Annotated in this window: 49 protein-coding genes (1 of these 49 running past the window's edge); 29 read left to right on the top strand and 20 right to left on the bottom strand. The window is 39.0% G+C overall.

Annotation, left to right across the window (positions count from 1 at the left end):
* Positions 1–2,895, top strand: the 3' portion of a protein-coding gene (locus IQ264_RS11230; protein WP_193980863.1) for a DEAD/DEAH box helicase. Its footprint begins 315 nt before the window's first position; only the last 2,895 of its 3,210 coding nucleotides appear in the window; its start codon lies off the left edge, out of view; its stop codon occupies positions 2,893–2,895.
* Between the two features lie 29 nt (positions 2,896–2,924).
* The gene (locus tag IQ264_RS11225; RefSeq protein WP_413470346.1) at positions 2,925–3,797 is read left to right on the top strand and encodes an SWIM zinc finger family protein; all 873 of its coding nucleotides are present in this window, start codon (positions 2,925–2,927) and stop codon (positions 3,795–3,797) included.
* A 105-nt stretch (positions 3,798–3,902) separates the two neighbouring features.
* Here the strand turns inward: IQ264_RS11225 and IQ264_RS11220 are convergent, their stop codons facing one another.
* The 3 genes from IQ264_RS11220 to IQ264_RS32910 all read right to left on the bottom strand — a co-directional run bounded on the left by IQ264_RS11220 (position 3,903) and on the right by IQ264_RS32910 (position 9,506).
* On the bottom strand, positions 3,903–5,744 hold the full coding sequence (locus tag IQ264_RS11220; protein ID WP_193980862.1) for a pentapeptide repeat-containing protein: 1,842 nt from the start codon (positions 5,742–5,744) through the stop codon (positions 3,903–3,905).
* Between the two features lie 253 nt (positions 5,745–5,997).
* Positions 5,998–6,183: a PCP reductase family protein gene (locus IQ264_RS11215; RefSeq protein ID WP_193980861.1), complete on the bottom strand. Its 186-nt coding sequence runs from the start codon at positions 6,181–6,183 to the stop codon at positions 5,998–6,000.
* 104 nt (positions 6,184–6,287) lie between these two features.
* The gene (locus tag IQ264_RS32910) at positions 6,288–9,506 is read right to left on the bottom strand and encodes a PAS domain-containing protein (protein ID WP_228061451.1); all 3,219 of its coding nucleotides are present in this window, start codon (positions 9,504–9,506) and stop codon (positions 6,288–6,290) included.
* 201 nt (positions 9,507–9,707) lie between these two features.
* On the opposite strand from IQ264_RS32910, the gene IQ264_RS11200 reads away from it, so the two are divergent.
* The 6 genes from IQ264_RS11200 to IQ264_RS11175 all read left to right on the top strand — a co-directional run bounded on the left by IQ264_RS11200 (position 9,708) and on the right by IQ264_RS11175 (position 16,088).
* Positions 9,708–10,361 (top strand): DUF1361 domain-containing protein, encoded by a 654-nt coding sequence (locus tag IQ264_RS11200; RefSeq protein ID WP_322744662.1) that lies wholly within the window; start codon positions 9,708–9,710, stop codon positions 10,359–10,361.
* 119 nt (positions 10,362–10,480) lie between these two features.
* On the top strand, positions 10,481–11,392 hold the full coding sequence (puuE, locus tag IQ264_RS11195) for an allantoinase PuuE (RefSeq protein ID WP_193980860.1): 912 nt from the start codon (positions 10,481–10,483) through the stop codon (positions 11,390–11,392).
* A gap of 416 nt (positions 11,393–11,808) precedes the next feature.
* The gene (locus tag IQ264_RS11190) at positions 11,809–13,140 is read left to right on the top strand and encodes an ABC transporter substrate-binding protein (protein ID WP_193980859.1); all 1,332 of its coding nucleotides are present in this window, start codon (positions 11,809–11,811) and stop codon (positions 13,138–13,140) included.
* Positions 13,141–13,172: 32 nt separating this feature from the next.
* A complete protein-coding gene (locus IQ264_RS11185) occupies positions 13,173–14,084 on the top strand; it encodes a carbohydrate ABC transporter permease (protein WP_193980858.1) in 912 nt (303 codons plus the stop codon).
* Between the two features lie 3 nt (positions 14,085–14,087).
* Positions 14,088–14,957, top strand: a complete 870-nt coding sequence (locus IQ264_RS11180) for a carbohydrate ABC transporter permease (protein WP_193980857.1) — start codon at positions 14,088–14,090, stop codon at positions 14,955–14,957.
* Positions 14,958–14,987: 30 nt separating this feature from the next.
* A complete protein-coding gene (locus IQ264_RS11175) occupies positions 14,988–16,088 on the top strand; it encodes an ABC transporter ATP-binding protein (protein ID WP_193980856.1) in 1,101 nt (366 codons plus the stop codon).
* A 226-nt stretch (positions 16,089–16,314) separates the two neighbouring features.
* On the opposite strand, the gene IQ264_RS11170 is transcribed toward IQ264_RS11175, so the two are convergent.
* Entirely contained in the window at positions 16,315–17,073 is a 759-nt protein-coding gene (locus IQ264_RS11170) for a phospholipase D-like domain-containing protein (RefSeq protein WP_193980855.1), read from the bottom strand.
* A gap of 178 nt (positions 17,074–17,251) precedes the next feature.
* Here IQ264_RS11170 and IQ264_RS11165 point away from each other — a divergent pair, with 178 nt between their 5' ends.
* The 10 genes from IQ264_RS11165 to IQ264_RS11120 all read left to right on the top strand — a co-directional run bounded on the left by IQ264_RS11165 (position 17,252) and on the right by IQ264_RS11120 (position 28,344).
* Positions 17,252–19,561 (top strand): tetratricopeptide repeat protein, encoded by a 2,310-nt coding sequence (locus tag IQ264_RS11165; RefSeq protein ID WP_193980854.1) that lies wholly within the window; start codon positions 17,252–17,254, stop codon positions 19,559–19,561.
* 86 nt (positions 19,562–19,647) lie between these two features.
* Positions 19,648–20,364, top strand: a complete 717-nt coding sequence (locus IQ264_RS11160; RefSeq protein WP_193980853.1) for an SDR family oxidoreductase — start codon at positions 19,648–19,650, stop codon at positions 20,362–20,364.
* A gap of 86 nt (positions 20,365–20,450) precedes the next feature.
* Positions 20,451–21,500 carry a threonine aldolase family protein gene (locus IQ264_RS11155; protein WP_193980852.1) on the top strand — a complete coding sequence of 350 codons (1,050 nt, stop codon included), beginning with the start codon at positions 20,451–20,453 and terminating at the stop codon, positions 21,498–21,500.
* On the top strand, positions 21,497–22,420 hold the full coding sequence (gene glsA, locus IQ264_RS11150; protein ID WP_193980851.1) for a glutaminase A: 924 nt from the start codon (positions 21,497–21,499) through the stop codon (positions 22,418–22,420). The genes IQ264_RS11155 and glsA overlap by 4 nt, the downstream gene beginning before the upstream one ends.
* Before the next feature lie 23 nt (positions 22,421–22,443).
* Positions 22,444–22,914 (top strand): tetratricopeptide repeat protein, encoded by a 471-nt coding sequence (locus IQ264_RS11145; RefSeq protein ID WP_193980850.1) that lies wholly within the window; start codon positions 22,444–22,446, stop codon positions 22,912–22,914.
* Between the two features lie 87 nt (positions 22,915–23,001).
* Positions 23,002–23,763: a GDSL-type esterase/lipase family protein gene (locus IQ264_RS11140; protein WP_193980849.1), complete on the top strand. Its 762-nt coding sequence runs from the start codon at positions 23,002–23,004 to the stop codon at positions 23,761–23,763.
* A gap of 107 nt (positions 23,764–23,870) precedes the next feature.
* A complete protein-coding gene (locus tag IQ264_RS11135) occupies positions 23,871–25,328 on the top strand; it encodes an MBOAT family O-acyltransferase (RefSeq protein ID WP_193980848.1) in 1,458 nt (485 codons plus the stop codon).
* A gap of 2 nt (positions 25,329–25,330) precedes the next feature.
* On the top strand, positions 25,331–26,902 hold the full coding sequence (locus tag IQ264_RS11130) for a hypothetical protein (RefSeq protein WP_193980847.1): 1,572 nt from the start codon (positions 25,331–25,333) through the stop codon (positions 26,900–26,902).
* A 21-nt stretch (positions 26,903–26,923) separates the two neighbouring features.
* Positions 26,924–27,286 (top strand): Lin0512 family protein, encoded by a 363-nt coding sequence (locus tag IQ264_RS11125; RefSeq protein ID WP_193980846.1) that lies wholly within the window; start codon positions 26,924–26,926, stop codon positions 27,284–27,286.
* A complete protein-coding gene (locus tag IQ264_RS11120) occupies positions 27,283–28,344 on the top strand; it encodes a S66 peptidase family protein (protein WP_193980867.1) in 1,062 nt (353 codons plus the stop codon). Before IQ264_RS11125 ends, IQ264_RS11120 begins: the two co-directional genes overlap by 4 nt.
* A 143-nt stretch (positions 28,345–28,487) precedes the next feature.
* Here IQ264_RS11120 and hpxZ read toward each other — a convergent pair whose 3' ends face one another.
* Both hpxZ and IQ264_RS11110 read right to left on the bottom strand, forming a co-directional pair.
* Positions 28,488–28,880: an oxalurate catabolism protein HpxZ gene (gene hpxZ / locus IQ264_RS11115; RefSeq protein WP_193980845.1), complete on the bottom strand. Its 393-nt coding sequence runs from the start codon at positions 28,878–28,880 to the stop codon at positions 28,488–28,490.
* A 51-nt stretch (positions 28,881–28,931) separates the two neighbouring features.
* Entirely contained in the window at positions 28,932–30,356 is a 1,425-nt protein-coding gene (locus IQ264_RS11110) for an amidohydrolase (protein WP_193980844.1), read from the bottom strand.
* A 138-nt stretch (positions 30,357–30,494) separates the two neighbouring features.
* On the opposite strand from IQ264_RS11110, the gene IQ264_RS11105 reads away from it, so the two are divergent.
* Both IQ264_RS11105 and IQ264_RS11100 read left to right on the top strand, forming a co-directional pair.
* Positions 30,495–31,265 (top strand): cysteine hydrolase family protein, encoded by a 771-nt coding sequence (locus IQ264_RS11105; RefSeq protein ID WP_193980843.1) that lies wholly within the window; start codon positions 30,495–30,497, stop codon positions 31,263–31,265.
* Positions 31,266–31,389: 124 nt separating this feature from the next.
* Complete coding sequence (locus tag IQ264_RS11100; RefSeq protein ID WP_193980842.1) at positions 31,390–31,842, top strand: cupin domain-containing protein; 453 nt, start codon at positions 31,390–31,392, stop codon at positions 31,840–31,842.
* A gap of 119 nt (positions 31,843–31,961) precedes the next feature.
* On the opposite strand, the gene IQ264_RS11095 is transcribed toward IQ264_RS11100, so the two are convergent.
* Positions 31,962–32,843 carry an ion channel gene (locus IQ264_RS11095; protein WP_193980841.1) on the bottom strand — a complete coding sequence of 294 codons (882 nt, stop codon included), beginning with the start codon at positions 32,841–32,843 and terminating at the stop codon, positions 31,962–31,964.
* A gap of 60 nt (positions 32,844–32,903) precedes the next feature.
* Between IQ264_RS11095 and IQ264_RS11090 the strand changes: the two genes are divergently transcribed.
* The 3 genes from IQ264_RS11090 (at position 32,904) to IQ264_RS11080 (ending at position 34,154) form a co-directional block, all read left to right on the top strand.
* The gene (locus IQ264_RS11090; RefSeq protein ID WP_193980840.1) at positions 32,904–33,272 is read left to right on the top strand and encodes a sulfite exporter TauE/SafE family protein; all 369 of its coding nucleotides are present in this window, start codon (positions 32,904–32,906) and stop codon (positions 33,270–33,272) included.
* A 103-nt stretch (positions 33,273–33,375) separates the two neighbouring features.
* Entirely contained in the window at positions 33,376–33,684 is a 309-nt protein-coding gene (locus IQ264_RS11085) for a hypothetical protein (RefSeq protein WP_193980839.1), read from the top strand.
* An 11-nt stretch (positions 33,685–33,695) separates the two neighbouring features.
* Positions 33,696–34,154 (top strand): hypothetical protein, encoded by a 459-nt coding sequence (locus IQ264_RS11080; RefSeq protein WP_193980838.1) that lies wholly within the window; start codon positions 33,696–33,698, stop codon positions 34,152–34,154.
* A 325-nt stretch (positions 34,155–34,479) separates the two neighbouring features.
* Here IQ264_RS11080 and IQ264_RS11075 read toward each other — a convergent pair whose 3' ends face one another.
* The 9 genes from IQ264_RS11075 to IQ264_RS11035 form a co-directional block, all read right to left on the bottom strand.
* Positions 34,480–34,728: a hypothetical protein gene (locus tag IQ264_RS11075; RefSeq protein ID WP_193980837.1), complete on the bottom strand. Its 249-nt coding sequence runs from the start codon at positions 34,726–34,728 to the stop codon at positions 34,480–34,482.
* 69 nt (positions 34,729–34,797) lie between these two features.
* On the bottom strand, positions 34,798–36,267 hold the full coding sequence (locus tag IQ264_RS11070; protein ID WP_193980836.1) for a calcium-binding protein: 1,470 nt from the start codon (positions 36,265–36,267) through the stop codon (positions 34,798–34,800).
* A 447-nt stretch (positions 36,268–36,714) separates the two neighbouring features.
* A complete protein-coding gene (locus IQ264_RS11065) occupies positions 36,715–37,980 on the bottom strand; it encodes a glycosyltransferase family 4 protein (protein WP_193980835.1) in 1,266 nt (421 codons plus the stop codon).
* 206 nt (positions 37,981–38,186) lie between these two features.
* Positions 38,187–38,963 (bottom strand): sulfotransferase family protein, encoded by a 777-nt coding sequence (locus tag IQ264_RS11060; RefSeq protein ID WP_193980834.1) that lies wholly within the window; start codon positions 38,961–38,963, stop codon positions 38,187–38,189.
* A gap of 2 nt (positions 38,964–38,965) precedes the next feature.
* Positions 38,966–42,538, bottom strand: coding sequence for a glycosyltransferase (locus IQ264_RS11055; protein ID WP_193980833.1), 3,573 nt, complete (start codon positions 42,536–42,538; stop codon positions 38,966–38,968).
* A 32-nt stretch (positions 42,539–42,570) separates the two neighbouring features.
* Complete coding sequence (locus IQ264_RS11050; RefSeq protein WP_193980832.1) at positions 42,571–45,810, bottom strand: glycosyltransferase; 3,240 nt, start codon at positions 45,808–45,810, stop codon at positions 42,571–42,573.
* Positions 45,811–45,812: 2 nt separating this feature from the next.
* A complete protein-coding gene (locus tag IQ264_RS11045) occupies positions 45,813–46,697 on the bottom strand; it encodes a class I SAM-dependent methyltransferase (RefSeq protein ID WP_193980831.1) in 885 nt (294 codons plus the stop codon).
* 24 nt (positions 46,698–46,721) lie between these two features.
* On the bottom strand, positions 46,722–48,152 hold the full coding sequence (locus IQ264_RS11040; protein ID WP_193980830.1) for an ABC transporter ATP-binding protein: 1,431 nt from the start codon (positions 48,150–48,152) through the stop codon (positions 46,722–46,724).
* A gap of 74 nt (positions 48,153–48,226) precedes the next feature.
* Positions 48,227–49,072, bottom strand: a complete 846-nt coding sequence (locus IQ264_RS11035) for an ABC transporter permease (protein ID WP_193980866.1) — start codon at positions 49,070–49,072, stop codon at positions 48,227–48,229.
* A 517-nt stretch (positions 49,073–49,589) separates the two neighbouring features.
* Between IQ264_RS11035 and IQ264_RS11030 the strand changes: the two genes are divergently transcribed.
* From IQ264_RS11030 to IQ264_RS11005, 6 genes are all read left to right on the top strand, one after another.
* Positions 49,590–49,781, top strand: coding sequence for a DUF2862 domain-containing protein (locus IQ264_RS11030; RefSeq protein ID WP_193980829.1), 192 nt, complete (start codon positions 49,590–49,592; stop codon positions 49,779–49,781).
* Between the two features lie 17 nt (positions 49,782–49,798).
* Positions 49,799–50,965: an ArsA family ATPase gene (locus IQ264_RS11025; protein ID WP_193980828.1), complete on the top strand. Its 1,167-nt coding sequence runs from the start codon at positions 49,799–49,801 to the stop codon at positions 50,963–50,965.
* Between the two features lie 21 nt (positions 50,966–50,986).
* Positions 50,987–52,030 carry a chlorophyll synthase ChlG gene (chlG, locus tag IQ264_RS11020; protein ID WP_193980827.1) on the top strand — a complete coding sequence of 348 codons (1,044 nt, stop codon included), beginning with the start codon at positions 50,987–50,989 and terminating at the stop codon, positions 52,028–52,030.
* A 130-nt stretch (positions 52,031–52,160) separates the two neighbouring features.
* Positions 52,161–52,433: a hypothetical protein gene (locus IQ264_RS11015; RefSeq protein WP_193980826.1), complete on the top strand. Its 273-nt coding sequence runs from the start codon at positions 52,161–52,163 to the stop codon at positions 52,431–52,433.
* A gap of 4 nt (positions 52,434–52,437) precedes the next feature.
* Complete coding sequence (locus tag IQ264_RS11010; protein WP_193980825.1) at positions 52,438–52,800, top strand: cupin domain-containing protein; 363 nt, start codon at positions 52,438–52,440, stop codon at positions 52,798–52,800.
* A 120-nt stretch (positions 52,801–52,920) separates the two neighbouring features.
* A complete protein-coding gene (locus IQ264_RS11005) occupies positions 52,921–53,793 on the top strand; it encodes a ChaN family lipoprotein (RefSeq protein WP_193980824.1) in 873 nt (290 codons plus the stop codon).
* 303 nt (positions 53,794–54,096) lie between these two features.
* On the opposite strand, the gene IQ264_RS11000 is transcribed toward IQ264_RS11005, so the two are convergent.
* From IQ264_RS11000 to IQ264_RS10985, 4 genes are all read right to left on the bottom strand, one after another.
* On the bottom strand, positions 54,097–54,684 hold the full coding sequence (locus tag IQ264_RS11000) for a Uma2 family endonuclease (protein WP_193980823.1): 588 nt from the start codon (positions 54,682–54,684) through the stop codon (positions 54,097–54,099).
* Positions 54,685–54,697: 13 nt separating this feature from the next.
* Positions 54,698–55,048, bottom strand: a complete 351-nt coding sequence (locus IQ264_RS10995; RefSeq protein ID WP_193980822.1) for a hypothetical protein — start codon at positions 55,046–55,048, stop codon at positions 54,698–54,700.
* A 48-nt stretch (positions 55,049–55,096) separates the two neighbouring features.
* Positions 55,097–55,909: an inositol monophosphatase family protein gene (locus tag IQ264_RS10990; RefSeq protein WP_193980821.1), complete on the bottom strand. Its 813-nt coding sequence runs from the start codon at positions 55,907–55,909 to the stop codon at positions 55,097–55,099.
* Between the two features lie 145 nt (positions 55,910–56,054).
* Complete coding sequence (locus IQ264_RS10985) at positions 56,055–57,494, bottom strand: BCD family MFS transporter (protein WP_193980820.1); 1,440 nt, start codon at positions 57,492–57,494, stop codon at positions 56,055–56,057.
* Between the last annotated feature and the right edge of the window lie 177 nt (positions 57,495–57,671).

Here is a 57,671-nt window from a genome sequence, read left to right as displayed (position 1 = left end):
GATAATAATGATTTGTTGCCGTTGCATTCGGGAACTATATTAAATGAAAACGAAGTAGAGATATCTTCTTATTATTTGTATCCTTGGCAAGTAGAAGGAATTTGTTTAAACAGGCAAGAAGCAAGAGAATTTTTAACCGCTTTGCCACTGACAACGATTAATGAATCAGATTCTTTTTTAGGTAAAGATTTACAATTTTGGTGTCATATAGCAAGGTGGAGTGTAGATTTACTAGCAAGGTGCAAGTTTTTGCCGAGATTGAAACAGCTAGAAAATGAATTCATTGCTGTTTGGCAACCTTTACTTGATGGCGGCGTAGATCAAGTTCGGTTAGATAATTTTGCTCGACAAATGCCTGCTGCTTGTCGCAGTTATCAAGGTTGGGAAATTGATGATTCCTCGCCATTTATTAGTTTAGAATTACCGCCAGAACCTAAAGAATTGCTGCTAAGTTTTTTAAGCAGCACGATCGATCTACAAGCGAGAAGTGTGGCGCGGGGAAACTCTGTACCAACTACGGAAAATTTGGTGCAAAAATGGTTGGAAGGATTGGGAAATGAGTCAGCGCAAGTAATAGGAGAAACACCAGAACGTTTAGCAGCAATTTTAAATTCTTGGATTGCACCAGTACAACCATTTTTAACAGGACAAAGTTTATTTCGCACTTGTTTTAAAGTCCATCCTCCGGCAGAAAATGCGAAAGATTGGAGTTTAGAATATTGTTTGCAAGCTGTTGACGATCCTGAATTTATTGTTGATGCTGCAACAATTTGGCAGAATGCAGTTGAACGTTTTATTTATCAAGGAAGAACCATAGAACGTCCCCAAGAAACTTTTCTGCAAGGGTTAGGTTTAGCTTCTCGATTAATGCCAGTAATTGAAGCAAGTTTAGAAACTGCTACCCCGTTATTTTGTCGCTTGAATCCGTTAGAAGCTTATGAGTTTATTAAAGGAGGTGCTTGGCGTTTTCAAGATAGCGGTTTAGGAGTAATTTTACCACCAAGTTTGGCAAATCGGGATGGTTGGGCGAGTCGTTTGGGTTTAAGTATTCGCGCCCAAACTCCTGAGTTAAAACCGAATCAACGCTTAGGTTTGCAAAGTTTATTAAATTTTAAATGGCAGTTGTCTATTGGTGGGCAAACTATTTCTAAAAAAGAGTTTGACAAATTAGCAGCACAGAATAGTCCTCTGGTAGAAATTAATGGGGAATGGGTGGAATTACGCCCGCAAGATGTAAAGTCAGCGAAGAATTTCTTTGTTTCTCGAAAAGAGGAAATGTCTTTGTCTTTAGAAGATGCTTTGCGTCTTAGTACAGGCGATACGCAAATGGTGGAAAAATTGCCTGTGGTGAGTTTTGAAGCTTCGGGAGTTTTGCAAGATTTGTTGAATGCTTTAACAAGTAATCGGGCGGTGGAGGCGATCGATCCTCCCCAATCTTTCAAAGGAGAATTGCGCCCTTATCAAGCGCGAGGTGTAGGTTGGTTAGCATTTTTAGAACGCTGGGGATTAGGTGCTTGTTTAGCGGACGACATGGGATTAGGAAAAACGATCCAGTTCATTGCTTTTCTCTTACATTTAAAAGAAGAGAACGCACTGGAAAAACCGACTCTTTTAGTTTGTCCAACTTCAGTTTTAGGTAACTGGGAAAGGGAAGTTAAAAAATTTGGCCCTAGCTTAAAAGTTGTAGTGCATCACGGTGATAAACGTCCCAAAGGAAAAGCGTTTGCTAAAGCAGTTCAGGATAAAGATTTGGTAATTACTAGTTATCAATTAGTTTTCCGAGATGTGAAGGATTTACAAACTGTTTCTTGGCAAGGCGTGGTGTTAGATGAAGCGCAAAATATTAAAAATCCAGAGGCGAAACAGTCGCAAGCAGTAAGGGATTTAGAGGCGAATTTTCGGATTGCGTTAACAGGAACTCCGGTAGAAAATAGGTTAGCGGAACTTTGGTCAATTTTGGATTTTATCAATCCTGGTTATTTAGGGTCAAAAAATTTCTTTCAACGGCGTTTTGCCATTCCTGTGGAAAAGTATGGGGATACTTCTTCGTTAAAAACTTTACGATCGCTTGTCCAACCTTTCATCCTTCGCCGCTTAAAAACTGACCGCAATATTATTCAAGATTTGCCCGAAAAGCAGGAGATGAATGTATTTTGCGGTTTAACTGCGGAACAAGCAGAATTGTATCAAAAATTAGTCGAAGAATCTTTGGCAGAAATTGAAAGTTCTGAAGGGATTCAACGGCGCGGTCAAATTTTAGCTTTGTTAGTTAAATTGAAGCAAATTTGCAATCATCCAGCGCAATTTTTGAAGGAAGTAAGTTTAGGAAATCAGAAGCGATCGGCAAAACTTTTGCGTTTAGAAGAGATGTTGGAAGAAGTGATTTCGGAGGGTGATCGCGCTTTAATTTTCACTCAATTTGCTGAATGGGGAAAACTGTTAAAACCCTATTTAGAAAAGCAATTTAATCGAGAAATGCTGTTTTTATATGGTAGTACTTCCAAGAATCAACGGGAGGAAATGATCGATCGCTTCCAAAACGATCCACAAGCACCAAGAGTGATGATTTTGTCTTTAAAAGCTGGCGGTACTGGGTTGAATTTAACTCGCGCTAATCATGTTTTTCACTTCGATCGATGGTGGAATCCTGCTGTGGAAAATCAAGCAACTGATAGAGTATTTCGGATTGGTCAAACGCGCAATGTTCAGGTACATAAGTTTGTCTGTCAAGGTACTTTAGAAGAGAAAATTCACGATCTAATTGAAAGTAAAAAAGCACTGGCGGAACAAGTTGTAGGTGGTGGTGAAAATTGGTTAACTGAGTTGGATACTGACCAATTAAGGAATTTATTATTGCTCGATCGCAATGCAGTAATTGATAGTTCGGATTTTTAATTTTTTAAACCGCAAAGGACGCAAAGAAGATGAGAGATTACGATCCTGGGATGCAAAGAATTACGAAAGAAGATAATACTGCTATTTCTGGTCGGGAATGGTGGGTGGAACGGTGGTTAGAATTGTTGGATAAGTATCGGTTTAAAAAGCGTTTGGAACGGGCGCGAATTTATGCTAGAGAAGGCAATGTTTTGAGTATTGATTTTCAAGATCAAAAGGTTTTTGCTAAAGTTCAAGGAACAGAACCAGAACCTTATCAACTTTCAATATTTTTGGAACCTTTTACCGATGAACAGTGGAATTATGTGATTGAAAGTATGTCGGAAAGGGCAATTTTTTCGGCTAAGTTATTAGCTGGAGAAATGCCGAAAAATATTGAGGAAGTATTTACGGCAAATGGTTTAAGTTTGTTTCCTTTTACTTTGGAAGATGTGCGGAGTCGTTGCAGTTGTCCTGATAAAGCTAATCCTTGTAAACATATTGGGGCGGTTTATTATTTATTGGGCGATCGCTTTGGCGAAGATCCTTTTGTGTTGTTTCAATTAAGAGGACGTAGCAAAGCACAAATTATTGAAGCTTTACGCAAGTTTCGTAGCAAGGGAAAAGAGGAACAGGGAGACAAAGAAACTGATATTCCGGTAAATCAAAAGGTACAATATCCTTTGAAAATTGAGGAGTTTTGGCAGTACGATCGACCTTTAGAATCAGGTTTAGTTGTAATCGCACCATCACCAGTTAGCGAAACAATTTTAGATGTTTTGGGAAAAATTCCTTTAGGTAATGATGAAACGGAAAAACCTCAAACAGCAGCTACATCTGATGCAGTAATGCAGTATTTAGATTCAGTTTATAAGGCGGTTAGTCAACAAGCGATTATCTCAGCAATGATGGCGGGAGAATAAGTTGTTAGAGTTAAAATAATGGGGGATCGATCGCACTTTTTACCCTAACCTACTAAGTGCGATCGATCTTTCCTCAATTTCCCTGTTTCAAAACATTGATAATCTTTACTCGTGAGTCGTTCCATCAGGCATAATTGCACCAGTGAGTTTTGCTTTATCATTATTGTTTTCCTCTAAAATCGCTCCATTTATGTTGGCTCCTTTCAAGTTAGCTTTTTCTAGGTTTGCCCTTGTCAAGCGTGCTCCACGTAAGTCTGCTGAAGTAAGGTTTGCTCCGCTTAAATTTGCCCCACTCAACTGGGTTCCACAAAGATTTGCTCCGCTTAAGTTTGCCCCACTTAGGTTAATATTAGTTAAGCTTATTCCCAAAAGATTGGTTCCTGTCAGATTAGCACCACTTAAGTTTGCCCAGTGAATATTTATTGCGTTTTTCAGGTCTGTTTGACTTATATCTGCACCAGCTAAGTTGGTTGACGATAAATTTGATTGAATCAGCTTTGCTGCTCTAAGATCGACAGCAGTTAGGTTAGCACTACCCAAATCTGCATTACTTAAGTTGGCGTGGCAAAGATTTGCTTGAAGGAGTTTTGCACTATTCAAATTTGCCTTGTTTAAGTTCGCTCGACACAAATTTATTTGACTTAAGTTTGCGTGAAGAAGGTTGGCTGAATTTAAGTTTGCACCTTCCAAATATGCTCCACTTAGGTTTACTTGACTTAAATCAATGCCAGCTAAGTTAGCATTTCGCAGTGACGAGTTAGGAGCAATTAAGTAAGCACCTGCTTTAACAGGATCGAAATCTTTGGGAAAGATAGTCGCCTCGTTATAAACTGCTTCTTGAAGCTTTACTCCCCGCAGGTTTGCTCCTTCCAAATTTGCTTCTAAGAGATTAGCATTACTAAGATTGGCATTACTTAGGTCTGCATTTATCAATTGTGCTTTCCTCAATTTTGCACCACTCAAGTTTGCATGACTTAAGTTTGCATCATTAAGGTTTGCTTGCAAGGTCAAATCCGCACCGCTAAGATTTGCTTGAATCAAATTAGCTTCACATAAATTTGCTTTTTGTAAATTCGCTAAGCTTAGGTTTGCATTTCTAAGGTTTGCCTTACCTAACTTAGCTTCATACATTTGCGTTTTACGAAGATCTGCATTAGTTAAATTTGCATTGTTCAAATTTATGTAATTTAACTCTGTTTCACAAAGTACAGCACGTTGGAGATTTGCTTGATATAGGTTTACAGAAGATAGCTTTCCTTTACTTAGTTTAGCTCTGCTTAAATTAGCTTGGCTAAGATTCAGATTGCCATAACTTGAAAAAGATTTTTCATTTAAATCAACTCCGGCTAAGTTGATGCCAGTAAAATCTCTTTCTCCCTCATTACACTTTGTCAAAAACTCTTCAGCACTGATATCTGCTTCCTGATAATCTTCTTCTTCTGTCTCATCTCTCATCAACAACAGCAACATTCTTTCAATTTTGAATTCTTCATCAGTAAAGACAGAAAATTTTGTTTCCTGTTCAACAGCATCAATTTCTTCATGGTGAAAACTTACAATCTGCTCATCATTACTCGCCAATTCTTGAGATTCTTCAACTGTTGGGGTGAGGGAATCTTGCTGTAATTGTCGATCGACCCTTGCAAAAAACTCCTTAACTATTTCCGCATCTTCTTTTGTATCATTGTTATGAGGCGAATTCAGAGTTTGGGAGTTGAAAGTGCGATCGCTTAAACTCAACATTAAATTGTGCTGCTTTTTTAGTTCAGCAAACTCCCTTTTTAAAAGTTCCCATTCTTGTAACTCAGGTCGATTATTAAACTGTTCCGTCACACAATCTAATTGACGTTTTAGCCCTGTAGAATATTTTCTAACAATAAGAAGGTGTTGTTCGAGTTGTTCAATTCTCGAAAACAGTGATACTAGATTAAGTTGTTGGTCATTCATATTAATTATCCTAGCTAGTTAACACTATTTTCTCTAATCTGGCTACCACTAGGAAACAGAGGAATTACCCAAGAATGGGTACTTTCAATTACGTACAACTTCGCTAAAGATGGTTGATCCCCCCTAACCCCCCTTAACAAGGGGGGAACCAGAGGAGTTTTTAAGTCCCCCTTGGTAAGGGGGATAATGGGGGATCTCCGATTAGTTGTATTCTGTTTTCTATTTGATAAAAGTCAGATCGATCGCACTTTTCCTACTGTCCAAACTCTAACCTTGCCTGTTCAACAATCTCCGGCGTAACCTCCTCTAACTCAGCTTCTCGCGCCAATTGTTCAATTCGCCTTCTCGCCTGACTTCGCACAAAAAAGGGAATATTTTTCAGCTTTGTCTTAGCTTCAGCACTCCACTGCAAACCACCAGTTAAATCAGAATTCGTCATAGATCGCTAATATTTTGATTTGTTATTTATGAGTTGTTATTTAACAGCCTAATCTTTATATTTTACCTGTTATAGTCACCAAAGTTGTTTAATTTTCGTAAATCTCAGCATTTTGTTGACATATTTCCTATTTTGGATTGCCGAATCGGAATTTGAATTAAAAATTCTGCCCCTTGACCGAGTGCTGAGTTGCAATGTAAAGAACCAAGGTGTTTTTCAGTGACAATTTGATAGCTAATCGACATTCCTAATCCCGTACCTTTACCAATAGGTTTGGTGGTGAAAAATGGATCAAACAATCTATTTTTGACTGTTTCGGACATACCTGGGCCATTGTCGGCAATCTGAATTAAGATGCGATCGTTTCCTGCTCTCTTAGTGCCAATCCGAATTGTTAAAGGTTCGGCTAATTGTTTCTGACAATTCATACTTTCCAGTGCATCAATTGCATTGCTAATAATGTTTATAAATACTTGGTTAAGTTGTCCCGCATAACATTCAATTAAGGGCAAATCACCATATTCTTTAATTACAGTAATTCCGGGATGTCCTGCCTTTTCCTTAAAGCGATTTTGCATAATCATTAAGGTGCTGTCGATACCTTCATGAATGTCTACTTCTTTGACTTCTGCTTCATCCATGCGTGAGAAGTTCCGCAGTGCTAAGACAATTTTTTGAATTCGGTCTGCCCCTACTTTCATGGAAGAGAGAAGTTTCGGCAAATCTTCTTTTAAAAACTCAAAATCGATCTCTTCTTTTATGTCTTGTATTTCTGAAGCTGGGGTGGGATAGTGTTTTTGGTAAGTTTCCAGCAAATCTAGCAGGTCTTGAATGTAGTCGCTGGCGTGGATGATGTTGCCATAGATAAAGTTGACTGGATTATTGATTTCATGGGCGACTCCAGCTACGAGTTGTCCTAAACTTGACATTTTCTCAGTTTGCACAAGTTGGGCTTGGGTTTGTTGGAGTTCTTGTAGAGTTTGTTGAAGTTGCTGCGCTTGTTGTCTCAAGCGTGCTTCTGATTCTCGCAAGGCTTCTTCGGCAAGTTTTCGATCGCTAATATCTCGCGTAATTCCGATTAACCCAATCACGTTTCTTTGGGCATCCTGTAAAGGGGTTTTTGTCGTCAAGAAGGTTCGCATTTCCCCCTGTATTGGGACGCATTCTTCAAAGGTTGTTGGAATCCCACTGCTCATGATGCTGCGGTCAAGTTCCATAATTTCACGGGCTACGTCAGGTGGAAAAATTGCTAAATCTGTCTGACCATTAACTTCTTCAGCTGACTTGCCCACTACTTTAATATAAGCCGAATTAATCAAGAGATATTGCCCCTGCAAATTCTTGACAAAAATCACATCACTTGTGCCGTCGATCACTCCATATAAAAGGTTGTAACTGTCTCTAATTTTGATTTCTGCAAGTTTTCGATCGCTAATATCTCGCAAAATCACAACATATTCTTGGCAGTCTTGATGAGAACGATCGGAAATAGAAACCTCAACTGTAATTTGTTCGGTATTATTAGTACGAGTTAACTTGTATTCACTGCGATCGATCCAGTCTTGCGGATAAGTTCCTAAGTCGGGAAGCAGTTGATTCAAGTGACATTTCATCAATTGATTTTGTTTAAGTTGAAAAAGCGATTCAGCAGCCGGATTAACTTTTTGAATTGTTCCCATTTCATCAACGACAACGATCGCATCCTGAGCAATATTAAACAGATGTTCTGCTGCGTCCCGTGCTTCCCCCAGTGCCACAACTTGCGGTAAAGTTGTCCAACAGGCGATCGCTACCCCCACAAAAACAACCACCTGTAATAACACGACGACCAGAACATTAGCCTGCATGAGAGACTCGTGATTTAAGAAGAGCTGGAAACTCCAACCCGTAAAAACTGCGGCACACAATAGGACAATCAAGACAATAACTTGTAACAAAATCGAGTCTTGAACTATTGCCGAAGGACGTTTTCGATAAAGTTGAATCCACCAATTTTTATGGAAAGGTGCAAAGGGAATGCGGCGAATAACTCGATCGATAAGCAAAATTCCAATGGGAAACAGAAATCCAATCAGAAACTCTCGCCAACCCCAAGAAATCCCTCCCACAAAAAGAATCACTACTTCGCATAACAAAATGCCCAGTGAAAGTCGCGGGAACAAAACCTGTGGTTTGTCACGTTGCAGCCACATTCCTAAGCGCAGTGCCATGAAGGAGGTAAACCAGCCCACAGAGCTCACAGCCACGATTTGAGCGATATCTCCCCAAACTAAACAGAGGAGACTAAGTAAGAGGATTAGTAACAAACCTGGCCCAAAAACGCCTCGTTGGGAAACTACGGAAAAAACGGGAGAAAGATGTCCATCCAAAGCCATTTGATACAAGACACGAGGGCAGTTAGAAACAACGGTGGCACAACACAGCAGACTGACTGAGGCAATTAAAAAAGTGACTATTAGTGGGGTGAATGAACCCCAAAATGGGTTAGCAGCTGCAACGAAACTTAGAAAGAGATCGCTATTGCCCTCAGTTGCTAGACGGGTTAACACCCAAGCACCGCCCAAAAATATTGGTGGCATTAACCCAGCAGAAACAGGCAAAAATCTCAATGTCTTTTGTGGACTACGACTATCAGCAACATAAGCGGAGACTGTTTCGCAGGCGTAAACGGCATAGCTGACAAAGAAATACCATTTTGCCCAATCTGTAAAGCTCAAGTGTGACCAACTGCTGGGGAAAAAGCCTGGAGTGATGGGAGAAAAGGTTAACCAACTGATTCCTTGCAGGCAAAAGGCTAGGAGAACGGCGATCGCAGGTAGGATAAAAAACAAATGTAGAATGCTCAAAGCCCTGGTGCCGCTGAATGCCAAGACAAAGGCGATCAGAGTGAATCCTACTTTGAGGGGCAGTTCAGGGCAGGGTAGGTGCATTGCTTCCAAATTAACTCGGATCAGGTCAGTGAGGACGATCGCACTGATTGGCAAAGTGGAAACCCAACTGAAGAAATATCCCAAGGCGGCGTAGCGAGCAATGCCGGGATAATGTTTGAGAAGTTTAGTAGTATAGCTTGGCGTTCCCCCGGCGACATCGATCCAATGACTGCCCAGTTGCTTAACTTGACGAATCGTGAGCATTGCTACTAGTATTGCCGGAAACCAGACAAAAATTGCTGCTGAACCCAATGCGGCATGAATAGCGGTCGCGACACTAGGCCATGCAAGATGCCCACTTAACCCAAAACCCCAGGTTTCAGCGGCACTCAGGCTGCGGGTGAGGCGGGTAGAGGAAGACTGAGTGGTGCGATCGCCAGAGGAACTAACCATGAGCAAAATAAGTGCTAATTAATACTATTAACGCCTAATGTACAACAGCGGCAAATATTTTCGCAGTTAGCCGCAAACCTTTTCTTAGGAAGATAATAGGAGTAAAGAAAGGATTTGTAGGATATTAATCAGGAAATTGCTATTTACCAATTGAGGAATTCAGAAGTTAACGTAGGTAAAGGTAAGCATAACAAAACAAAGATGCCTATGAATTCCCAAATTTACCAGACAAAAGAAGCACTTTCCGGGGGTATATATAGCGGTTGGATTGCTTGGAATCTGTTTCTGGCTTTTATTCCCTTAGTTCTTAGCTTTTGGTTATTTCGGCGGAGAACTAATGCGCGATCGTGGTTGTGGTGGGTAGTTTTCCTGGTTTATGCTGCTTTCTTGCCCAATGCACCTTATCTGTTAACAGATATTATCCACCTAATTCGCGGCATTCGTGAAGGATATTCGGCTTGGATTATTACCTTAGTTTTTATTCCGTTGCATTTATTTGCCATTGTTGCCGGAATGGAAGCGTATGTGGTGTCTTTAATTAATCAAGGGAATTATTTAAAACGACAAGCCGCAGAAAAGTTTGTGGTATGGTCTGAGTTAATTACTCATGCCTTCTGTGCTGTGGGAATTTATCTGGGAAGATTTCTCCGGTTTAATAGTTGGGATTTAATTACCGATCCAGATAACATACTCATTACGACAATTAACGAATTGACTGGTAAGGGTCCGTTGTTAGTAATCTTTATCACTTTTCTTGTGTTAACAGTGGTTTATTGGATTATGAAGCAAATTACTTTGGGGTTAGTGATGCGAATTCGGTATATGAAATTAAAGCGTAAGCTAAAAGAACAGTAAATTTAAGTTTTTTTACCACAGTTATCCACAGATGCACACAGATGTAGATGTGGATTTTTTGTCCTATTGTGATATTTTCAATAACTGATAGAAAGTTGGCAGTCAAAAGAGGTCATAAAATGACTAAGGAATATCCACGAGATATGGTTGGCTATGGACGGAATACTCCAGATCCTAAATGGCCGAATCAAGCGCGGGTGGCGGTGCAATTTGTGATTAATTATGAGGAAGGTGGGGAAAATTCTATTCTTCACGGTGATGTAGCTTCGGAAGCATTCCTGTCAGAAATTGTGGGGGCTGTTCCTTTGTCAGGGGTGCGAAATATCAATATGGAATCAATTTATGAATATGGAAGTCGGGCAGGTTTTTGGCGATTACATCGAATTTTTAGCCAAAGAAATATTCCGGTAACAGTGTACGGTGTGGCGATGGCTTTGCAAAGAAACCCGGAAGCAGTAGCGGCGATGTTAGAAGCTGATTGGGAAATTGCGAGTCACGGTTATCGGTGGATTGATTATCAATATTTTGGCGAGGAGGCGGAGAGGGAACATTTGAAATTAGCGATCGCCATTCACACCCAAGTTACTGGTAGTCGTCCTTTAGGTTGTTACATCGGAAGAGTTAGTCCAAACTCCCGTAAATTAATAGTTGAAGAAGGCGGTTTTCTCTACGATGCTGATAGTTACGCCGATGATTTACCCTACTGGAATTATGATTATGGCAAACCACATTTAATAATTCCCTACACTTTAGATAATAATGATATGCGCTTTGCCACTAACCAAGGTTTTAATTCTGGCGAGCAATTTTTTGCTTATCTTAGAGATGCTTTTGATGTGCTTTATGCTGAGGGTGAAACTGCACCAAAAATGATGAGTATTGGCTTACATTGTCGCTTAGTTGGAAGACCTGGACGTGCAGCAGCTTTGGCACGTTTTCTTGATTATGTGCAGCAACATGAACGGGTGTGGTTGTGTCGCCGCATTGATATTGCCCGTCATTGGCATGAACATCATCAGCCGAAAAAATAAGTAAATAAATTTAACCGCAGATGCACACAGATGTAATTTATTTCTATCTGCGGTCTTTATAAAACTTTATGATTTTTTTTAAAATAAACTGCTTATTAACTGATTGTTTCGTGAGATCGATCGGAACTAGTATTAAGTTAGTTTATCTAATTAATATAACTTTATAATTGCCAGATTCATAGCACTTTCATGAGAAATTTTTCTACTTCTAAAAGGAGTATTTTTTTAAACAAAAAACTATATCTTTAGAAGTTGCTTAAACTTTAAAAGTGAATTAAATTATATATACTTGTATTTTCTCTATCATCAGTTTTAGGTATAATCTGAGCTTAACTCAAAAATAGCGTTAACTCAGAAATATAGCTATATTTTTGCCATTCAAAAAATTAACGTATTTTACGATTCAACCAAGTACAATGTTTTACATTCAGCCACTAAATCGACTGAGAAAGTTTTTTCATAACCTGGGATTTTGGCGCAGTACTGGAATTTTTACTGCTCTTTTTTTGAGCATAATTTTATTAATTAAGATAGCGATCGCGCAACAGCCAGTCACTCTTAATTTACTCATGACTGCGCCTGATGCTGACCCTTGGCGACAAGGTTTAGTAAAAGATTTTGAGTCGAAGAATCCCGGAATTCGGATTAATATTATCGAAGGGCCAAATGCGACAAATTTAATCGAAGACCTTTATACTTCGGCTTTTATTTTAGGCGATTCACCCTACGATTTAGTGAATATGGATGTAATTTGGACATCAAAATTTGCTGCTGCTGGGTGGTTGTTGGATTTAACAAATCGGATGACTCCCCAGGAGTTAGCCGCATTTTCACCTAAAGATGTGGAAGGGGGAACTTACGAAGGTAAATTGTATCGTATTCCACTACGTTCTGATGCCGGAATGCTTTATTACCGAGAAGATTTACTCAAACAAGTGGGGTTAAAACCACCAGAAACCTTTGAACAATTAATGAATATTTCCAAATATTTGCAAAGGAACGACAAGGTTAGATGGGGTTACATTTGGCAGGGTCGCCAATATGAAGGATTGGTGGCAATGTTTATGGAAGTTCTAGAAGGTTTTGGTGGGTTTTGGGTGAATCCTGATACTTTAGAAGTGGGATTAGATAGACCGGAAACTTTAAAAGCGATCGCCTTTTTACAAAACACAGTTAAACAAGGAGTTTCGCCACCTGGAGTAACAACATATCAAGAAGAAGAAACCAGACGAATTTTCCAAAGTGGACAAGCTGTATTTTTAAGAAGTTGGCCTTATGTTTGGCCTTTAGCTAATCAAAAAAGTTCCAAAATTAACGGGAAAATAGGCATTAAACCAATGGTTCATGCGCCTGGTCAAAGTTCGGCTGCTTGCTTAGGAGGTTGGGGTTTAGGTATTTCTAAATCTACCAAACATCCTCAAGAAGCTTGGAAAGCAATTAAGTATTTCAGCAGTCGAGAAGCACAACGGCAATTTATTTTAAAAGCTGGCTATGTACCCAGTCGCAGAGAGTTATTTACCGACCCAGAAATTGTGGCAAAATACCCACATTTTCCGCAACTGCTTAAGGTAGTAGATAGTGCAGTTTTACGTCCGCCGATCGCCCAATATGCACAAACATCGGATATTTTACAACGTTATCTTAGTGCGGCATTAACAGGTCGAATGACTCCCGAAAATGCTATGAAATCTGCTGCTGATGAAACCCGCCGATTACTCAAAGCAGGTCAAGCGAAAAAGCCAGCATAAAGTTGTTTGTTCACTTCTAAAAAACATAAAAAATGACCAAATTGGATACAATTAAAAGTCGAGAACAACGCACGGGTTGGATATTAATTCTACCAGCTTTAATACTGCTGTTGTTTGTTTATGGATATCCGATCGCCCGCGCTTTATGGTTGAGTTTATTTACGCAGAATTTAGGTACAGAATTAAAGCCTGTTTTCTCCGGTTTAGATAACTATATCCGCATGGCTGGAGATGGTCGCTTTTGGCAAAGTTTTTGGATAACTTCAGTTTTTACAGTTGTAGCTGTATTACTGGAATTATTATTAGGTTTGGGAATTGCCTTAGTTTTAAATGAACGATTTCGCGGACGTTCTTTAGTGAGAACTGCGGCAATTATACCTTGGGCTTTACCAACAGCTTTAATCGCTTTAGCTTGGGCTTGGATTTTTAACGATCAGTTTGGTATTGTCAACGATATTTTGTTGCGTTTGGGTTTAATTAAAACCGGAATTAACTGGTTAGGAGATCCGAATTTGGCAATGGTATCAGTAATAATTGCTGATGTTTGGAAAACCACTCCTTTTATTAGCATTTTGTTATTAGCAGGGTTGCAATCTATTTCGCCCGACCTTTACGAAGCACACGCAATTGATGGCGCAACTCCTTGGCAAAGCTTTTATAAAATTACTTTACCTTTGCTGATGCCGCAAATTTTAATTGCGCTATTATTTCGGTTTGCCCAATCTTTTGGAGTGTTCGATTTAATTAGTGTAATGACTGGAGGTGGGCCTGGTGGGGCGACGGAAGTGGTGTCACTTTATATCTACGCAACGGTGATGCGTTATTTAGATTTTGGCTATGGTTCAGCTTTGGTGGTAGTTACTTTTTTGTTACTAATTTTAGCAGTTGCGATCGCCAGTTTCTTACTCAGCAAGATACGGAAAAGATTGTCAGGAGTTGCTTAAACTATGACTGTAATTACTCAAGAAAGACCAAAAAAAGAAATAAAAATAAGCTGGAAAAAAATCTTCTTGTTTATCGCAATTATTTTAGTGTTACTTTTCTGTTTAGCACCAGTTTTATGGCAATTGCTGACTTCATTTAAAGTTAATGAAGATATTTCTGCTGTTCCCACAGTTTATTTTCCCACTCGTTTTACTCTTGCCCATTACATTGAATTATTCGATCGCCGTCCCTTTTTACGCTACATTTTTAATAGTGCTTTCGTATCAATTACTTCCACACTTTTAGCTTTAGCAATTGGCGCACCTGCTGCTTATACTTTAGCCCGGTTAAATATTAGGGGTGAAAGACCAATTTTAGCAAGTGTCCTCATAGTCACCTTGTTTCCGGGAATTTTGTTGTTTCTAGGATTGTTAGAAATCATCCAAAAATTAGGATTAGCGAACAACTATTTGGCACTAATAATTCCTTATACTGCAATCAATTTACCTTTAACAATTTTGGTGTTACGAAGCTTTTTTGAACAATTACCAAAAGACTTGGAAGATGCTGCCAAAGTTGATGGTTATAACACCTGGCAGATGCTAATCCAAATTTTGTTGCCGATGACAGTTCCGGCGTTAGTAACCACAGGAATTCTTACCTTTATTGCTGCTTGGAATGAGTTTATTTTTGCCCTCACTTTCATGACACAAGAAAATATGAAAACTATTCCGGTTGCTGCTGCCCAATTAGGTGGTGCTTCAGCTTTTGAAATACCTTATGGACCGATCGCAGCTGCAACAGTTTTAGGAACATTACCTTTAGTATTGTTGGTTTTGTTCTTCCAACGCAAGATTGTACAAGGTTTAACTGCTGGCGCTGTTAAGGGATAAATTGTTTGCAATTTAAGGAAAAATAAAACAATGGCTAAACTAGAAATAAAAAATTTAAATAAGACTTATACTCCTAAAGTTATTCCCGTAAAAAATGTGAATTTGACTGTAGAAGATGGGGAATTTCTCACATTACTAGGCCCTTCTGGTTGTGGGAAATCGACAATTTTAAGGTTAATTGCTGGGTTAGAAGAACCTACTCGCGGTCAAGTTTTGATTGGGGAAAAAGATGTGACTGGTGTTCGTCCGGGCGATCGTAATATTGCAATGGTTTTTCAAAGTTACGCCCTTTACCCTCACTTAACAGTTTACGATAACATTGCTTCCGGTTTAAAGCTGAAAAAAACACCTTCTCAAGAAATTAAACAACGAGTAGCAGAAGCAGCAAGTGTCTTAGGTTTAGAAGATTTAATGAACCGAAAACCCGGTCAAATGTCAGGCGGACAAAGGCAAAGAGTTGCCCTTGCCCGCGCTTTAGTTCGTCGTCCAGATGTATTTTTATTAGATGAACCTTTAAGCAATTTAGATGCACTTTTACGAGAAAAAGTACGGGCAGAAATTAAACAATTATTTGCTGAGCAAAAAGTTCCCGTTGTGTATGTCACTCACGATCAAACTGAAGCAATGACCCTTTCTTCAAAAGTTGCGGTTCTGAATAAAGGAGATGTGCAACAACTTGATGCGCCAGAACGGATTTATAACAATCCAGCTAATGTATTTGTCGCGGGTTTTGTGGGTAGTCCTCAAATGAATTTACTAACGCTTCTTTGTCAGGGACGTTACGCGATGTTGGGTGATTTTAGAATCCCAATTCCAGATATGCAGACTCCTCCAAATAGCATTGTTTTAGGAATTCGCCCAGAAAATGTAACTTTGGCAGAATCGGAAGATAGAAACACAATTAAAGGTAGGATATTTTTGGTAGAGAATTTAGGAATGCACTATTTAATTAGTGTGCGGGTTGCTGGTTCAGAGAAAGAAGAAATAATAGTACGGGCTTTGGTGCCAATTCATCAAAAATGGAGTGGAGAAGAGATAACTTTGGCATTGCCTAATGAGTCAATTCATTGGTTTGATGTGCAGACGGGAGATGCAATTGTTAAATCGTCAATTGCCAGTCAGTTAGTGTAAAACTGAGATCTTGTAGCTGCGGTTTTAACCCGCCCGGAAATCAATTTCCGGGCTAATAGCTTAAGTCCATTAAAATGGACTGGAAGCATAAGAATTGTAAGTACTTATTCCTCTTATTTAGTCCTCTTAAGAGGACTTTCGCTATTAGCCTGCGAATTGATTCGCAGGCGGATTTTGGGACTGATGCAAGATATGAATTGACGGAGATATTCCGACCAATCAAAACTCATTGGCACTTCACATTTGTATTTGGTTTCCGTGCTATCAAGTTTGGTGCTTTATCAAACCAATCTGTAACTGTAGTAATATCACCACGATCAGTAGTTATAAGTCCGATTTCTTCACGAGAATCATCTGACTGACGAGGTTTAGAGCAGAGAACATTACAACTGCCTATTAAAGCAAATTCCTCGCAGAGAAACACTTTTGCATGAGTACCAATTAGTTTGAGACTAAATCTATCTGGGTAGGTTTTACGTAACTTTTGCAATTCATTGATTGCGTTGTACTGCCAAGGATTTGGTGTACTGAAACTCCAGCATCCATTTCCCAGCTTAATTAAGTTGCCGATATCTCGTTGATAACCCCATCCCAGACTAATACTAACTCCTCGCTGTAGGCAATCTGTCATTGCTTGAGCCATTTCAGCATCTATACCCCGTCGAGTAATCCAGGGATTGACTATGATTACGTGCTTTTTAGCTTGCTTCAAGCCTTTTAGCCACTGAGTTCGATGATTGGAATGACCAACTACTACTCTTGAATCGTGAGCTTGGGCTGTCAGTAGTCGCTGATAAACTTTGGCGACTTTGCGATCGACCGTGTTGTAGAGTGATGCAACTGAGCACATTACCTGCTCCGAACGCTCCCGCAAGTCAGCTAACTCTTTCATAATAGAGATTACCTCTGCTTGTAATTCTGCTCTAAAGCCCCTTAAGCCAGATGGTTCTGAGGATTCCCAGGAGGGAAAATTACTTAGCACCATGATTAACTCCTATCTTTAAGTGAGCATATCTGTAAGGTACGCGGAATGGCTTTTGTAAGCATCAGAGTTAAATTTGAAAAGCATCAAACTTAAGTTTGAAATTAAAGCAAAAGTAAGTTTGACAGCTAACCATGTGGAGAATGCAGATCGTAATTTTAGGTAATTGAGAGGCTAATTGATGCTATCAATAGAGTTTCTGGAGCAACAGGCTAAAGAAAAGGGGCTTACTAAAAGACAAACAGAGGTTCTTGTCGAAATTTTTCATAAAGATAAAACACAAGAGGAACTTCCAGATAGCCTCCATATCAGCCCTAACACACTTAAGAGTCACCTAAACATAATTTATGACCAGTTTGGAATTGAAGGGAGAGGCCCAGGCAAACTTGATAAACTGCGTTCACTTCTTGCAAAAGAATATCAGATATATAGTTGTTCACTTTCTGTTACCTCTAACGCTTCAGACGCGAGTATTGCTGAAATTTTAAGAATTATCCAGGGAATTCAAAAAAAAGAGACTATTAAAATTTCTTCAGCTAACCTAATCACCGATCGACCAACAAGAGACAATTGGAAAGGTCGTGATAAAGAAATTCAAGACCTGCGAACGTGGTTAGCAGATGCCAAAATAAGGACTATTGGCATTCAAGGATTGAGCGGTGTGGGTAAATCTTGGTTAGCAGCGTATCTTTATGAATCTATCGATCGGGAGCTAAAATTTTGGGCTGATGTCAGACAAGGTACGGATTTTACAGTCTTTGCCCAAAACGTCTTGCTCAAATTAACTGATAAATCTCCAGAAGAGTTATTAGAACGTCGGGAACCAGAGGAATTAATTATTGCTTTGCTCAACACTTTGAAACAGCGTTCGTGCTTACTAGTAATCGATAACCTAGAAACCTTACTCGATCAAGATCGGCACTTTATAGCGAGCTACAAAGAATTCTTCAGACGCTGGATCGAGCATGGAACAACCAGTAAATTGCTTATAACAACTCAAACCCAACCAGCGATTATGGAAGGACATTGCTGTTGGTTAGCTTTACAAGGACTTGAAGCTACTGATGGAGCTACCTTATTACAGGAATTGGGAATTGTTGGTTCTAATAGTGAACTACAAGATTTCTCTAAGTATCTCAACGGACACCCAAAAATGTTGCGTCTAGTAGCATCTAAGTTAAAATCAGGCACTCACATCCGTGAAGCAGATGAACTGCGCTTCAGGCAACTTGACCTTTTGTTAAATAAAATACCCATGCCTTATAGGAATCGGGAAAAAGTCTTATTTATCTCTATTTTGGAAGAAACCTTTAGCGGATTAAGCCAAGAGATGCAAAGTTTTTTTCTGAATCTCAGCCTCTATCGTCTTCCATTTGATCGAGATGCAGCAGTAGTAATTTTAGCTGATAACGAAGAATCAGCGAGTGCATGGGAAACTCAACAAACGCTAGATGAACTGATAAGCCGTTCTCTATTAGATGAAATTCAAGGAGAGCGAAGGCAATATCAGTTTCATCCATTTGTGTTGCAGTATGCGAAGCAAAAGGTTGGTAATCAACCTGAAGCTTTACGAAAGAAAATCATATCTTATTACCAAAGTGTTGCCTTAGATAGCAGCACTTGGGAAACACTCGAAGACTTAACACTATATATAGAAATTTTCTATCAATACTGCGAACTCAAAGAATATGCCCAAGCGTTCTATACTATCTTCCACAGCAATGATGATGAAGATTGCGAGAATTTTTTGAGGTTAAGTGGCTACAACTATGTACGAGCTAGTCTGTATGAACAGTTAGTGCAGTCATGGCAACCTAACGAGTCAGAGATGTGGGAGTTACAGTTGGCTTTTACTCGCTTGGGAGATGCTTTATATTGCTTGGGTAAACACGCATTGGCAATTAAGCATCATCGCGAAGCCTTGAAAATTGCATGGCAGATTGATTATATTGAAGGTGTGGCTGGCTCTTTAATTAATATAGGTCTTGCCTATAAAGATTTAAAGGATTACCGTCGAGCTTTTCAGTATACCCGTAAAGGAATTAAGTTTGCAGAACTAATTGATCATACCCATTTTATAGCTAACGGATTGAATAATTTAGGTATTATTTTCTTTGAAAATAATGAATATTATCTAGCAATTGGATATTACGAAAGATCTCAGACAATTAAACAAGATATTGGTCTCCTAGACGATGCAGCATCTCTAATTAATTTGGGAGATGCTTATCGTTGTCTGGAGCAATATGATCGAGCAATACCGTATCTTGAACAAGGGATTTATATTGCTAAACAGAATGGCGATCGCCTATTTGAAGCTAATGGTTGGTCTAATTTGGCACTTGCGTTAGAAGAAATAGGCAAAAAGTCAGAAGCAATTACTGCTTATGAAAATGCTTATTTGCTTTGTCAGTTAATGGAACTTAATGAACGAGTACAGGAATATAATAATTGTATCCAACGTCTTTCAGAAGATTTGAGTAAAGAATAAGATTAAACATTTATATATCACTACTAAAAAACAAATTAACTAAAATAGTTAATAATTATTTTAATATCAATAGGATAGAATCCCAAATGACTACCACCAAAAAACTAGCCATCGTCACAGGTGCAAATCGCGGAATCGGTTTTGAAACTTGTCGCCAATTGGCAAAAAATGACATTCAAGTTATTCTCACCAGTCGTGATGAAACTAAAGGGAAAGCTGCCGCAGAACAACTACAATCAGAAGATTTAGATGTTAGTAGTTACCCTCTTGATGTGACTAATGCCGAAAGTATTGAACATCTGGCTCAGTTCATTCGCGATCGGTTTGGTAAATTAGATATTTTGGTAAATAATGCTGCGATTGCATTGGATTTTTCCGCTGATGGTTCAAGTATTTTTAAAGCGAAAATCAGCACTATCCAGCAAACTATCGAAACCAATGTATATGGGCCATTGTTAATTTGTCAGCCGTTAATTCCCTTAATGCAAATCAATAATTACGGACGGGTGGTAAATGTTTCTTCTGGTGCGGGACAATTGCAAGAAATGAGAAGTGGATACGCTGCTTATCGGATGTCAAAAACTGCGTTGAATTCCCTTACTAAAATGTTTGCTTATGAGTTGCAAGGGACGAATATTTTGGTAAATTCGGTTTGTCCTGGGTGGGTAAAAACGGATATGGGGGGGCCAAATGCACCTCGGACGACTGAGCAAGGGGCTGATACAATTGTTTGGTTGGCAACTTTGCCGGATGATGGGCCTACGGGGGGATTTTTCCGGGATAGAGAGGCGATCGCCTGGTAAAATAAGTTGTCACTGTTTAAAGTGGAAGATTTTCGTTTTTTTCTCTATCATTCCAATAGAACAGTTGCAACTAACCTCTGAAGTTAATGAATTTCTGTAGCGATAATGTCACAGGCGTAGCACCGGAAATCATGGCAGCATTAATTGCTGCTAATCAAGGCACAGCTATGCCTTATGGTAACGATGAATACACCCAAAAATTACAAACTCTTTTTTCCGAATTATTTGAAACTGATGTCATCGTTTTTCCGGTAGCCACAGGTTCTGCTGCTAACTCTCTGGCTTTATCAGTAATCACCCCTCCTTATGGTGCGATTTATTGCCACAATGAATCCCATATTAATCTTGATGAATGTGGTGCTCCAGAATTCTATACTGGTGGTGCTAAATTAGTAGCAATTCCTGGAGAACATGGCAAATTTACCTCTGATGATTTGGCATTAAAATTAAAAAATGCAGGTGCAGGAATTGTGCATCATATCCAACCTGCTGCTGTTAGTATTACCCAGGCAACTGAAGCCGGAACAGTTTATACTGTAGATGAAATTCGCCAAATTGCAGAAGTCACTCACGCGCATAATCTCAGTTTACATCTTGATGGAGCAAGGTTTGCTAATGCTGTCGTTTCTTTAGGTTGTACTCCCGCAGAAATGACTTGGCGTGCTGGTGTTGATATCTTATCTTTCGGTGCTACTAAAAATGGCGCAATGGCGGCAGAGGCAGTGGTATTTTTCAACCGTAAATTAGCAGAAAGTTTCGCTTTTCGGCGCAAACGTGGGGGACATTTATTTTCAAAAATGCGTTTTTTATCAGTGCAATTAGAAGCATATATTAAAGATGATTTGTGGTTAAAAAATGCGATTAATGCTAATCAGATGGCAGCTAAATTAGTTGCGGGTTTAATTAATTTACCTGGTGCGAAACTTTGTCATCCGGTAGACGCGAATGAAATTTTTATTCAATTGCCGGAAGTTGTGATTCAAGGTCTTTTTGCTGAAGGTTTTCAGCTTTATCGTTGGGAAGGGGAAGATTCGACAACCTTAAGATTAGTTACAGCGTATAATACTAAAGAGGAAGATGTTAATGCTTTGATTAAAGCGGCTGAATCCTATTCTGTAGTGTTGGCTAGTAGATGATGAATTCAGCAAAATTATCTAATTTAACTCAAGAGCAATTAGAGGGTTTGGCTGTCCAAGCAAGAAGTTACAGTCAAGGGGGTAGATTACCTGATTATATTCCCCTGTTGGCTCAAGTTAATCCTGAATGGTTTGCGGTACAAATTAATTGCACTAATGGGCAAATTTTTAGGGTTGGGGAAACTGAAATACCTTTCGTTTTAATGAGTGTAATTAAGCCTTTTGTGTTGCTATGTTTGTTAGAGGAAATGGGGAGAGAGGCGGTGTTTTCTCATGTGGGAATGCAGCCTTCTGACCAGCCTTTTTTCTCGATCGAACAGTTAGAAGCTGACAAAGGTTGGCCCAGAAATCCAATGATTAATAGTGGTGCGATCGCACTCGCTTCTTTATTACCTGGCGCAGATGGTTTTTCTCGTTGCGAAAACTTACGTCAATGGTTAAATAAACGTGCTGGAGCTAATTTAGTGTTAGATAAAGCGATGCTCAATTCTGTAGTTGCGGCTGGTGGAGGACGGAATCGCTCGATCGCTAAAGTAATGTTTGAATTTGGGTTTCTGAATGCTCCAGAAATTGCGATCGACACTTACAATCATATATGTTGTTTGGCAGGAAATATCAGTGATTTAGCCAAATTGGGAATGTTATTGGCACAAGAAAAAGCGGGAATTTCTAGAGAACATCGACGCATTGTGAATGCTTTAATGATGAATTGTGGATTGTATGAAGCATCAGCTAGTTTTGCTGTAAAAGTAGGTTTACCAACTAAATCGGGGGTGAGTGGCGCTTTATTATCTATTGTACCTTCAGCAGGTGCGATCGCTTGTTATAGTCCCGCTCTCGATTATATAGGTAATTCTAAAGCTGGAATATTCTTCTTAGAAAAATTCACTAATTCCCTGAATCTTAGCGTGTTTATTTAATCGTTTTTTCTGGTTAATACATTATGAATGAGTACCGCATAAACCAACTATTAAATGATTTAAAAAATGCTGATGAGGAAATACGCGATCGCGCAACAGCAGAACTTTGGCGTATATGGTTTGAGCAAAAAGGCGCGATCGGATTTGAAATCATTCGTCAGGCTCAAATGTCACTAGAAGCTGGAAAAATTAAAGATGCAGAAATAACACTTACCCAACTAATTTCTGACTTACCAGACTTTGCAGAAGCTTGGAATCGCCGCGCAGTTTTATACTATTCAATTGGCGAATACAAAAAAGCAATTGCCGACTGCAAAATGGTAATTAAGCTCAATCCGATTCATTTTGGAGCACTTCACGGTTTAGGATTATGTCACGCCGCAATAGGCGAATATCGTGAGGCAATCCAAGCTTTTCACCAAGCATTAGAAATTCAGCCTCATGCTTTAATCAATCAAAAATTAATTTTAGAATGTACCGCCAGATTGAGTTGATTTTATGGCTCTTCTAGACTTAATCTACTTGACAGCAACACTACCCTAGTATATTGTTAGTTTTATTTTTGATTTTTCATCAGTAAAATGCTTCTCTCACCTAAATCAAAGAAAAAAAACTGGGGAATGGTCTTTTCCATAACCCTAAATATTATATTTTTGACTTATGTAATAGTTTTTATTCCTAAAAAAGGCTTAACAACTTATTTGATGAGTCAGCAGTTATTGGGGAGATACTTTAATAATACTTCTCAGGATAATTTCCGACCATCAGAATTTTCTTCTTATTATTTAGATCGGAGAAGTTTATTTGAGATAATCCCTCAAACTCCAAATAATATTGTATTTTTAGGAGATAGTTTGATCGAACGATGTGAATGGTCAGAAATTTTAGAAAATTCTAATGTTAAAAATAGAGGTATTGCTGGGGATAATTTATATGGAATACTGAAAAGATTAGATCAAGTAACGGTAAATCGTCCGAAAAAAATATTTTTGATGATTGGGATAAATGACGTAATTAGCGAGCAAAAATTAGAGGAAATAGTGAAAAAATATAGAATGGTACTAAGTAACATTAAACAATCAAGTCCCAGCACCGAAGTATATATTCAAAGCGTTTTGCCAGTGAACAGTCGCTTTAACAAACCAGTAGATAATAACCTAATCTTTCGGCTAAACCAAGAATTACAAGTTTTAGCAGGAGAATTTAACTATCAGTATATAGACCTATATTCATTTTTTACGATCGACAACGAACTATCTTACCGTTACACAAATGATGGTATTCATTTAAATGGAGAAGGCTATGCAGTATGGAAAGAAATTATCAAAAATTATGTAAATTAATTTATGCTGGCTGATATTACCTATTACAGTAATAATAGTCAAAAAAGTTGACAAGTATTATATAATTAACAGCGATCGCAATTTGTTTCCTTTCTTAATATAGAACTGTGCTGTTCAACTCTTATAGTTTTATCTTTGGCTTTTTGCCGATTACCTTAATAGTCTTTTTCACTTTAACCAAGTTTCGTTTAATTTCCATTGCTAGAACTTGGTTACTTATCGCTTCTTTAGTGTTCTACGCTAACTGGAACGTTTCCTATTTGCCACTGTTACTAATATCCATCAGTTGTAATTATTTAATTGGCAAGTACATCGAACAAGCCCAACCAAACATTGAAAAAGCAAAATTATTTTTATGGCTGGGCATTTGTTTCAATTTAGCTTTACTGGGCTATTATAAATACGCCAACTTTTTTATTAAAAATTTAAGTGAATTAATTCACACAAACTGGCAAATCACTGGAATTATTCTGCCATTGGGAATTTCATTTTATACCTTTATTCAAATCGCTTATTTAGTAGATACTTATAACGGTAAAGCTAAACAATCTGATTTCCTCACTCACAGCCTTTTTGTGGCATTTTTTCCTCACGTAATTGCAGGGCCAATATCAGATAATAAACAGGTAATTCCGCAATTTCAGAAATTAAAAACTTATGTTTTTTCTCATAAAAACATGGCTAGAGGTTTAGCCCTATTTATTTTAGGACTCGCCAAAAAAGTTTTGATTGGCGATCATATAGCATCTTGGGTTGCGCCTGTATTTGACAACGCTTTTCAAGTCAGCTTTATTGAAGCTTGGGTGGGAGCATTGAGCTACACCTTGCAGCTATATTTTGATTTTTCTGGTTACTCTGATATGGCAGTAGGGTTAGGTTTGATGCTTAATATTAAGCTACCAATCAACTTTAATTCACCTTATAAAGCCTTTTCTATTAGTGATTTTTGGCGACGCTGGCACATCACTCTTTCTAATTTTTTAAGAGACTATTTATACATTCCTTTAGGTGGTAGTCGTCAAGGAGAAATTCGCCGCTATGCTAACTTAATAATTACTATGTTATTAGGTGGATTGTGGCATGGTGCTGGTTGGACTTTTGTAATTTGGGGTGCTTTACATGGAATTTACCTATCAATTAATCATTCGTGGAAATTACATGGTAAAACTTTACCTAAATCAGTAGGATGGACAATTACATTTTTAGCTGTAGTAGTGAGCTGGGTGTTTTTCCGGGCGCGGAATGCTACTGACGCTTGGCAAATTTTACAAACAATGATTGGTGCAAAAGGTGTTGTTATTGCTAGCAATTATGAAAGTTTGTTCGGTTGGTTGTCCCCCATCGGAGTGAAGTTTAGCCAAAGTTTTCCCTACTTAAAAGGAGGAGGAGAAAGTTTAATTGTTTTAGCAGCATTACTAGTAGGTGTGACAGTTTTACCAAATACTAATCAAATGCTGCAATTGTTTAAACCCAATTTATTATGGGTAATATCTCTGACTACTCTGGCTGCTCTTTGCCTATTATCTTTAAATCGAGTTTCTGAGTTCCTTTATTTCCAGTTTTAGCAATGATTCATAGCAGAAGTTATCGCCTGTTTAACTTGTTGTTTCTGCCTTTGGTAGGATTGAATGTAGCTTCGATCGCTATTTTTAATTTAGTTGTCGATCCTTATGGCGTAATCAAAAATCTGACTGCGCCAGAGGAAAACCAACCTAATGTAGCTGGTGATTCTTCAGTGCCAGTAGCTCTACCAAAGCAGCAAAACGTAGAGAGTAAAAATCAATCTAAACAGACAACTTTAGAGCAGAGAAATAAATATAGAGCCGAGCGATTTAAAATAAATTTAGCCACCCTCAGTATTACGAAGATTCAGCCTAAAACAGTGTTTTTAGGTACGTCTACAGCTTTAAAATTATCTACAGAACACCCAGCTTTAACTGCACACCCAGTTTATAACTTGGCTTTGCCTGGGGCGAAAATGCGGGATATTAAAAGTTATTTTGATGATACTTTGGCTAATCATCCTGATTTACAAGAAGTAGTACTGAGCCTGGATTTCTTCGCTTTTGGCGGACAAAAAAAACCAGGAAAAGCAACTCCAGAAAATCAGCCAGAAAAGCCCCAAGAAGTAACTTTAGTCAGAACAAATAAATACAGTGTAACTATTCCTGAGTTGATTAAAATTAATTTCTCTTTGGATACTTTCGCTGCTAGCTTAAGAAAAGTTACTTTGCCTGCTGTAGCTCTACCGCAGCCAGGTGAACAACAACCAAAATCAGAGGGGCAAAAAAAATCGAAGGTTTTAGCAGCACGAATCGATCGCAAATCCTCTGCTCGTCTCAAAGCAAAAAATAAAAAAAATAGCAAGAAAAAGAGTATAGAGAAAGCTAAAGAAGCTAAAGAAAAGAACACATCAAAAGCCAAACAAAAGGAAAAACAAACCACCAAGCCTAATCAAAAGGTGGAAAAAGATGTGAAAAAGTCCAAACTTGGTGCGGCTGAGCAGGAAAAGAAAACTCCTGTAGCCAATCCTAAAGTTAATCCTTTGGCGGTGCAAGCTGTCGTCAAACAACCAAAAGGTGTCGATAAAGATAGCGAAAGATATAGAAATTTTAAGAGAGTAATGAAAATGTATTTGATGGAAAAAAGTCTCTATAAAGACTATAATCTTTCGGAAGAAGAGTTAGTTGCTTTTCAATCAATTGTTGATACTTGTAAACAGCGTAATATTAAACTGAAAGTATTTATTGCTCCAGTACACGCCGCCCAATTAGAAGTAATTAATAGGGCTGGTATTTGGTCACAATTTGAAGATTGGAAACGTAAAATTGCTACCATAACTCCGGTTTGGGACTTCTCTAGTTACAGCAATCTAACTATAGAACCGATCGGTGATAATATGAAAAATTTCGTGGATAGCGTACATTATCAAGAGGAAGTTGGTAACTTAATTATGCGGCGGATATATAATTATCAAACTGAAAAAGTTCCGCCGAATTTTGGCAAATTAATTAGTCCGAACAATATAGAAGCTCACTTAAAAATAATTCGGGAACAACGCTTAAATTGGAAGGATAATAATCTGCAAATAGTGCAGTTTGTCATAGAACTGAAAAAGGAAACTGATTTGGTTAAGTAATCAGCAAATTAAGAGGTAAAAATGACTCGGAAACGTTTGGTTATTGAAATGGGAATGGGTGTGGATCAGCACGGACAAGAACCAACTGTAGCGGCGGCTAGGGCGGTGCGAAATGCGATCGCACACAATGCGTTACCCGGAGTTTGGGAAGTTGCAGGTTTAAACGACCCAAATCAGATGATTGTTGAAGTAAAAGTTGCTGTTCCTTACCCCGAACAAGTGCGCCAAGAGGAAGTATTAGCAGTGCTACCTTTTGGGCAAAAAACTTTAACTGTAGAAGCTGGAGGAATGGTAGTTGAAGGGAGAGCGATCGCATCTCTTAATGATAAAAATGATGAAATGTTAATCGCTGTAGCGGCGGTGACAGTTTGGATAGATACATGAATTTCGATCGCCGCCAACTTCTACAAGCTTTGGGACTCGCCGCCTTCACCAGTCAATTACCAAAAATTGCTCAAGCTAACTCATTTTCTCAGCCAATTTTAAAGCCACCTAGCCTGAAAGTTGGTGATACAATTGGTTTAGTTAATCCTGCTAGTTTCATTACTTCCGAAGAACTAGAAGAAGTTAAACAAACCCTGAAAAACTTAGGATTAAATTACAAATTAGGGGCGCATATTTTAGACAAATACGGTTACTTAGCAGGTAGAGATATCGATCGTGCTGCTGATATTAATGCCATGTTTGTTGATCCATCAATTAAAGCAATTCTCACCCTGCGCGGTGGTTGGGGTTGTAATCGAATTTTACCCTTAATAAACTACCAATTAATTAGAAAAAATCCCAAAATTATCATTGGTTATAGTGATATTACTTCCTTACTTTTAGCAATTTATGCCCTAAGTGGAATTGTAACTTTTCACGGGCCAGTCGCCACATCTACTTGGAATCAATTTACAGTGAATTATGTGCAGCGAATTTTGTTTAATGAAGAAGCTGTTACTATGCAAAATCCCCCGAATACTGGGGAAAATTTTAATTCTAGTCCCATTCAAATAGAAACAATAACCCCCGGAAAAGCGCGAGGTAAATTAGTCGGTGGTAACTTATCAGTTTTATCAGCAATGATCGGTTCTGCTTACTTACCAAATTGGCAAGGGACTATCTTATTTATTGAAGACATTGGGGAAGAAGTTTATCGAGTCGATCGAATGTTAACCCAATTAAAACTTGCCGGAATACTCGATCGCATCTCCGGGTTTATTTTCGGTCAATGTACCAGATGCGATCCCGAAAAACCAGAGCAATCTTTAACATTAATGCAAGTTTTACAAGACCATATTCAACCATTAAAAATTCCCGCTTGGTATGGTGCAGCTATTGGTCATATTCCCAACAAATTCACCTTACCAATAGGAATAAACGTAGAAATTGATGCGAGTAACGGCACAATTCAAATGTTAGAAAGTGCTACTACTCAGATATTGCAGCAATGGAGGTAGAACCTCCGAAGACCTCGTTCCCAGGTTCAACCTGGGAACGAAAAATAGAGGCTCTGCCTTGTGGTGCAAGAGCTGAGTATAGGTACGTTGTTGAGCTTTAGCACTAGATTTGCGTTGAAGCGCAACAACGTCTTTTTTTATATTCATTTTCCTTCAGAAGTCATCAAAAAAGAAACATGAGCACAAACAACACGCCAACCTTCATTTGTCCGCATCCAAGTTTGACTTTGCCTGCCAATTTTATCTGATGATGGTGGACGTTTAAATTCAGTATTTACTGTGGCAAAATCTCGTCCGTAAGTAGTAATAATAGTATTGATTAAAACTCGTTCCAAATTAACAGCAGAACGTTTACTGCGAAAATTAGCAATCTCATCATAACCATAAAGATTTTCCGTTACTCCAAAGCGTAAAGTGTGGGGACTTTGCCAAAATAATTCATCGAGTACAGCCACATCATTACTAATTAAAGCTTTTTCGTAACGCTCAAATACCACCTTAACTTCAGCTACCACTTCAGGAATATTGATATCCATTGTTTCAAACCAGATAATAACAATAGTGGCACTTTTCCACTTTATAACTCTCTAAGAATAACCCTTAATCTCCCCCTCAGACAACCCCATCACACTGCGATAATGTGCTTCAAACTGGGTCACAGTTTTTGATTGTCGATTTGTTACCCATTGACTTTTGGCAAACAATTCCTGTTTTAAATTAGCTACATTAGTTGTAGTTACTCGACCATTTTCCACAATTATTTTACCATTTACCCAAACACTATCAACTACCTGAGTTGGACGACCTAAAATTAATAAACCAATGGGATCGGTCCGAGGTAACAAAGACAAATCAGTTAAATCATAAAGTACTAAATCAGCCTTTTTTCCCACCGTCAAAGAACCAAGCTTGTCTCCCATATTCAAACCTTTAGCCCCTCCCAAAGCTGCCATCTCCACTGATTGACGCGGGGTAATCCAATGTTGATAATCTAAATCTGTGACATTGTGCAGAATCGAACCAATTTTAATTGCTTCTAGCAAATCTTGAGAATCATTACTCGCAGAACCATCACAACCAAAAGTAACATTAACTCCCGCTTGGCGATATTTTAAAATAGGCGCAATTCCGCTACCTAAACGCAGGTTACTGAGAGGATTATGGACAACAGTTGACTGAGTTTCCGCTAAGATTGTGATATCATCATCAGTTAAATGGACGCAATGAGCTAAAGAAGTGCGCGAACTTAAATAACCAAGTTTGTTTAAATGTTCTACTGCACTACAACCATATTTTTCTTGAGCGAGTAACTGCTGTGCTTTGGTTTCTAAAAGGTGAGAATGACGACAAAGATTGTAGCGATCGCTCAATTCCGCACACCCAACAAATAACTCATCAGAACACAATTGAATTCCCGTAGGCGCAGTTAAAATATAAACTCCCGCCTCTGGTTGATGAAACTTATTTATAGCCTCCTGCAACATTTCTAAAATTTCTGTTGCAGAACGCCCCTTAGTTGGATTTTCCGGTTGATTTTCCCCACTGGGAATCCCAGAAATCAAAGGTTGATCCCAAATTAAAGGCGCAATAAAAGCGCGAATTCCCACTTCTTGATAAGCACTAACCGCCGTAGCAATTGTTTCAATTTCTTGTCCGGGAATTAGCACCAAATGATCGACAACACTAGTACCACCTGATAATAAAGTTTCTACAGCCGTACCCAAAGCACTCAAATAAACTTTTTCTAGCTCTAAAGGTATGAAATCATAAAGTTCTGCCAACCACAATTCTAAAGGTAAAGGAGGAATAGCACCTCGTTGCCACATTTCTGGAGAGTGAGTATGGGCATTAAAAAAACCAGGCAACAATAACTTGTTTTGACAATTAACTACTGTGCCGACAACTTCTAAGTTGGGAGAAATTGCCGTAATTGTATCTCCCACAACTTGCAAATCTACAGTTGTGTAACCTTGGTCTACGGGAATTAAAGCTTGTTGAAGAGTAAAAGTCACGAATTTGTCCTTAACATTAAGAATTTAGAAATTTTATGAGTTTTGGCAGTAAAACAGTCAACAGTATTCACTATAACAGTGAAATTTGTTTGCACTCTATCATCGAATCTAACTCAAAACCAACAATTAACATTAATTATGCAAAATTTCCGTACCTTGGGTGTAGCGCCTAATGCTTGGGCGGTCAATGCCGAAATTGCCGATATTACCCGTCCACCTTTAGAACCCAAACCTATCATTTTAGCGACCGAAACTAAAACTTTGCGCCTCGACTTAGCAAAAACCGCCATATTAGTAATTGATATGCAAAATGACTTCTGTCATCCAGACGGTTGGTTGGCGCATATCGGCGTAGATGTCACACCTGCGAGGACTCCAATTAACCCTTTAAAAAGCTTTTTACCAGAGTTAAGAAAAGTCAACGTGCCGATAATTTGGCTGAACTGGGGAAATCGTCCCGACTTATTAAATATTAGCGCCGGACTGCGCCACGTTTACAATTCCACAGGCGATGCTGTAGGTTTGGGCGACCCTTTGCCGAAAAATAACGCTAAAGTTTTAATGGCAGGAAGTTGGGCAGCTGCGGTAGTAGATGAATTAGAACAAAAACCGGAAGATATTTTGGTTGATAAGTACAGAATGAGCGGTTTTTGGGATACAGCATTAGATAGTATTTTACGCAACTTGGGCAAAACAACTTTATTATTTGCCGGAGTCAACGCCGACCAATGTGTAATGGCAACATTACAAGACGCTAATTTTTTAGGTTACGATTGCATTTTAGTGAAAGATTGCACCGCTACTACTTCTCCTGAGTACTGCTGGTTAGCAACTCTTTACAATGTGAAACAATGTTTTGGTTTTGTTACAGATTCTCAAGCTATCTTAAAAGCAATTAATAATGGGTAAGTGGTAGTGGGTAGTGGGTAGTAGGCAGTGGGTAGTAGGTAGCAAGAAACAATTTTTCTTGCGATCGATTACTGGTTATTAAATCACAGTTAATAAATCACAAGTGACAAAGGGATTTAGAAAAATGAACAACTGTTGCGTAATTCCTGTTGTTAAGTCTCCTAGAGATTATCAAGCTTTTCGCATTAGTCCTCATGATACTAATCGTTTAGCAATTGTCTTCGATCCAACAACAGCTAACTTTTCTTTAACGTTATGTGTAGAAATCTTTGATATTGGGGGGAAAACTCCTCCGAATCGACATAATTTAGCTGTAGAAATGTTTTTTGTACTTAAAGGAGAAGGTAGGGCAAGCTGTGATGGTAAAACTGTTTCTATTCGTGCTGGAGACAGTATTTTAGTCCCACCAACAGGAATCCATCTGATAGAAAATACAGGCACAGAACGATTGTATGCTTTGTGTTTTATGGTTCCTAATGAAGACTTTGTGGAACTAATTCGCAGTGGTACGCCAGTAGAATTAGATGAGGAAGATTTAAGGGTTTTGCGTCGTTCAGATGCGTTAGTTGCTTGTTGAAAGCAGAGGAGCAGGGGGGCACAGGGGCAGAGGGGAAGGTAAAATCTAATTCTCCCCATCTCCCCATCTCCCCATCTCCCCATCTCCCAGTCCCCAGTCCCTAATCCCTATCAAATACCCTACAATTTGACTACATCGTGGAAGCGAGTATAATCAATTAATCTTTTGCCATCGGGCATGGTAACTAAAATATCTACAAAACGATGATTCCAGTGAATTTCTTCGGTTAAATAGGAGTGGCGAGTGTGAATTGTTTGGGCAACAGTTTCATCCATTCCGGTGAGAATAACGATGATTTCTATGTTGGAATGATGCAAGGTTTCTTCGGTTTCGCCATACAAAGGACTGGTTTCGTCAATGATGTGCATTGCTGTCCAAGTTAGGACGAAAAGAGGTGATTTGTTACGGACTAATTCTAAATCATAAAATCGCCGCATTACTGAACCTTCGATACTCACTTCGTCGCGCACTAAATTAACGTGCATTTCGGCTTCATAGATTTGGTTATGTCGTTCGTTAGCGGCGCGAAACATTAAGGTTGGTTTACCATTGTAGGTGGTAATTACTGCTACCTTGCTGAACAAAACTCTAGCAGTGGGACGAGAAAAGCGGGCGAACATTAACCCGGTTCCCATTGCTAAACCCATTAAACCAAATAATGCTTCGATCGCAACCACCAAATTCGCATAGTCAGTTTTGGGAAACATCGCCCCATAACCAATAGAAGCCATTGTTTGCACACTGAAGAAAAAAGCATCAGCAAAAGACCTCGGACGCGCATTGGCGATACTATCTCCTCCGGCTAAATATGCTAAGGCAAATAAACTATTGGCGATCGTATAAGCAACAATAATTACAATGACAAATTTACCCCAAGAAAGGGTCAGTAACCAATGGTAACTATCGCGCCAATGGAGGTGGGATGAACCTTTACGCAGGAGGTTTCGGCTGCCGCGACTCACAACATGAGGTAATTTATGGCGATGGTGGGTTTTGCTCATCAGAGTGGCTGATAGTTAAAAATTATTCTACTATTTGTCTAAGTTTTCGTTCATAATTTTATGTCTGTACTATTTCAATTATTGCTGATCGGTTTAGCCGCAGGTGTGGCAGGTGGGATGTTTGGCATCGGTGGCGGTGCAATCATGGTGCCTGCAATGGTGTTATTAATGGGGATGGATCAGAAGTTCGCTACTGGTACATCTATTGCAGCACAAATTTTGCCGATCGGTATTCTGGGTGCGATCGTCTATCAGCGCAACGGCAACTTAAATATTAAACACGCACTAATGATTGCTGCTGGATTAGTAATTGGTAATTTGTTTGGCGCAATATTTGCCAATCAACCATATATTAGTAGTGCCTTAATGAAAAAGCTTTACGGCATCTTTTTGTTACTCATCGGAGCTCGGTATTTATTTTATAGGTAAATTGGTCATTTGTCATTGGTTATTGGTTAATTGTTGAATGCCGATAACCAATTAATTTACAACTTCATTAATATTTCCTGCTTTTCCTGAAACTAAACTTATCGTGACTACAGGCAGAATTCACGATGAAATTCCCAGTAACTTACAAGAACAACTCCTCCTACAAGATGCTAAAGCAGGCAATTGCAGACCAATTCAAGTCGGTACAGATAAACTCCTGATGGATGCACCACGACTGGTAGCTAATTATGGTGGTAATCCTGAAGATTGGGATAAAATGACAAGTAATCAAGCTTTTGAAATTAATGGAGCTTCTGTACAAGTTCATTGGTTTCGTAACAGTCAAACTCTTCAAGATTTTGAATTTAAATTTAAACGCCAGTATCCCAAAACAGCACCTAAAAACCTCTAGAAAGTATCATTATGAAAATTCGTTGTATTGCCAATAAAGGAGACTTCCTTCCTGAAAATTATCTCTCTCCTCAACAAGGTTACACAAAACAATTAGAGTTTCCTTTAACAATAGGGAAGGAATATATAGTTTATGCTTTCTCTGCTAAACAAGGACAGATTTGGTATTACATCTGCGAAGATAACTATATGTATTATCCCATGCGGAGTCCTGCACCATTATTTGAGGTTGTTGATAACAGAATGTCTGCCTATTGGAGGTTGCAACTTTCTCCCAACGGTTTGTTAGAAGTGGCATTTGAACAGTGGTTTTCCGATCCTTATTTTTACGATAAATTAACCGATCAAAATGAGGAAGAAGTTTTAATTTTTGAGAAAGTCAAAGAATTGCTGGATGCAGAAGCTTCATCACCTGCACCAACAGCAAACGTTATTGAATCTGCTGTTTTGACAGCGAATATTTCAAGTTGAACCTGGAATTTATCAACCCATACTCAACAAAACAAGTGCCAGTTTTTCAGAGATTTTAGCGCCAAATCCTTGCCTTTTTCGAGGAAATTGTAGGGACACGGCATGAAAGAGATAAAGTAGAAGTTGCAAATATTAATGATGCCGTGTCCCTACTCCCACCAACAGACTTTTTCAGCAAGCCCTAAATACTTTCAATTCTTATGTTTTCAGTCCATTTTAATGGAATTGAGCTATTAGCCCGGAAATTGATTTCCGGGCGGGCGGCGCAGCGCAGGTGTAAGAAAGATCTCAGAAAAACCTTGTAGAGACGTTATATATAACGTCTCTACATGATGGGTAATGAATTAAACAATGTTTTCAGCTTCGCAACAGCTGCTTCAGGAGTTACAAAATTACTCACATCTGCTGGTAGTTCAACTGTTTTTTTGTTGTAGAACTTAACCACTAAATTGGTTATATTCATCGCCACCCTTTGATTAAATCGAAAAACTTCGGAAAAATTATCATCGCCATGAGTTGTTTGAATTTCATGTTCTCCAATTTCATTAACAAATGGCCAATCACAAATAAACAAAAAACCCGCCTTTTTAGGCGGGTAAAAAAGCTGCTAAATTGTAGCAAGCTTAATTTGTTTCAACCGTTTTTAGACAATTAGGAAGTCTGTTGGTGAGAGAGCTAAATTCTTGTCGAGAGTAGCAAATTTGCCACCTCCACCAAGTCCCGGAGCTGGACCATCTGGATTATAGAATAGTTCACCTGTTGGACTGCAGTAGATCAAGGAACCTTGAGCCGCGTTAATTAGATTTGCATCGGTACTGGTAACTATTGACAGAGAGACTGGTGCTGTAGAAGATAAGGCAGGGAATATGACAAAATTTCCTGTGTACGTGGTAGCAGTACCATCAAGAACAATTTTGTCAACTCCTACCTCAAAGCCTATGATGGTGTCACCTGCTGGAGTCGCTCCTTGAGGGTAAAATGGAAACTCAGCAACAGCTTGAGGTAGACCTAACGGGTCAGGAGTACCAACAGCAACTTTACTCGGAATAAACCAAATCTGATCGGACACACCATCTTTTTCTAACACTATGCTGTCATCGCCTAGACCACCTACTATGCTATCTGTGCCAGCACCAGCATATATAGTATCATTGTCAGTGCCGCCATAAATTAAGTCAGCACCTGCTCCACCGAAAATCTTGTCGGTGCCTGCTCCGCCTGAGATGCTACTGCCGCCACTGCCAGCATAGATGGTGTCGTTACCGGCTTTTGCATCAATAGTATCGATTCCACTGTCTAATGTCTCTGTTCCTTCTGTGTTACTACCACCAACTAGAAAATCTGCTGTGTCAGAACCCAGAATAGAATCTCCACCCTTTCCGCCGTAGACAGTATCAGTAGAACCAGGCACTGTAGCTATTATGGTATCATTGCCAAGATCGCCATAGAGGACACCAGATTTACCATTGCCATAAAGAATGTCATCATCTTGACCACCATACATGGTGACATTTGCTGTTGTTGCACCTTCAATGGTCAATATGTCCTTTCCTTTGTTCCCGTAGAGAAGAGTTGCTCCTTGAGAAACCAGAGTATCAGCGTCGTTTGCACCTATTAGGGTATCACCAGCTTTACCAAGGAGCGAGTCATTACCATCGTCCCCGGACAAGTAACCAGAACCTTGCCCTATTAGGATGTCATCACCCTGACCTCCGTAAAGAGTGGCAGTAGCAGCACCGACTAAGCTATCGCTGCCCTTATTGCCATACAGTACTGATTGTGCCTGTGCAATTAAGGTATCGTTACTAGTATCGGTACCAAGACTATCACCGCCAATTAAAGTATCCTGAAAGGTGGCGATTAGGATGTCAGCACCTTTATCGCCGTACAATACACTTTTTCCGGCACCACTCTTCAGGGAGTCATCACCTTGACCGCCGAACAGGGTGTTAGCACCAAGACTGAGCAGGGTATCACTGCCTGTATTTCCATAAATTAACCCACCGTCTCCGGTCGCCGTAATAAAGTCGTTACCCCCATTACCAAATACTGTATCACCAGTCTGGGAAATAATAGTATCAGGTCCACTTGTTCCAGATATTGTTGTTGCCATCTAAGCTACACTCCTCATTCCAAAAAACTGAACTGGATCTTTAATAGAGATATTACATAGATTCGCTACATTTGGGGCTAATTCTTTTGTACACCCAAATTCGCTCCCTAATTCTATCTCCTTTGCCTTCAGTAGTATAACTTGCACAATAATTTTCTCCAATTACCTAAACAGTAAATTTGTTAATGGTTTCTTAATGGTCTTTACTACCATCTGACCATCGCACCGTTTATATAGTTCCCTAGCTTGGGGATAAAATTACACTTGTAGCTAAGGAATCTCATTTTGGCAACGGTCTTTTTCCAAATTAGCCGAACTTACATCCTGTAAGGGTAACTTTGTTGTGTGTTTTAACGCACTGTAATGCTTCTACACAACTAGGTTAGGTGATTCTGGATAATTCCCTGTAGGGGCAATTCATGAATTGCTCTTATCAGCACCTCGTTCCTAAACTTTACATTCTACGTTAGTAGCAGTTTGGGTAATTTGGGGTGGTAGAGAAGCATTTGCTACATCTTTTATGAGTTGGACGTGATGCGGGAGCAATTTTTCCAGGGAATATCTTTCTAAGGCTGTTTCTCTAGCTTTTTGGCGCAGTTGGGCCATGCGCGTCGGATGATCCAAAACTTCACTGATTCTATCAGCGATTTGTTTGGGAGAAAAGAAATCTGCTAATAATCCGTTTTCTCCATCTTGGATCACTTCTTTGACTGGTGGGGTATCTGAACCTAATACTAAGCAGCCAGTAGACATGGATTCAATCATTGACCAAGATAGGACAAAGGGGCGAGTTAAATAGATATGAACTTGGGAAGCTTGAATTACTTTTAAGTAGAGTCCATAAGGTAATGATCCGACAAAATGTACTCTGGATAAATCTAGAGGCACTTTTTTGAGCATATAGTTTTTATAAGTTTCCCCATTGGGTAAAGCTTTACCGTAACAAACTCGGTCTGACCCTACAATTACTACATGACAGTTAGGGCGGCGTTCTTGTAAGTAAGCAATGGATTCGATAAACTCAGGAAACCCCCGGTAAGGTTCCATTCCTCTTGCTACATAAGTGACAATTTCATCAATCTCTGACAAATCTACATTGGGTAAGATTAATTTTGCCCCTGGATTAGGTTTAAAGTATTCTGTGTCTACACCATCATGTAAGACGCTAATTTTATTGTGAAATTCTTTGGGAAACTGCGACCTTTGCCAATATGTGGGCGATATTCCCCAATCACAACTATATAAATCTACTAAAATCGGCGTATTTTTAATCCGAATCCGCGCCATATCATCTATACTCAAAGGGTCTGCTGGGTCAAAATCTGCATCAGACCCAATAGAATGATAAAACCATTCAAAGTAACACATTAGTTTGGCATTGGGAAAGGCATCTTTAATAAATAATGTTGGCCCCCAACCGGAATGACCGTAAACTATATCAGGGACAAATCCCTCTGCTTTCAGTTGTTCTGCTATCCGAAATACTGCTTGTCCATGCAAAACCCCATTTTCCAAGAATCTCACATAATGATGGGTTTCGGGACGGGATTCCCGACTGGGCTTAAACAATACTTTCCGAACACCGGGAATTTGCCATTCTGGATTTTCAAATTTTGTGCCAAACAGCACTTCATTGTTAGGATCTTTAGCTAAGGCTGCTGCTACATGGCGAAATTGAGCAGGAAAGTTAGGATGCAGGATCAGTATTTTCATTGCTGGAGTCAGTTCTACCTAATCAATTTTAATCTTCAATGTGTCATGCCCCGGTTCGTTGTGAGGACTTCAGTCCTCTATGCTTTACGCAGGTGCTTTTCTTAAATGACGCAGGGGGGATCTAACGCTATGATTAGTATGGTTTTGATCCCCCCAACCCCCCTTGATAAGGGGGGCTAAGAGTAGAGACGTTTCATGAAACGTCTCTACAATGTTGCGCCTGATTCCCAATTAAATTTTCCTCCCAAAAGTTCTGCAAGTTGTTGATTATATGGCTGAAAATAAGCTTGCAGTTGTTGGCGAATTTCTGGGGTAACTGCTGGGTATTCCCCGGAGTTATATTTGTCGTATTGAGAAAGTTGATAATTCGGTAACTGCAAAAATTCTAAGACTTGATTTAGTACCATATTTGGTTGATTATATAACTCTTCACTGGGCAAAATCAGAAACTGTTCTTTGGGAAAAAACTGCATCCAATGTTTGAGTTGTTCTACATAAATTCCTCTAGATAAATAGGTGTGATGTTGATGATTGTAGCTGTAATAAGTTTCATCTGCTAGCATTTTGGCAGTTTCTCCTTTTAGTCTAGCGGATTCTTGTGCGATCGCATCCTCCAACCCCAAGTTTTCAAATCCCAACCGCACTTCATGATAGTAATGTGAAATCGCCCTTTCTACCGGATTTCTTAACAACACAATCAATTTGACTTGGGGAAACAATTTGTAAATTCGCTGTGCTACCAAGGGATGAAAAATATAATAAGGACTAGCTTCCCCAGTGATGAAATTTTGAGAAACAGGTTTAAACTTTTGGCGATACCAATCTACCCCTTTAGCAAAATTAAAATCAAAAAAATGTACTTCTTTTTCGCTTGCTGGTACAATTTGCGGATGTTGAATTAGGTATTGATACAAAGATGTAGTGCCGCTTTTTTGTGCGCCAATAATAATAAAATCAGGCTGGGATTGCTGATAATTGGTCATATTTATTTTATCTCTTCTAGCACTACTTCTTTAGTTAACAACAGATGATTATGAAGGAGGTCTTTTTCATCGAATAAACGGCAAACTTTAGCGTATGCTTTGCTAGCCATTTTTGCTGACTTTTCGGTATTTTCCAAGCACTGATGAATCGCATTAGCTAAAGCTTTAGGATTACCAGGATCGACTAAATAAGCGTCATGTTCATTGGCTACCATTTCGGGAATACCAAATACATTGGTGCTGACAATTTTTAATTCAAATGCCATTGCTTCTAGGATGACTCTAGGAAAAGACTCCTCAAAGGTGGAAAATACAAAAAGATCGCTCATGGCGAAAAAGTCATAAATTTCCTTTGTTTCGTGAAAGATATGCACGTTTGGCAAATTTAATTTTTTAATTTGATGTTTGACAAAATTGAGGTAACTGGGTACGCTACCACCAACGATCGCACAATATAACTTACTCTGTAACTCTGGATATTGATTTGTTAACTCTTTGATCGCCTCGATTAAAATATGCTGTCCTTTGCGTTCGCAAATCGTTCCTACCATCAGCAGGAAGATGGCATTTCGATCGATCCCGTATTTTTCCCTGAGTTCAGTTTTACTATGGGATTGGCGGAATTGATTGATTTTTTCGATCGCCACTGCACCAGGTAAAGTGCGGAAATTATCTTGAGTATTCAAGTATTGGAATATATTAGCGGTTGTTTGCGATTGAAAAACTATTCTCGTGGCGTTGACAAAACAATCATTCAACACTTGTCTCATTGATAATTGATCGGCTTCTCCAAAACAAACTGTCAAGCTTTTTTCGGGTGCAACACTTTCGTGAATATGCCAAATACTTGGCACATTAAATAATCTGGCTAATTCTACACCCCAAGCAGTTGTCAAAGTGTTACATACCACAAGATCGAAGGAAGCTAAATCAAGACTGTTGCCTAACTTTTTCAACCGATGACGATATTCTTCTAACAATTCATCAGCTTGGGGTAAATGTTTGGGAACGATTTTTACTGGGATATTTAATTCTTCATAAAACTCCCGTAAAACTCCATCTACGGGAGAAATTACATTTATTTGATATCCCCCAACAGTAGCAAAATAACGAGCATAATTGTAAACAATTAAGGGCGCACCTTCGAGATTTAAGTTGTGACTAACCACGAGAATTTTTAATTTTCCGACTCGTTCTGTGTGGCAATAATGATAAGGATTCACTGCCATCCAGAGGTCGTCTATATTTAAATTTTCGTTGATATAGGGGTCGTGAAAATTAGGATATCTTTCTAAGAAATTCAAGTGTTCTTGATAGTTATATTCTTTACCTCTTGAGGCGCTGGTAACATGAATTAAGGTTGCTTGGGGTGTAACAACAACTCTTTTGCCTGATTGAAAAACGCGCAAACAGTAATCGACATCGTTGTATTGAACGGCGAATTTTTCTTCATCAAATCCACCTAATTCTCGGTATAAATTTGTAGAGGTTAACAGACAAGCACCTGTGACGGCGACAACGTTGCGGGCGGCGTGGGGTAAACCATTATAACCTGCCTCTTCTTTAGGTAAGCGATCGAACAAATGATCCGCTAATCCATGATGGGGGCCAACAATTACTCCGGCGTGTTGTATAGTGCGATCGGGATAATAAAGTTTCGCCCCAACTATAGCGACTCCTTCCACCGACATCCACCCTACCATATCTTCTAACCAACCGGGTGCGACGGCTTCTATATCATTATTTAAATGCAACATTAAAGGGGTATCAACATGGCTTGCCCCAATATTCATTAACCGCGCATAATTGAAAGGTTCAGTAGTTCTTCCCGAAGGAATTATTCGGCATTGAAAAACTTGTTCTCGTTCTAATTTCTGAAAGTATTCGATAGTTTTTGGCTCTTGGGAACCATCATCAACTATGATTAATTTAACGTAACGGCGATCGACAGTTCTTTTTAAACTTTCAACGCATTTTTCTAATAATTGAACTTTATCTCGCGTGGGAATTACAATAGTTACCGGATTCTCTGCCAGCAAAGAATCATCCCATTTTATTTGGTACAAACACCAACCATTTTTTTCGGCAATTGCTGGTAAAAAAGGTTTAGCTTTTAATCCTCGACGTGCGATCGCATCTGATATTCCTTGATAAGCACTATCAAAAATATACCGTTTTTGCATACCGTGAGAAGCAGTACTTTCCGCATGGCATCGCCAGTGATAACAAACTTGAGAAATATGCTTAACTTTTGCTGGTGTTGTTTGTTCGTTTACTCTTAAAAATAAATCGAGATCCTGTGCTCCTGCATATCCTTTTCGCATCCGTCCAACTTGGTCAATTAAACTTTTGCGAATTACCGTAAAATGTTGAGTAAAATTATGAGTGAGCATCATTTCTGGACTCCAATCCCCCTTAAATTGAGGGTCGTAATAACGCTCATTGTCTATCTTATCTTCATCCGTATAAATCCAATCCACATCTGGATTTTTGCTAATACATTCAGCAACGTGCAACAAGGCATCTGGCGATAACAGATCGTCGTGATCTAAAAAGCCTATATATTCACCAGTAGCTAGTTCGATCGCTGAATTAGTAGACTCAACAATGTGACCATTTTCCGAGCGAAAAACCACTTTAATGCGGGAGTCTGATTTCGCTGCTTTTTTGAGAATTTCTTTAACGTGAGGTTTAGTAGAAGCATCGTCAGCCAAGCACAATTCCCAGTTAGGATAAATTTGGGAAGTTACCGACTGAATCATCTCTTTGAGAAAGACTTCATCGGTGTTATAAATAGGAACAACGATGCTAATTTTTGCGCCAGTAAGTTTCAGTTTTTGGGCATCTTCTTTCATCTTTGCCAATAATTTTGGCGTTAGACGATTGCGATCGATCCATCGTTGATATGGATCTTGCAATTGCCAAGGATAAGTAATATTGAAATTTGCGATCGCTGCATCAGGATTAGCTTTTAACTGTAGATAATAACGCTGCAATTTCCGCACCCATTGCATTGGTGAAGCAGATAAACGTCCGTGTTTAAGTGCAGCTACAGCTTTTTTTCCTGCACCGTAAATAAACAGAACTGGATTTAAGCGTGAAGGTTTTGGCGGCGTAGGGAGAATAACTGTTACCAGGCGCGTAAAACAACAAATTCTTTCCCCATTTTCCAAAACCGCATCAATTTTAATCTTAACGGTTCCCGAAAAATTAGGGCCTAAAAAAATGTTCCAGCGAAAACCCGACAAAGCAGCATTTGGCACATCGGCAAACACCTGTGCTACATCTGGACGAGGTACACCATAAGTAATAGGTTCCTCTCCCACTTCATCTGTAGCTAACAATAGCGATCGAATCGGTGTATTGCGGCTACAAAGCCAACCAGCTACCACCAAAGTGCTGTTAAGATTAACTTCATGAGTAGTTGGAGCATCCAAACAACCCAAAAATTCGCCACTGGGAGTTACTTCAATAAAAGGTGATTTTTTAACCGAAATATCTGTCTGTTTCCCCAGTTGCAGGGTAGACTTCGTACTTTGCAGAATCGTATCAACTACACCGACAATTTTGTTCATCTTTGCTCAATTGTTTTTGGTGAAATTATTCCTTACTTCAGCCTTAGCAATGCTTTTTTTATTTTTCCGAATATACCGCTTTGGTTTTGACTAATAATTGCTTGCGCCTCTTGCAATTCTGCTTTAGTTTTTTGCCATTCTCCCTGCATTTGCTGCAACTGCAACTGCACTTTTTCCCATTCAGCGTAAATCAATTTTGTTTGTTCCTGCGCTTGTTCCCAAGCTAGATGAGTTTGTTGTAACTGAGATTGGGATTTTTCCCATTCCTCATAAATTTTTTTAATTTCTAATTGTGCTTGTTCCCATTCTGTATGAACTTGTACCGTTTGAGATTGAGATTTTTGCCATTGGGTATTAGTTTGTCGCAGTTGTGCTTGTGCTTCCTCCCAAGCTGTTTGGATGCGTTGCACTTGCGCCTGAGATTCTTTTCCTACTACTTGCACCTGTTCCCATTCAGCTTGTATTTTTTGCAGATGAGATTCTGCTTTTTCCCATTCAGAATGAGTTAATCGCAGTTCTTTTTGTGCTGCTTCCCAAGCTGTGTGAATTTTTTGCAACTCTTGATGAGAAAATTCCCCAAAAGATTGCACTTTTTTAACTTCAGATTCTGCTGCTTCCCAAGCTGTGTGAATTTTCTGAACTTCGACTTGTGCTTCTTGCCAAGCTACTTGAATTTGTTCTAATTTTTCTCGCGCTTCCTCCCAAGCAGCTTGAGCTTTTTGTAAGCGAAATTCCATGTCTTCGCTACGCAGTCTTTCTCGTAACAAAGCAGCGTCTTTTTGGGCCAAAATGTTGGCGAAATTACTCTTGTAAATATCCAAGTGTTTAGTAGATATGTAACGCACTAACTTTTCGTGATTTTCGGGAATGCGACAATAAGTAACCATCGAATCTTCTCTGACTCGATAATCAAACATGACTTCAGGAATATGATAGAACTTCCAGCCTTTAGTTGCTGCACCTAACCATAAATCCCAGTCTTCATAACCTAATTTATCGGGTATCTTATCATCATAACCGCCACAATCTATCCAAACTTGTTTCCGCAACACGGCACAGGCATCAATATAGTTACCCATTGCCAGTTTATTTATATCAAAATCTGGCACGGGCAAAATATCTTTTCTTCGCTCAAAGAATTGCACGTCTCCGTAAACAACGCCCACTTCGGGAAATTTATCGAGAATTTCGATGCTTTTTGTGAGATATTCTGGTCTAATCTTATTATCGCTGTCTAAAGGTAAGATGTAGCGCCCTCTAGCTTTGCTAATCCCTTTATTTCTCGCTCTAGCTAATCCTTGGTTATTTTGATCTATCACCAAATAACCATGATCTTTCAAATATTGTAAAACTTTTTTGGTTAACGGTTCCGTCGAACCGTCATTGACAATGATGATTTCATAAACAGCGTCTTGGCAACTTTCCACGCTAGAAATTGCTTCTAAGATAAATTCTCCTTGGTTATAGCAAGGAATCACCACTGAAACAGGAATTTCTGAGTTTTCTTCATTTGTCAATTCTGCTATTTCAGTTTCTAATTCATCTGTTGATGTAGTTGTTACTTGAGTGTGCTTCACTTCTATCAATCCTGCTAATTCCAAAGAAAAATTATCGGGTAAATCTGCTGCTGCTTCTAATTCTGCCAAAAGGCTGAAACATTCTGGATATTTATGATAGATATGTTCTACAACTGAACTCTGCCAAGGTAAATTGCTAAATATCCGCCAGTCGTAAATTTGTTTAAATTTTGCTTCCCAGTCGCTACCGTCAATGTGCAAATCAAACTTACTTTTTAATAGCTTCACTAACCGTTCTGGTTGTTCAATAATGGCACTAACATTGACTAAAATACTCTGTTCTGAATGTTCCTGATAAAACTTTAACAAATGCCGATTATAAAACGCCCAAGCTTTCAGTGCATAGTCAGGACGTTCGGCAAAAATCAAAGAATTGGGCCGAACAATTGAATTTAATACATCCCAAGGGTAGCGATAAACAAATAAGTATTTTACCCCTGGTAATAACTGATGCCAAAAGTCTAACATTAGAGTAGTGCGGGGGTCTTTCCAACCCCAAATTTCCCCTTCTTCTTGACGACTTTTGATTAATGCTTTGGCTGGTTCTGTGTATTCGGAAAATTTGCTATAATTTAGGAATTCGCTGGTTGTCCATCCCCAATCATGCCAACCGATTTCTTCGGTACGACAAGAGTTTATCAAGACTTCTCGCTGGAATTCTAAAAAGTCTAGGTCTTCAAAATAGCCTTTAACATTTAAATAGTCAGATGGGAAAAATCTTTCTCCTAAGTTTACTCCGATCGCTTGAATAAATGAAGCTACCAACGAAGTGCCTGAACGGTGCATTCCTGTTACTATTATTGGCATTTGTTTTCCAGTAGCTTTGGCTTTTGTCAATGGTTGTTTGAGCGGGTCATTTGCGATCGTAGGTTTGGCGTTCCCTGAATTAATTTTGATATCTTTTCCGAATAGTCTACTCGGTATATCGGCAGCTTTATCTAATTCTGATAGTACCGAAAAATACTCTGGATGGTTGTAACACCAAAATTCCGTTGCATGATCTGACCAATTTAAACAGTTAAATATTGTGTGGTCGTATAATTGTTGAAATTTATCTTCATTCCAGGAACTTGTCAGGTTAATTTCTAATTTATTTTCCAATAATTCAACCAGTTTATTTGGTTCATTTAACCAAGAATTTACATTAAAAAGTATGCAGCGTTCTGAATTTTGCTTGTAAAATTTGAGAAGATGGCGATTATAATAAGCCCAAATTTTCAGGGCATAATCCTGTCGTTCAGAAAATAGACTGCAATTAAGACGAAGCGTAGAATTTTCCACATCCCAAGGAAGTCTATAAACAAACAGGTATTTCGCATCGGGGAGTAACTCGTTCCAAAAATCAAGCATTAAAGTTGTACGCGGATCTTTCCACCCCCAAACGCTTAAATTTTCCTGGCGACTTTTAATTAACTCTCTAGCAGCTTCTACATATTTATGAAAATTACTGTAATCCAAAAATTCGCTAACTGTCCATCCCCAATCATGCCAACCGATTTCTTCATTACGGCAAGATTTTTTTAGAATTTCTCTTTGGAATTCTAAAAAGTCTAAGTCTTCAAAATACCCTTTGAGATTTAAATAGTCAGATGGGAACAATCTATCACCTAAGTTTACTCCGATCGCTTGAATAAATGAAGCTACCAACGACGTGCCTGAACGGTGCATTCCTGTTACTATCAACGTCAGAGACATTGTTAATTTCCTGCTTTTGTTTGAATTAAATCGGCTTTTTCAGGCCATTTTGGGGCATTTAACGCGGTTTCTACTGCTGTTGCTTTCAAGGTGACTTGTTTGCCTTTAATTGCTAAAAATGTGTTGCGGTCTGCTTCTTGGTTTAATCTTTTTCTTTCATAATTAATGATTGGGGGATTGTGACATTCATAAACTGAGGTAAAGCCAACCGATGCTAGCAAGTTATACAAAGAATAGCGGGTAAACCAAAAACTTGTTGGATTATCTAATGATGCCCACAATGATTTTTCTTTCTCCTCCGGCGTTGCTTTATCGCTGTGTTCGACATAGCTGCTACCCCAGTATTTCTGATCTTTATAAAGATAGCATTTTTCGGCGTTGGTGCTTATGTGGGTGTCTGCGATCGCCAATTTCTCACAAACCTCGGCTATACTTTCCATAAAATAAAAAGCATCGGGCAAATCCAAATGGTAAAAAATGCCCAAGCATAATACTACATCAAAACTGCCATACTTTGCTTTACTGAGATTTCTTACATCGTCTTGGACGAACTGAAGGTTATCTAAACCTAAGATATCCTTAGCGAATATTGCCTTAGCTATATTCGCTTTTCTGCCTTCTATACCTACTACTTGCGCCCCTTGTAATGCTAGTTCTATTGCATATAAACCTTCCAAGCAAGCTAAATCCAAAACCCGCAGTTTTTCCCAAGGTTTATTAACAGTGTCAGCTATCATTTGTAAGAATCTTCTTACCTTAATTTCTGAATTATTACCTCGATCGCTGATTGTATAAATTCCATTGCCAAGGTGAATGTTATGATTAGTCCATTCACCATATTCAGCAATTATTTCCTGTTGTTTAAGCTTAATAATTTCCGGTTCCATTTCAACTAGCTAAAGACAACTTATTTACAAATGTTCGCTCAAGGCAATTTCAATTTCTTCACGATGTTTTTCAGTTAAATCCGAGTTGATAGTTAAACTCGGTTTAATCATTAAGTCAACAATGCCAGTACTGTAAGAATCAACTTCTGGTTGTACCCTAAACATTGCCGCATCTATATGTCTCGACAAAAAGGTAAAATGCCCATCAACTAAACCTGTAACACCCGCATTTAAGAAGTACACTCCAGGGTTTAATAAACACTTGAAATGGAACTTAATTATCACTATTGTTTCCGGTTCTACTTGATAAATTTCTTGAGAAGAAGCAGTAAAAGAAGAACCTCCCAGTTCTAAACCGCTGACAGTTTTAATTAACATTCCAAAGCGTACTTGTTCGGCAGGCTTTAAAAAAGCGACCGAGTAGGTGTAAATGTATTCTTTTCTGCCTACCAAATTGTTGACAACTGTACCATCGAGCATGGTAATGTGAGGGTTAATTATTTTCGCTCCTCGTGGTACATAAGAAATAGTATTTTCCGGCACTAATTCTGGATCTAAAAATTCCCGAATTTCCGTCTCTACAACATTTTCCGGCACACTTTCACAGGTAGCATCAACAATTGTTTTGTTCTCAACTACCGAAATGTGCTGTTTAAATGAATCGTAGCTAACAGCGTGTTGTAATTCCCGAATTTCTTCTCGTAATGTGGTAATTTTATCTTCGGGGGCATACATTAATTTGTGATATTTATCAAGGACAAATTTCGGGTGATGGAATAGTAACTTTTCACCTCTATCCATTAAAATTGCTGCATCACAAATATCGATTACGGCACTTGCTGAGTGAGACACAAAGAGAATTGTACCACCTCTGGCGCGAAGTGATTGAATTCTCGAATAGCATTTGCGCTGAAAAGCTTCGTCACCAACTGATAGGGCTTCATCTACTATTAAAATATCCGGTTCGACGCTAGTAGCGACCGCAAAAGCTAGCCGGACAAACATTCCACTTGAATAGGTTTTTACAGGGTGGTCGATAAAATCTCCGATATCTGCAAAAGCTGCGATTTCATCGAATTTTTCGGCTATTTCTTGTTGGCTTAATCCCATCAATTGACCGTTAAAAAACACATTTTGTCTGCCAGTGAATTCTGGGTTAAAACCACTACCTAATTCTAATAGTGCGGCGACTCTGCCGTTAATATGAACTTGACCTTTGGTGGGGGTGAGAGTACCGACAATAATTTGTAATAATGTACTTTTACCAGAACCATTGCGCCCGACGATTCCCAATGTTTGCCCTTTGGGAATTTCTAAATTCAAATTTCGCAGTGCCCAAAATTCTTGACCTTGAGTTCTCCCTGGTAATAATAACTCTTTTAAGCGATCGACAGGACGAGCATAACGCTTGAAGCATTTAGAGACGTTTTGCAGAGAAATTACGATTTCAGTCATGGAATTGCCGCTATTATTAAAAACTAATTTTTCAGTGGACAAGCGAAATTTATTATGGAGTTTTTGATTTAACGTTAGAGAACATCAGCGAATGCTGGACGCAAGCGCCGATAGACCGATAAACCGCCATAAAATACAATTAAAGAGAACAGAAAAACAATTCCCCATTCTCCTAAATGCTTGACTGTGCCGCTTAAAATTAACTCTCGATAAATTTCTGCGATCGTTGTCAATGGATTCAGCCAAAATACCCATTGTCGAAACTTTTCAGGAATCACAGTAATCGGATAAACGATAGGAGTCAAATAAAACCATAAATTAGTTAAAACTCCCAAAGTTTGCGGTATATCACGCAAAAATACTGTTAATCCTGCCACTAAATAACTTAAACCCGCAGTGAAAAGTAACTGGGGAATCCAAATTAGTGGTAATAGCCAAAGGGTAAGATGAATTGTCTTTGTTGTCAGTGCGACTAAAATGATTAAAGACATCGTTCCTAGCGTACTTTCCACAAAGGCAGAAAAAACTGGCACCAATGGCAACAAAGCCAAAGGAAATACTACCTTCTTAACTAAATTAGGTTGATTAATTACCGAACTAGCGGCTGGAAATAACCCACCTACAAACGCATTCCAAGGAATTAATCCAGCGAAGATCCATAATCCAAAAGAAAGGTTGTTTTCTGGTAGTCCATGCAAGGGCAATTTGACTTTTAAAACAATAGAAAAAACGTAAGTGTAAATCAGCAATTGTGACAACTGGTTGAGTAAAGGCCACAAATTGCCCAAAACAGACCCTTTGTGCCGCGCCTCCAAGTCTCTGATTACCAGCGCCCTGAGTAGATCTAATTTAGCCCGCCATAAAGCATTAATCGGTAGCTTATTGCTCAACCTTTCTGCTTTTTGGGCAACTCCTCTCATTGACCTCAGCAATGCCTGTTTCCTCACTCACAATCAACACACCACACTCCGCGAAAACCTGATTAGTTGCTTTGGGCTTTTGTTCCCAGCCACTAAATTGGTTTTTCCTACTAAAGTTAGACAGTATAGCTTATAAAACCACAGATAAAGATTTCAGGTTTTACTTTGCAGGGTTTTACTCCTACTGGGTGAACTACACACCCTCTATCCCATTGCCTTCAAGCGGTTGAGATTGCTTTTCACCTTTGCCCACTATGTTTGAATACCTCGCCTTACCAATACCTGCTTGCTAGGACTATAGGATCAAACCGCAGCTAGCTGGCTTTTCACCACAAAGGTAAGGGTCATTGGCTCTTGTAGGTAAGGACATTTTAGCCAGGTTAATCAGGATTGTGAAGTCTACTGGCATAAAATCAATGGATAGAAAAGACTTAAACAGCCCTCCTTGTCAACAAAACCCATTGCCCAAGTGCCAGAGTACCTTTAGACTGTGTATGGTTAATAGATTGGAGTTGGAATGGAAATCGGTCAAAAAGTGCAGGTACGCCGTCTTAGGGATAGAGCCCCAGCAAACGTGATTAGTCGTTTAGGTAAGATCGGGACAATCAAAGCATTCAAAATGGTAGATGGCAGCGGAGTTGGTGTAGTTGTCCAGTTTGAGGACAATTTTACCACTTGGTTCTTTGAGGATGAATTAAAGCCCGTGTAACCGCATAAGGAAGACAAATGTCGTTAATTTTGACTTTTTTGGGCAAAGGTGGTACAGGTCGGACAACAGTTGCGATCGCAGCAGCGAAAAAGCTAGCTAGTCAGGGGAAAAGAGTTCTTCTGGCAACACAGGACACAAGTCCAGCTTTTGGTCTGCTTTTGGGTGCTACCTTAAGCTCAGATCCACAGGAACTGAGTCCCAATTTATATGGGGTTCAGTTTCAGACTTCCTTGCTGCTAGAACGCAGTTGGGAAGATGTGAAAAACCTGGAAGCGCAATACTTGCGGATGCCTTTAATTAAAGAAGTCTACGGTCAAGAATTGGGAGTCCTACCAGGAATGGATAGCGCTTTGGCTCTCAATGAGATCCGCGAGTATGATAAAAGCGGCAAGTACGATGCGATCGTCTACGATGGCATCGGCGATCAAAACACGCTGCGAATGTTCGGAATGCCAGAAATTCTCAGTTGGTATCTGCGTCGCTTCCAAACTATTTTTAGCAATTCTGATTTGGGTAAAACTCTTTTGCCCTTTCTACAACCAATTGCTAGTACAGTTCTAAATATTAACCTGACCCCTGAGAACTTGTCCCAAACTAACAAAGCCACTAATCTTTTAGAGGAAGGTAAGAAAGCAATTGCCGACCCGCATCGAGTAGCGGTTTACTTAGTAACTACAGGCGACCCAAGCAGCATTGCCACAGCTAAATATTTTTGGGGTAGTGCTCAACAAGTGGGTTTAACTGTTGGTGGGGTAATTCTCAATCAAGCGATTTTGCCGGATACGGTGGTTGCGGAAATTGCAGAAAACCTAGAACAAGTTTACGAAAAGTTCGATCGCGAATCTGCCATTACTAATACTGTAACTTCTGAATTTGCTCCCCTACAAATTAGTAATATTCCTAACCGTGTGGGTGAAGACTGGCAACCTTTAATAGATGCAATGCCTGATTTCCGCCAAGCGGCAATGGTTCCCAAACCAATGGAAATTGACTTGGCAGCAAGGCAAGTAAAATTATTCTTGCCAGGGTTTGACAAAAAGCACGTTAAACTCACCCAACATGGCCCGGAAGTTACTTTGGAAGCGGGAGATCAACGCCACAATATTGAATTACCTCCCCAACTGAGTGGACAATCAGTGAGGGGCGCAAAATTCCAAAACAGTTATTTAATTCTTTCCTTCTAACTAGAAAATCTAGTAACAGCAATGTCTGACCTCACAGAACCTGAGTTTACTCAAGAAAAAACCGAACAAATCCCAGTAGATGTTCAACCCAACATTGAGGCGGAACTAGCGCCGAGTCGCAGTGCTAAAACTCGGCAAATGCTGGGAATGAAAGGTGCGGCATCTGGGGAAACTAATATTTGGAAAATTCGCCTGCAACTGATGAAGCCGATTACCTGGATTCCCTTAATTTGGGGAGTCGTTTGTGGTGCGGCTTCTTCTGGTAACTACACCTGGACGTTAGAAAATGTCTTAATTGCGGCTGCTTGTATGTTAATGTCGGGGCCGTTGTTAGCAGGTTACACGCAAACCATAAATGATTTTTACGATCGCGAAATTGACGCAATCAATGAACCATATCGTCCCATTCCTTCCGGGGCGATTTCCATTCCTCAAGTAATCACTCAAGTTTGGGTTTTGTTATTAGGAGGAATTGGAGTTGCTTATTTGTTAGACTTGTGGGCTGGTCATACTTTCCCGACAATTACGGTTTTAGCGATCGGTGGTTCTTTCATTTCTTACATTTATTCTGCGCCACCTTTAAAGTTAAAGAAAAATGGTTGGTTGGGCAATTATGCTCTCGGTGCCAGTTACATTGCTTTGCCTTGGTGGGCAGGTCACGCATTATTTGGCGACCTGAATTCCACAATTGTAATTCTCACGCTATTCTATAGTTTAGCAGGTTTAGGAATTGCAGTTGTTAATGATTTCAAAAGTGTGGAAGGTGACAGAAAATTAGGTCTACAATCTCTGCCTGTAATGTTCGGAATCACCACCGCTGCTTGGATTTGCGTGTTAATGATTGACATTTTCCAAATTGGAATTGCTGGCTATCTCGTGTATATTCATCAGAATTTGTACGCCACAATTTTGATGTTGTTAGTAATACCGCAAATCACTTTCCAAGATATGTATTTCCTGCGCGATCCACTAAAAAATGACGTAAAGTATCAAGCAAGTGCTCAACCTTTCTTAGTGTTAGGAATGTTGGTAGCTGGTTTAGCTTTAGGTCACGCAGGAGTATAAAAAACTTTCGTTGTAAGGACTTTAGTCCTGAGTAAGACTAAAGTCTTTACAACGAACGATGCTTCATTTCTAGCTAAATAGATAAAATGTGTGATAGTACAGATTCACCATTAGTCAGCAGTAAGTAATCGTGTTTAAACTGCTTTATCCCCTAGTTAATGCAATTCAACCATTTTTAGTACCGATCTGCTTTGTTTTAGCATGGTCATTAGTATTTATGATTGCTTGGAGTTTGTTCTCAGCTTTTGCTGATAGCGTCTCTAGAGCGAAAAAAATGCACCAAATACCCTGTACAGGTTGTCAGTTTTTCACAGCTGACTATCGCCTGAAATGTACAGTGCATCCTTCAATTGCTAACACCGAAGATGCAATACATTGTAACGACTATCAAGCAAAAAAGTAAATTTATGTTAGTCAGAAAACTAAGTGAGTGTGAGGAATTTATTGCTGGAGATAATACGATTCTCCGCGAATTATTGCATCCTGATAAACAACCTTTGGCATTACGTTATAGTTTAGCACACGCCACTTTACCAGTAGGAAAAACTTCTACACTTCACTCTTTAACAACTTCCGAAGTTTACTACATTATCAGTGGTAAAGGTGAAATGCACATTAATGAAGAAACACAAATAGTAGAACCGGGAGATGCTGTTTATATTCCTCCCAATGCTAAACAGTTTATTCATAATTGTGGCAACGAACCATTAATTTTTGTTTGCATGGTAGATCCTGCATGGCGCAAAGAAGATGAAACAGTCTATGAGTAAATAAGGGAACCGGGGTATGTTTAAAACTCATTAGATATTTAGCAAACATCTAAATATTTCCTTAAATTAATCTGCGTTCATCTGCGTTTATCTGCTTTAATCTGCGTACTAAAAAAGATTATGAAACAAAACAAACTAGCCTTATTTTGCGCCTGTTTCTTAGGAATGAACTTATTGTGTATCCCAATAGCAAACGCCCAAAAAATATCTAGTCCTCTATTTCAGCAAAATTACACGCCGCAAGAATTTTTCCAGAATCTTACTAAAACAAATGTGATTTATTTAGGAGAAACTCATACTAGCGAAGCAGATCACAAAGCACAATTAGAGATTATTCAGCAGATTTATGGGAAAAAGCCGAAAATTGCGATCGCAATGGAAATGTTTCAGCGTCCTTATCAGGGGGCGATCGATCGATACCTAGCTGGAAGAATCACCGAACAAGAACTTTTAACCCAAACTGAATATCAAAAACGTTGGGGTTTTCCTTGGGAATATTACGCCCCCATTCTGCGTTTTGCTAAAGAAAATCGCATCCCAGTTTTAGCTTTAAATACTCCCAGCGAAGTCACCCGAAAAGTTTCAAGTCAAGGATTAGAAAGTCTCACGCCAGAAGAGAAAAAATACATTCCTCCTATTTCTGAAATTCGCACTGATAACGCCGAGTATCGCCAAATGTTGTCAGATGCTTTTAATCAACATCAAAAAGGTGGACATGGTGCAAGTGCAAGTTTTGAAAGATTCTTTTCTGCACAAGTTCTTTGGGACGAAACAATGGCGGAAAGCATTGCTGAATTTGTCAAAAATAATCCAAATCATACAGTAATTGTATTGGCTGGACAAGGACATTTGGTGTATGGTTATGGTATTCCGAGTCGCGTTGCTAGACGTTTAGGTAATAGTTTAGTGCAGAAAAGTATATTACTAAATTTTGATTCTGAGTTGCCTTTAAAAAAGGATCAACCCATCGCTGATTTCTTTTGGTCAAATTAACTGTCTGTTGTAAGTGCTTTAGCACTTTTCCCACTGAAGTGGGAACAACGGACTATGTATCTCTATGTCTGTTGTAAGCGCTTGAGCGCTTTTCCCACTGAAGTGGGAACAACAGACCTTTTTCTATGTCTGTTGTAAGTGCTGAAGCACTTTTCCCACTGAAGTGGGAACAACGGACTATGTATCTCTATGTCTGTTGTAAGCGCTTGAGCGCTTTTCCCACTGAAGTGGGAACAACAGACCTTTTTCTATGTCTGTTGTAAGTGCTTGAGCGCTTTTCCCACTGAAGTGGGAACAACGGACTTATTCTTCACTATCATTAAAGTTTACTTGTTCGTAGATGTCGGTGAAATTTATTTTTAAATCAATTGAAGTTAATTGTATAGTTGCATTTTCTAATTCATACTCACTTAATAACCATCTTCCATCAACTGTTTTACTATATTGCATCGCATAATATCTTGTTTGGTCAATTAAAATATACTCTTTAAATTCAGGAATCGATCGATAATAAAGAAACTTATCTCCTTGGTCGTAATTTTTAGTACTTTTAGATAAAACTTCAACAATTAATGAGGGATTTGTCACAGTAGTTGTATTTGTTCCTGTGTAAATAGGTTCGCCTTCAATTACCATTACATCAGGATAAGTGTATTGTCGATACCGAGGTATCCACAAACGAATATCACTCATATAAATGTCATATTTTCGCCCTTTCAAAGCGTATTTTAAAAAAGCGGCTACATTGAGGGCAATTTTATTATGATTAGTAGTTCCACCCGTCATTGGTACAATTTTCCCATCTCGATATTCATTTTTATATTCTGCTTTTGCTTCTAATTCTAAATATTCTTCGGGGGTGTAGTAACGTTTGAGAGTTTGCATTTCCATAATTTATCACCTATTAAGAACGGCGAAAGGCGACAGAAATACCGAGAATAGAACCTAGTGCGATCGCTACTGCTAATTTTTCCCAAGGTAGCACAAACAAAGCCACAATTCCCACCAATGAACCAAAGGATAAACCCCAAAAAAGTAGTCTCATTTTATGGGAAGAAAACTGCAATTTTTCTTCTACAGCTTGCAGAGTAATATCAATACTATCCAAATCTTGAATAATTTTTTGAATATCCTTACCTGTTTCTCTTTCTAATCTAGCAATAGCTTCTCTATCTGCTTTTACCGGAGATATTGATAATCTGAGTAAAGCTTCTTTTAAGGGATATTCTAACCTAGTTTTTAACTTATTATCCATAACTATTTCCTTTCAATAAATTAGTGATAATAAACTTCCAGTCCCCAATCACCTTTTCCCTAAAAATTCTACCAAAGGTTTAAAGGTTGGGATTAATTCTGGGCGACTGACTACTAAGGTGGGAAAAGATCGATCGCCATAATCTTCCCCCTCTTGTAACGGAAAAGGTGTATCCTCTCCTAAATTAACAAAAACACCTCCAGCAGCTTGAACAATAGGCCAAATTCCTGCTAAATCCCACACTTTTGGGGTAGTTTCCACTCCACCTAAAGCTGCACCAGTAGCAACAGAAAGAAAATCATAAGTTGTCACACCTAACATCCTTATTTTACAAGGGATATTATTTTGCAAAGCTGCTGTACTGCGGGAACAAAGATTAAAACAGTGATGATTACTCGGATCATCTTTACTAGTATGAATCGGGATATTATTCAAAAATGCGCCATTAGATTCATTACTTTGAGAATTACCATACCAATAACCGTGAAAAGATTGATTAATGTTGGGGAAATGTACATAACCAAAAATGGGCATTCCTTGGTAAAGTAAACCTAAAGAGATTCCCCAAATCGGAATTCCTCTAGTAAAATTAGTTGTGCCATCGATCGGATCTATTACCCAACACCATTCCGCACCAGAAAAGACGTGAGTTCCTTCTTCAGTTAAGACATCGTGACTGGGAAAATGGTCATAAATTGCATTTTGAATTTCTTGATCTGCCCATTTATCAGCTTGCGTTACTAAGCTACCATCAGCTTTGAAATCTGGTTTGAGTTGACCATAATCTGCTAACAATTTAGTACCAATTCTCGCGGTTGTTGTTTGAGCAAAATTATATATTTCCGTCCAAAAGTCAGCCATTCGATTTTAGATTTTAGATTTGGGATTTGGGATTTTTTCCTAGATAAATCTGGGAACTTGGTGATTGGTATTGGTTAATGGTAATTGTTCATTTACTTTACCAATCACCAAATAGTTTAAGACAATTTTGGATCAAAACTTATATTTAGTCTAGGTCGTTTTCCATGAGAGTTGCGATCGCTTCCCGAGCACTAGTACGAAATTCTTGGACATTGACTCGACTTAACAATCCAATTGCCAGCAACATTCCCACCGCTTGCAAAGCAAACACCAATCCATAAGCTAACACTGGTACTTGAAACAAAGTCCGACCTATATCCAAAACTGCGCCACCAGTTATCGTTGCTGTTCCCCTTGCCATTGCTTGAGACAATCCCCAAGCACCCACAAAAGTTCCAGCCGTCTCTGCTGCGGTTAAGTCTAACATTAAACTCAATGCCCCAGTAGTAGCAATTCCAGCAGACAAACCAAACAAAACTAATGTACCTTGAAAGACTTTGGCATTACCAGTAAATCCAGATGCAATAATCAAAATAAAGCAAACTGCCACTAATAAACAACCAAGTTTAGTAGTTCTTTGCTTACCGATGCGAGGCACAATAAAAAACCCTGTAGCACCCAAACTCATTAACATTCCAATTCCCCAAAAAGTATTTAACAAAGAAGTTTGCGGAATTGATAAACCAAACACCTCGCCACCGTAAGGTTCTAAAACAGCTTCTTGCATAAATAAGCTAATTGTCATCACCAGCAAAAAGGTAAAAAACAAACCTGTTTGCCGACTCGCTGTTAAAATTTTCAGCGATTTTCCTAAAGTAATGCTATCTTCCCTAGCGATTAAATGCGATCGAGAAGTATAGCGAGAATACTTTTTCTCAACTCCAAAAGTTGCGATTAGTGCTAGCAGAAAAACGATCGCCGGAACAACAATAAAAAACCAGCTAATTGACGATCGCACAACATCCAAAGAAGCATTATTTTCTAATCTTCTCAGTAAAATTTTGCTGGTAATACCACCTACAGCGATTCCCACAGTCATCATTGACCAGACAATCCCGATTAACTTTCCGCGATCGTCTTCATCAGAAACATCTACCAAAAGAGCGAAAAAAGGAGTAGAACTGATACTAGTTGCAATACCATACAAAGCAAAAACTAACCCAGCTAACGCAGTCCAACCAATAGTTTGAGTTGTCCAAGTCCATTGTCCAGTAGCTTGTACTAAACCACTTAATTGCCAAATAACCTGCACCGCTAAAGATAATATCAACGAAAATAAAGCAGCACCAATCCAAACATAACCTGTCCGATGAAAACCAAAAATAGTTTTGCTGTCAGACATTTGACCAAACCAAACCCTGGTTGGTGACATAAACTGAGAAATTGCTAATATTCCTGCCGTAATTGTTGCCGGAATTGCTAACTCATCAATCATGACTCGATTGAGAACTCCCAGTGTTAAAACAGCCAAAATACCCAATCCCATTTGAAATAATGCCAACCGAAACATAGTCAGCAAATTAAGTTTGGGAAGAGGCTGATTGCCTGTATTTACTTGCGAGTTAGATAAATCACTTGTTGCCATTTTTCTAAAAGTCTAATTCTAATAAGTTCACCAATCTTAAGATAATCTCAGTTCAGGCAGTAGAAGGAAAGTTTTGAGTTTGTAGGGGCGAGTGAGAGCAGAAAATTCTGCGAACACAACAGAAGAGTTGACAGCAAAACCCGCCCTTACAGAATTTTGAGTTAATTAACTTCCCCC

Source organism: [Phormidium] sp. LEGE 05292, assembly GCF_015207735.1.
In the GTDB taxonomy this organism is placed as follows: Bacteria; Cyanobacteriota; Cyanobacteriia; order Cyanobacteriales; family Aerosakkonemataceae; genus Floridanema.
This window is presented reverse-complemented; position numbering and strand designations above follow the sequence as displayed.

Coding starts and splice junctions, on each gene's coding strand:
- IQ264_RS11225 (WP_413470346.1), top strand. CDS start 2,925: ATGAGAGATTACGATCCTGGGATGCAAAGAATTACGAAAGAAGATAAT.
- IQ264_RS11220 (WP_193980862.1), bottom strand. CDS start 5,744: ATGAATGACCAACAACTTAATCTAGTATCACTGTTTTCGAGAATTGAA.
- IQ264_RS11215 (WP_193980861.1), bottom strand. CDS start 6,183: ATGACGAATTCTGATTTAACTGGTGGTTTGCAGTGGAGTGCTGAAGCT.
- IQ264_RS32910 (WP_228061451.1), bottom strand. CDS start 9,506: ATGGTTAGTTCCTCTGGCGATCGCACCACTCAGTCTTCCTCTACCCGC.
- IQ264_RS11200 (WP_322744662.1), top strand. CDS start 9,708: ATGCCTATGAATTCCCAAATTTACCAGACAAAAGAAGCACTTTCCGGG.
- puuE (WP_193980860.1), top strand. CDS start 10,481: ATGACTAAGGAATATCCACGAGATATGGTTGGCTATGGACGGAATACT.
- IQ264_RS11190 (WP_193980859.1), top strand. CDS start 11,809: ATGTTTTACATTCAGCCACTAAATCGACTGAGAAAGTTTTTTCATAAC.
- IQ264_RS11185 (WP_193980858.1), top strand. CDS start 13,173: ATGACCAAATTGGATACAATTAAAAGTCGAGAACAACGCACGGGTTGG.
- IQ264_RS11180 (WP_193980857.1), top strand. CDS start 14,088: ATGACTGTAATTACTCAAGAAAGACCAAAAAAAGAAATAAAAATAAGC.
- IQ264_RS11175 (WP_193980856.1), top strand. CDS start 14,988: ATGGCTAAACTAGAAATAAAAAATTTAAATAAGACTTATACTCCTAAA.
- IQ264_RS11170 (WP_193980855.1), bottom strand. CDS start 17,073: ATGGTGCTAAGTAATTTTCCCTCCTGGGAATCCTCAGAACCATCTGGC.
- IQ264_RS11165 (WP_193980854.1), top strand. CDS start 17,252: ATGCTATCAATAGAGTTTCTGGAGCAACAGGCTAAAGAAAAGGGGCTT.
- IQ264_RS11160 (WP_193980853.1), top strand. CDS start 19,648: ATGACTACCACCAAAAAACTAGCCATCGTCACAGGTGCAAATCGCGGA.
- IQ264_RS11155 (WP_193980852.1), top strand. CDS start 20,451: ATGAATTTCTGTAGCGATAATGTCACAGGCGTAGCACCGGAAATCATG.
- glsA (WP_193980851.1), top strand. CDS start 21,497: ATGATGAATTCAGCAAAATTATCTAATTTAACTCAAGAGCAATTAGAG.
- IQ264_RS11145 (WP_193980850.1), top strand. CDS start 22,444: ATGAATGAGTACCGCATAAACCAACTATTAAATGATTTAAAAAATGCT.
- IQ264_RS11140 (WP_193980849.1), top strand. CDS start 23,002: ATGCTTCTCTCACCTAAATCAAAGAAAAAAAACTGGGGAATGGTCTTT.
- IQ264_RS11130 (WP_193980847.1), top strand. CDS start 25,331: ATGATTCATAGCAGAAGTTATCGCCTGTTTAACTTGTTGTTTCTGCCT.
- IQ264_RS11125 (WP_193980846.1), top strand. CDS start 26,924: ATGACTCGGAAACGTTTGGTTATTGAAATGGGAATGGGTGTGGATCAG.
- IQ264_RS11120 (WP_193980867.1), top strand. CDS start 27,283: ATGAATTTCGATCGCCGCCAACTTCTACAAGCTTTGGGACTCGCCGCC.
- hpxZ (WP_193980845.1), bottom strand. CDS start 28,880: ATGGATATCAATATTCCTGAAGTGGTAGCTGAAGTTAAGGTGGTATTT.
- IQ264_RS11105 (WP_193980843.1), top strand. CDS start 30,495: ATGCAAAATTTCCGTACCTTGGGTGTAGCGCCTAATGCTTGGGCGGTC.
- IQ264_RS11100 (WP_193980842.1), top strand. CDS start 31,390: ATGAACAACTGTTGCGTAATTCCTGTTGTTAAGTCTCCTAGAGATTAT.
- IQ264_RS11095 (WP_193980841.1), bottom strand. CDS start 32,843: ATGAGCAAAACCCACCATCGCCATAAATTACCTCATGTTGTGAGTCGC.
- IQ264_RS11090 (WP_193980840.1), top strand. CDS start 32,904: ATGTCTGTACTATTTCAATTATTGCTGATCGGTTTAGCCGCAGGTGTG.
- IQ264_RS11080 (WP_193980838.1), top strand. CDS start 33,696: ATGAAAATTCGTTGTATTGCCAATAAAGGAGACTTCCTTCCTGAAAAT.
- IQ264_RS11070 (WP_193980836.1), bottom strand. CDS start 36,267: ATGGCAACAACAATATCTGGAACAAGTGGACCTGATACTATTATTTCC.
- IQ264_RS11065 (WP_193980835.1), bottom strand. CDS start 37,980: ATGAAAATACTGATCCTGCATCCTAACTTTCCTGCTCAATTTCGCCAT.
- IQ264_RS11060 (WP_193980834.1), bottom strand. CDS start 38,963: ATGACCAATTATCAGCAATCCCAGCCTGATTTTATTATTATTGGCGCA.
- IQ264_RS11055 (WP_193980833.1), bottom strand. CDS start 42,538: ATGAACAAAATTGTCGGTGTAGTTGATACGATTCTGCAAAGTACGAAG.
- IQ264_RS11050 (WP_193980832.1), bottom strand. CDS start 45,810: ATGTCTCTGACGTTGATAGTAACAGGAATGCACCGTTCAGGCACGTCG.
- IQ264_RS11045 (WP_193980831.1), bottom strand. CDS start 46,697: ATGGAACCGGAAATTATTAAGCTTAAACAACAGGAAATAATTGCTGAA.
- IQ264_RS11040 (WP_193980830.1), bottom strand. CDS start 48,152: ATGACTGAAATCGTAATTTCTCTGCAAAACGTCTCTAAATGCTTCAAG.
- IQ264_RS11035 (WP_193980866.1), bottom strand. CDS start 49,072: ATGAGAGGAGTTGCCCAAAAAGCAGAAAGGTTGAGCAATAAGCTACCG.
- IQ264_RS11030 (WP_193980829.1), top strand. CDS start 49,590: ATGGAAATCGGTCAAAAAGTGCAGGTACGCCGTCTTAGGGATAGAGCC.
- IQ264_RS11025 (WP_193980828.1), top strand. CDS start 49,799: ATGTCGTTAATTTTGACTTTTTTGGGCAAAGGTGGTACAGGTCGGACA.
- chlG (WP_193980827.1), top strand. CDS start 50,987: ATGTCTGACCTCACAGAACCTGAGTTTACTCAAGAAAAAACCGAACAA.
- IQ264_RS11010 (WP_193980825.1), top strand. CDS start 52,438: ATGTTAGTCAGAAAACTAAGTGAGTGTGAGGAATTTATTGCTGGAGAT.
- IQ264_RS11005 (WP_193980824.1), top strand. CDS start 52,921: ATGAAACAAAACAAACTAGCCTTATTTTGCGCCTGTTTCTTAGGAATG.
- IQ264_RS11000 (WP_193980823.1), bottom strand. CDS start 54,684: ATGGAAATGCAAACTCTCAAACGTTACTACACCCCCGAAGAATATTTA.
- IQ264_RS10995 (WP_193980822.1), bottom strand. CDS start 55,048: ATGGATAATAAGTTAAAAACTAGGTTAGAATATCCCTTAAAAGAAGCT.
- IQ264_RS10990 (WP_193980821.1), bottom strand. CDS start 55,909: ATGGCTGACTTTTGGACGGAAATATATAATTTTGCTCAAACAACAACC.
- IQ264_RS10985 (WP_193980820.1), bottom strand. CDS start 57,494: ATGGCAACAAGTGATTTATCTAACTCGCAAGTAAATACAGGCAATCAG.